The sequence below is a fragment of the Pseudonocardia sp. T1-2H genome (assembly GCF_038039215.1).
Taxonomy (GTDB): Bacteria; Actinomycetota; Actinomycetes; order Mycobacteriales; family Pseudonocardiaceae; genus Pseudonocardia.
The window spans coordinates 4,545,862-4,603,532 of sequence record NZ_JBBPCL010000001.1; the positions used below are offsets into that span (position 1 = coordinate 4,545,862).

General features: G+C 73.4%; 44 protein-coding genes and 5 pseudogenes (2 of these 49 only partly in view). 22 read left to right on the top strand and 27 right to left on the bottom strand.

Annotated features, from left to right (window positions below):
- On the bottom strand, positions 1–554 hold the 5' portion of the coding sequence (locus WBK50_RS22445; protein ID WP_341337493.1) for a branched-chain amino acid aminotransferase. Its footprint begins 541 nt before the window's first position; 554 of the gene's 1,095 nt are visible here — the first part of the coding sequence; its start codon is at positions 552–554; its stop codon lies off the left edge, out of view.
- 55 nt (positions 555–609) lie between these two features.
- Entirely contained in the window at positions 610–1,947 is a 1,338-nt protein-coding gene (locus WBK50_RS22450; RefSeq protein WP_341337494.1) for a hypothetical protein, read from the bottom strand.
- A 141-nt stretch (positions 1,948–2,088) separates the two neighbouring features.
- Here WBK50_RS22450 and WBK50_RS22455 point away from each other — a divergent pair, with 141 nt between their 5' ends.
- Both WBK50_RS22455 and WBK50_RS22460 read left to right on the top strand, forming a co-directional pair.
- On the top strand, positions 2,089–3,588 hold the full coding sequence (locus WBK50_RS22455) for a leucyl aminopeptidase (protein ID WP_341339478.1): 1,500 nt from the start codon (positions 2,089–2,091) through the stop codon (positions 3,586–3,588).
- 95 nt (positions 3,589–3,683) lie between these two features.
- Positions 3,684–4,520, top strand: a complete 837-nt coding sequence (locus WBK50_RS22460) for an SDR family NAD(P)-dependent oxidoreductase (RefSeq protein WP_341337495.1) — start codon at positions 3,684–3,686, stop codon at positions 4,518–4,520.
- A 7-nt stretch (positions 4,521–4,527) separates the two neighbouring features.
- Here WBK50_RS22460 and WBK50_RS22465 read toward each other — a convergent pair whose 3' ends face one another.
- A complete protein-coding gene (locus WBK50_RS22465; RefSeq protein WP_341339479.1) occupies positions 4,528–4,869 on the bottom strand; it encodes an oxidoreductase in 342 nt (113 codons plus the stop codon).
- A gap of 210 nt (positions 4,870–5,079) precedes the next feature.
- Between WBK50_RS22465 and lpdA the strand changes: the two genes are divergently transcribed.
- From lpdA to lipB, 4 genes are all read left to right on the top strand, one after another.
- Positions 5,080–6,462: a dihydrolipoyl dehydrogenase gene (gene lpdA, locus WBK50_RS22470; RefSeq protein WP_341337496.1), complete on the top strand. Its 1,383-nt coding sequence runs from the start codon at positions 5,080–5,082 to the stop codon at positions 6,460–6,462.
- A gap of 49 nt (positions 6,463–6,511) precedes the next feature.
- The gene (sucB, locus tag WBK50_RS22475; RefSeq protein WP_341337497.1) at positions 6,512–8,332 is read left to right on the top strand and encodes a 2-oxoglutarate dehydrogenase, E2 component, dihydrolipoamide succinyltransferase; all 1,821 of its coding nucleotides are present in this window, start codon (positions 6,512–6,514) and stop codon (positions 8,330–8,332) included.
- A gap of 165 nt (positions 8,333–8,497) precedes the next feature.
- Positions 8,498–9,388 carry a TIGR01777 family oxidoreductase gene (locus WBK50_RS22480; protein WP_341337498.1) on the top strand — a complete coding sequence of 297 codons (891 nt, stop codon included), beginning with the start codon at positions 8,498–8,500 and terminating at the stop codon, positions 9,386–9,388.
- 182 nt (positions 9,389–9,570) lie between these two features.
- Positions 9,571–10,308 (top strand): lipoyl(octanoyl) transferase LipB, encoded by a 738-nt coding sequence (lipB, locus tag WBK50_RS22485; protein WP_341337499.1) that lies wholly within the window; start codon positions 9,571–9,573, stop codon positions 10,306–10,308.
- A 280-nt stretch (positions 10,309–10,588) separates the two neighbouring features.
- Here the strand turns inward: lipB and WBK50_RS22490 are convergent, their stop codons facing one another.
- The gene (locus WBK50_RS22490) at positions 10,589–11,521 is read right to left on the bottom strand and encodes an LLM class F420-dependent oxidoreductase (RefSeq protein WP_341337500.1); all 933 of its coding nucleotides are present in this window, start codon (positions 11,519–11,521) and stop codon (positions 10,589–10,591) included.
- 98 nt (positions 11,522–11,619) lie between these two features.
- Here WBK50_RS22490 and WBK50_RS22495 point away from each other — a divergent pair, with 98 nt between their 5' ends.
- The 4 genes from WBK50_RS22495 to WBK50_RS22510 all read left to right on the top strand — a co-directional run bounded on the left by WBK50_RS22495 (position 11,620) and on the right by WBK50_RS22510 (position 15,487).
- Entirely contained in the window at positions 11,620–12,543 is a 924-nt protein-coding gene (locus tag WBK50_RS22495; protein ID WP_341337501.1) for an oxidoreductase, read from the top strand.
- Positions 12,544–12,553: 10 nt separating this feature from the next.
- The gene (lipA, locus tag WBK50_RS22500; RefSeq protein WP_341337502.1) at positions 12,554–13,558 is read left to right on the top strand and encodes a lipoyl synthase; all 1,005 of its coding nucleotides are present in this window, start codon (positions 12,554–12,556) and stop codon (positions 13,556–13,558) included.
- A 17-nt stretch (positions 13,559–13,575) separates the two neighbouring features.
- Positions 13,576–14,304, top strand: a complete 729-nt coding sequence (locus tag WBK50_RS22505) for a DUF4191 domain-containing protein (protein ID WP_341337503.1) — start codon at positions 13,576–13,578, stop codon at positions 14,302–14,304.
- 421 nt (positions 14,305–14,725) lie between these two features.
- Positions 14,726–15,487, top strand: a complete 762-nt coding sequence (locus WBK50_RS22510) for a hypothetical protein (RefSeq protein WP_341337504.1) — start codon at positions 14,726–14,728, stop codon at positions 15,485–15,487.
- A 44-nt stretch (positions 15,488–15,531) separates the two neighbouring features.
- Here the strand turns inward: WBK50_RS22510 and WBK50_RS22515 are convergent, their stop codons facing one another.
- Complete coding sequence (locus WBK50_RS22515) at positions 15,532–15,897, bottom strand: RDD family protein (protein ID WP_341337505.1); 366 nt, start codon at positions 15,895–15,897, stop codon at positions 15,532–15,534.
- Positions 15,898–16,143: 246 nt separating this feature from the next.
- On the opposite strand from WBK50_RS22515, the pseudogene glnA (WBK50_RS22520) reads away from it, so the two are divergent.
- Positions 16,144–17,567: pseudogene (gene glnA, locus WBK50_RS22520) on the top strand (type I glutamate--ammonia ligase).
- A 191-nt stretch (positions 17,568–17,758) separates the two neighbouring features.
- Positions 17,759–18,778: an isopenicillin N synthase family dioxygenase gene (locus WBK50_RS22525; RefSeq protein WP_341337506.1), complete on the top strand. Its 1,020-nt coding sequence runs from the start codon at positions 17,759–17,761 to the stop codon at positions 18,776–18,778.
- On the opposite strand, the gene WBK50_RS22530 is transcribed toward WBK50_RS22525, so the two are convergent.
- The 7 genes from WBK50_RS22530 to WBK50_RS22560 all read right to left on the bottom strand — a co-directional run bounded on the left by WBK50_RS22530 (position 18,714) and on the right by WBK50_RS22560 (position 29,140).
- A complete protein-coding gene (locus WBK50_RS22530; protein ID WP_341339480.1) occupies positions 18,714–19,718 on the bottom strand; it encodes an EamA family transporter in 1,005 nt (334 codons plus the stop codon). The genes WBK50_RS22525 and WBK50_RS22530 overlap by 65 nt on opposite strands.
- On the bottom strand, positions 19,715–20,152 hold the full coding sequence (locus tag WBK50_RS22535) for a GlcG/HbpS family heme-binding protein (protein ID WP_341337507.1): 438 nt from the start codon (positions 20,150–20,152) through the stop codon (positions 19,715–19,717). The genes WBK50_RS22530 and WBK50_RS22535 overlap by 4 nt, the downstream gene beginning before the upstream one ends.
- Complete coding sequence (locus WBK50_RS22540) at positions 20,149–24,138, bottom strand: efflux RND transporter permease subunit (protein ID WP_341337508.1); 3,990 nt, start codon at positions 24,136–24,138, stop codon at positions 20,149–20,151. The genes WBK50_RS22535 and WBK50_RS22540 overlap by 4 nt, the downstream gene beginning before the upstream one ends.
- 148 nt (positions 24,139–24,286) lie before the next feature.
- Positions 24,287–24,715 (bottom strand): nitroreductase/quinone reductase family protein, encoded by a 429-nt coding sequence (locus WBK50_RS22545; protein WP_341337509.1) that lies wholly within the window; start codon positions 24,713–24,715, stop codon positions 24,287–24,289.
- Between the two features lie 31 nt (positions 24,716–24,746).
- Positions 24,747–25,469, bottom strand: coding sequence for a M50 family metallopeptidase (locus WBK50_RS22550; protein ID WP_341337510.1), 723 nt, complete (start codon positions 25,467–25,469; stop codon positions 24,747–24,749).
- Positions 25,470–25,686: 217 nt separating this feature from the next.
- Positions 25,687–28,731: a bifunctional [glutamine synthetase] adenylyltransferase/[glutamine synthetase]-adenylyl-L-tyrosine phosphorylase gene (locus tag WBK50_RS22555; RefSeq protein WP_341337511.1), complete on the bottom strand. Its 3,045-nt coding sequence runs from the start codon at positions 28,729–28,731 to the stop codon at positions 25,687–25,689.
- Between the two features lie 31 nt (positions 28,732–28,762).
- Positions 28,763–29,140 (bottom strand): DUF6027 family protein, encoded by a 378-nt coding sequence (locus WBK50_RS22560; RefSeq protein ID WP_341337512.1) that lies wholly within the window; start codon positions 29,138–29,140, stop codon positions 28,763–28,765.
- Positions 29,141–29,266: 126 nt separating this feature from the next.
- Here WBK50_RS22560 and WBK50_RS22565 point away from each other — a divergent pair, with 126 nt between their 5' ends.
- Positions 29,267–29,869 (top strand): hypothetical protein, encoded by a 603-nt coding sequence (locus WBK50_RS22565; protein WP_341337513.1) that lies wholly within the window; start codon positions 29,267–29,269, stop codon positions 29,867–29,869.
- Between the two features lie 51 nt (positions 29,870–29,920).
- On the opposite strand, the pseudogene glnA (WBK50_RS22570) reads toward WBK50_RS22565, so the two are convergent.
- Both glnA (WBK50_RS22570) and WBK50_RS22575 read right to left on the bottom strand, forming a co-directional pair.
- Positions 29,921–31,265: pseudogene (glnA, locus tag WBK50_RS22570) on the bottom strand (type I glutamate--ammonia ligase).
- 100 nt (positions 31,266–31,365) lie between these two features.
- Entirely contained in the window at positions 31,366–32,970 is a 1,605-nt protein-coding gene (locus WBK50_RS22575; protein WP_341337514.1) for an alpha/beta hydrolase, read from the bottom strand.
- Between the two features lie 226 nt (positions 32,971–33,196).
- Here WBK50_RS22575 and panB point away from each other — a divergent pair, with 226 nt between their 5' ends.
- A complete protein-coding gene (gene panB / locus WBK50_RS22580) occupies positions 33,197–34,057 on the top strand; it encodes a 3-methyl-2-oxobutanoate hydroxymethyltransferase (protein ID WP_341337515.1) in 861 nt (286 codons plus the stop codon).
- A 176-nt stretch (positions 34,058–34,233) separates the two neighbouring features.
- Here the strand turns inward: panB and WBK50_RS22585 are convergent, their stop codons facing one another.
- Positions 34,234–35,349, bottom strand: a complete 1,116-nt coding sequence (locus tag WBK50_RS22585) for a glutamate-cysteine ligase family protein (protein WP_341337516.1) — start codon at positions 35,347–35,349, stop codon at positions 34,234–34,236.
- Between the two features lie 153 nt (positions 35,350–35,502).
- Between WBK50_RS22585 and WBK50_RS22590 the strand changes: the two genes are divergently transcribed.
- Positions 35,503–36,066, top strand: a complete 564-nt coding sequence (locus WBK50_RS22590) for a nitroreductase family protein (protein ID WP_341337517.1) — start codon at positions 35,503–35,505, stop codon at positions 36,064–36,066.
- Here WBK50_RS22590 and WBK50_RS22595 read toward each other — a convergent pair.
- The gene (locus WBK50_RS22595; RefSeq protein ID WP_341337518.1) at positions 36,050–37,465 is read right to left on the bottom strand and encodes an RNB domain-containing ribonuclease; all 1,416 of its coding nucleotides are present in this window, start codon (positions 37,463–37,465) and stop codon (positions 36,050–36,052) included. The two genes, WBK50_RS22590 and WBK50_RS22595, sit on opposite strands and share 17 nt — an antisense overlap.
- A 105-nt stretch (positions 37,466–37,570) precedes the next feature.
- On the opposite strand from WBK50_RS22595, the gene WBK50_RS22600 reads away from it, so the two are divergent.
- The 3 genes from WBK50_RS22600 (at position 37,571) to WBK50_RS22610 (ending at position 39,642) form a co-directional block, all read left to right on the top strand.
- On the top strand, positions 37,571–38,647 hold the full coding sequence (locus WBK50_RS22600; protein WP_341337519.1) for an esterase/lipase family protein: 1,077 nt from the start codon (positions 37,571–37,573) through the stop codon (positions 38,645–38,647).
- 97 nt (positions 38,648–38,744) lie between these two features.
- Positions 38,745–38,900: a hypothetical protein gene (locus WBK50_RS22605; protein ID WP_341337520.1), complete on the top strand. Its 156-nt coding sequence runs from the start codon at positions 38,745–38,747 to the stop codon at positions 38,898–38,900.
- A 13-nt stretch (positions 38,901–38,913) separates the two neighbouring features.
- Complete coding sequence (locus tag WBK50_RS22610; RefSeq protein WP_341337521.1) at positions 38,914–39,642, top strand: hypothetical protein; 729 nt, start codon at positions 38,914–38,916, stop codon at positions 39,640–39,642.
- A 5-nt stretch (positions 39,643–39,647) separates the two neighbouring features.
- Here the strand turns inward: WBK50_RS22610 and WBK50_RS22615 are convergent, their stop codons facing one another.
- From WBK50_RS22615 to WBK50_RS22630, 4 genes are all read right to left on the bottom strand, one after another.
- On the bottom strand, positions 39,648–40,367 hold the full coding sequence (locus tag WBK50_RS22615) for a maleylpyruvate isomerase family mycothiol-dependent enzyme (protein WP_341337522.1): 720 nt from the start codon (positions 40,365–40,367) through the stop codon (positions 39,648–39,650).
- The gene (locus tag WBK50_RS22620; RefSeq protein ID WP_341337523.1) at positions 40,364–41,206 is read right to left on the bottom strand and encodes a fumarylacetoacetate hydrolase family protein; all 843 of its coding nucleotides are present in this window, start codon (positions 41,204–41,206) and stop codon (positions 40,364–40,366) included. The genes WBK50_RS22615 and WBK50_RS22620 overlap by 4 nt, the downstream gene beginning before the upstream one ends.
- 130 nt (positions 41,207–41,336) lie before the next feature.
- Positions 41,337–42,491 (bottom strand): serine hydrolase domain-containing protein, encoded by a 1,155-nt coding sequence (locus tag WBK50_RS22625; RefSeq protein WP_341337524.1) that lies wholly within the window; start codon positions 42,489–42,491, stop codon positions 41,337–41,339.
- 174 nt (positions 42,492–42,665) lie between these two features.
- On the bottom strand, positions 42,666–45,035 hold the full coding sequence (locus WBK50_RS22630; protein ID WP_341337525.1) for a xanthine dehydrogenase family protein molybdopterin-binding subunit: 2,370 nt from the start codon (positions 45,033–45,035) through the stop codon (positions 42,666–42,668).
- 259 nt (positions 45,036–45,294) lie between these two features.
- On the opposite strand from WBK50_RS22630, the gene WBK50_RS22635 reads away from it, so the two are divergent.
- Positions 45,295–46,953, top strand: coding sequence for a fumarate hydratase (locus WBK50_RS22635; RefSeq protein ID WP_341337526.1), 1,659 nt, complete (start codon positions 45,295–45,297; stop codon positions 46,951–46,953).
- Between the two features lie 57 nt (positions 46,954–47,010).
- On the opposite strand, the pseudogene WBK50_RS22640 reads toward WBK50_RS22635, so the two are convergent.
- The 3 genes and pseudogenes from WBK50_RS22640 to WBK50_RS22650 all read right to left on the bottom strand — a co-directional run bounded on the left by WBK50_RS22640 (position 47,011) and on the right by WBK50_RS22650 (position 51,840).
- A pseudogene (locus WBK50_RS22640) lies at positions 47,011–49,735 on the bottom strand (bifunctional acetate--CoA ligase family protein/GNAT family N-acetyltransferase).
- A 1-nt stretch (position 49,736) separates the two neighbouring features.
- Complete coding sequence (locus WBK50_RS22645) at positions 49,737–50,912, bottom strand: acetoin utilization protein AcuC (RefSeq protein ID WP_341337527.1); 1,176 nt, start codon at positions 50,910–50,912, stop codon at positions 49,737–49,739.
- A gap of 82 nt (positions 50,913–50,994) precedes the next feature.
- On the bottom strand, positions 50,995–51,840 hold the full coding sequence (locus WBK50_RS22650) for a sulfurtransferase (protein ID WP_341339481.1): 846 nt from the start codon (positions 51,838–51,840) through the stop codon (positions 50,995–50,997).
- Between the two features lie 110 nt (positions 51,841–51,950).
- Between WBK50_RS22650 and WBK50_RS22655 the strand changes: the two genes are divergently transcribed.
- Both WBK50_RS22655 and galE read left to right on the top strand, forming a co-directional pair.
- The gene (locus WBK50_RS22655; protein WP_341337528.1) at positions 51,951–52,682 is read left to right on the top strand and encodes a metal-dependent transcriptional regulator; all 732 of its coding nucleotides are present in this window, start codon (positions 51,951–51,953) and stop codon (positions 52,680–52,682) included.
- 177 nt (positions 52,683–52,859) lie between these two features.
- Positions 52,860–53,825 carry a UDP-glucose 4-epimerase GalE gene (gene galE, locus WBK50_RS22660; RefSeq protein ID WP_341337529.1) on the top strand — a complete coding sequence of 322 codons (966 nt, stop codon included), beginning with the start codon at positions 52,860–52,862 and terminating at the stop codon, positions 53,823–53,825.
- A 2-nt stretch (positions 53,826–53,827) separates the two neighbouring features.
- Here galE and WBK50_RS35315 read toward each other — a convergent pair.
- Positions 53,828–54,885, bottom strand: a pseudogene (locus WBK50_RS35315) (DUF4192 domain-containing protein).
- Positions 54,886–55,263: 378 nt separating this feature from the next.
- Between WBK50_RS35315 and WBK50_RS22670 the strand changes: the two are divergent.
- Positions 55,264–55,665: pseudogene (locus tag WBK50_RS22670) on the top strand (FAD-dependent oxidoreductase); the annotation flags it as partial.
- A gap of 47 nt (positions 55,666–55,712) precedes the next feature.
- On the opposite strand, the gene WBK50_RS22675 reads toward WBK50_RS22670, so the two are convergent.
- The 3 genes in view from WBK50_RS22675 to WBK50_RS22685 are tightly spaced (each overlapping or abutting the next) and all read right to left on the bottom strand, a layout consistent with a single transcriptional unit that may run on beyond the window.
- Positions 55,713–56,117, bottom strand: coding sequence for a RidA family protein (locus WBK50_RS22675; RefSeq protein ID WP_341337531.1), 405 nt, complete (start codon positions 56,115–56,117; stop codon positions 55,713–55,715).
- The gene (locus WBK50_RS22680) at positions 56,114–56,902 is read right to left on the bottom strand and encodes an IclR family transcriptional regulator (RefSeq protein WP_341337532.1); all 789 of its coding nucleotides are present in this window, start codon (positions 56,900–56,902) and stop codon (positions 56,114–56,116) included. Before WBK50_RS22680 ends, WBK50_RS22675 begins: the two co-directional genes overlap by 4 nt.
- On the bottom strand, positions 56,899–57,671 hold the 3' portion of the coding sequence (locus WBK50_RS22685) for a sugar kinase (RefSeq protein ID WP_341337533.1). Its footprint extends 223 nt past the window's final position; the window shows 773 of its 996 coding nt (coding positions 224–996); the start codon falls outside the window, past its right edge; its stop codon occupies positions 56,899–56,901. Before WBK50_RS22685 ends, WBK50_RS22680 begins: the two co-directional genes overlap by 4 nt.

Genomic DNA, 57,671 nt, shown 5'->3' on the forward strand with positions numbered 1-57,671 from the left:
AGCCACACGTCGACGGGCTTGACCCCGCCCGGGAAGTACGCGCCGGCGGGCGAGGCGATCAGGACGTAGAGGTACTCGTCGGCCGGCTTCACACCCAGCCCGACCTCGGTCGCGATCATGAAGGGCCGCAGGTAGAGCGACTCTTCACCGCCGGCCGGCGGCACCCACGCGCGGTCGACGTCCAGCAGCTCGGTCAGCGACGCCATGAACAGCTCGTCCGGCAGCTCGGCCATGCCCAGGCGCACCGCGGACTGCCGGAAGCGGGCCGCGTTCGCCTCGGGGCGGAACGAGGAGATCGTCCCGTCCGGCTGGGTGTAGGCCTTGAGCCCCTCGAAGATCTCCTGGCCGTAGTGCAGAACCATCGTCGCGGGGTCCAGCGCGATCGGGCCGTAGGGGACGACCTGCGCGTCGTGCCAGCCCTGGGCGGCCGTCCACCTGATCGTCACCATGTGATCGGTGAAGTACCGGCCGAAGCCCGGCTCGGCCAGGATCTCCGCGCGGCGGGAGTCCGAGACCGGGGCGGGATTGGCGGTGCGGGTGAAGGACACGCTCATGACCGAGACGTTACAACCCGGATGGCGGCGGCCGCGCCACCCCTGACGGAGCAACTCAGGCGGCCCGTTCGTCCGGCGCCGCCGCCTGCCCGTCCTGCGGTTCCGCGCGTCGCGAGCGCAGCGAGACCGCGGTCGTCAGCAGCCAGCCGCCGCCGATCGCGCAGGCCGTGATCAGCACCGTCCGCGGGGGCATGCTCAGCGCCAAGAACCCGCAGAGCGCCGCCCCGATCCCGGCGAGCCACATCCGCCAGGTCCGGCCCGCCCGCGGCAGCCGCAGCGCGGCCAGGTGCACCACGACGAAGTCGACGAGCAGGGCGCACGCCGCGAGCGCGATCGCACCCCAGGTGCCCACGAGCACCACGACCAGGATCGCCAGGACCATGCCCGCGATGTCCGCCCGCCAGGCCGCGCCGCTGCCGCAGCGCCGCGCGACGATCCGCGGGAGGTCCCCGCGCACGGCCATCGCGGCGGTCGTCGCGGCCACGGCGGCGAGCACCGCGAGCAGCGTCGACCCGGCGGCGACGGCCGCGCCGATCCGCACGAGGACGCCCAGCGCGGGGGCCCGGCCGGTGTCGACGAGCGCGACGAGCGGGGAGCGCTCGACGGCGAGCCGGTCCGTCCCGAGCCCGACGAGCAGCGCCCCGCACACGGCCAGGTACGCGGCCGTCGCGATGCCGATGACGATCGCGAGGGCGTGGCCGCGGGTCCGCGTCGGGGCGCGCAGCTCCTCCCCCAGCCCGACGACCCGGCTGAAGCCCGCGAACCCGAAGAAGATCAGTCCCGCCCCGGTGAACACGCCCAGCTCACGGGTGATCGGCAGCAGCCCCGGGGCCATCGAGACCGGCTGGTCCGTCGCGGCGGACACCGACGGCGTCCCGGCACCCCCCGGGCCGAGCAGTCCGACGACGACCACGACGAGCAGCACCGCGCCGATGCCACCGACCAGCGGCCACGCCGCCCGCGGGGTGGGCCGCACGCTGAACAGGTTGAGCGCGGTCATCACGACGATCACGACGATGGCGACCACGAGCGGCCGCGTGGGCAGGACGTAGGTCCCGAAGATCCCGGCGGCGGCCGCGGCGGCCGCGATCTTGCCCGTCAGGTGGGCGGCGCCGCTGAGCCGGCCGACGGCGGGATGCAGGCGTTCCCGCGCCGCGTCGTAGCCGACGTCGTGGTCCCGGGTCTCGCCCTCGCGGGACGCCGCCAGGTCCGCCGCGGACGCCGCACAGCATCCGGCGACGGCCGCCGCCAGCACCACCGACAGCATCAGCCACGGACCGGCGACCGCGGCCGCGGGCGCGAACACGGCGAAGATCCCGGCCCCGAGCACGGCGGACAGCCCGAGGACGACCGCGTCCGCGGTGCCCAGCCGTCGGCCCAGGGTCGTCGCCACGGACACCACTGTCGCATCCGACCCTGTCGGAAACGGCCCCGTGACGGTGTCATTAGCATTTCGAAGAGGTCTCGCCGCGACGTTGCGTGCGACACACCGTCCCGCCGAGCAGAGGAGTTCCCCGTGACCACGTCCGTCTCCGTGTCCGCGACCGAGGTCGGTCTGGTGGTCGGTTCCCCCGCCGCGGCCGAGGCCGACGCCGTGGTCGTCGGCCTGCTCCCCGGCGAGGACGACGGGCACCCCGTCCTCGTGGCCGGCGCCGAGGAGATCGACGCGGCCTTCGACGGTGAGCTCGCCGCCCTGCTGGACCTCGCGGGGGCGTCCGGCAAGGCCGAGGAGGTCGTCAAGGTGCCGTCCCGCGGGGCGGTCGCCGCGAAGCTCGTCGTGGCGGTCGGGCTCGGTCCGGCCGAGAACGGGATCCCCGACGGCGAGCAGGTGCGTCGCGCCTCCGGTGCGGTGGCCCGCGCGCTCGCCGGGTCCGGACGGGTGGTCAGCACCCTCGGCACCGTCGACCTCACGGCCGCGGCCGAGGGCACGCTGCTCGGCGCCTACCGCTTCACGGCGTTCAAGGGCGACCCGGAGGCGGGGAAGAAGCCGGTCGCGCAGGTCGAGTTCAGCTCCGCCGGGGACGAGGACGGCCTGGAGGTCCTGCGGCACGCCGTCGCCGTGGCGCATGCCGTCCGGACGACCCGGGACCTGATCAACACCCCGCCCAACGCGCTCTACCCGGAGACGTTCGCCGCGCGGGCGAAGGAGCTGGGCGAGGCCGCGGGTCTGGACGTCGAGGTGCTGGACGACGCCGCGCTCGCCGAGGCCGGGTTCGGCGGCGTGCTCGGGGTCGGCCAGGGCTCCTCGCGCAAGCCCCGGCTGGTCCGGCTGAGCTGGTCCGGCGGGGCGACGCCGGTGAAGAAGGTCGCCCTCGTCGGCAAGGGGATCACGTTCGACACGGGCGGCATCTCGATCAAGCCCGCGGCGGGGATGGACCACATGACGTCGGACATGTCCGGCGCCGCGGCCGTCATCGCGACGACCGTGCTGGCCGCGACGCTGGAGCTGCCGGTGGCCGTCACGGCGACCGTTCCGATGGCCGAGAACATGCCGTCCGACACCGCGTACCGGCCCGGTGACGTGCTGACGATGTACGGCGGCAAGACCGTCGAGGTGCTGAACACCGACGCCGAGGGCCGGCTGATCCTGGCGGACGCGATCGTCCGCGCCGCCGAGGACGAGCCGGACTACCTGGTCGAGACGTCCACGCTGACCGGCGCGCAGATGGTCGCGCTGGGCACCCGGACCGCCGGGATCATGGGCAGTGACGAGCTGCGGGACCGGGTCGCCGCGCACGGCCGCGCGGTCGGCGAGGACGCCTGGGCGATGCCGCTGCCGGAGCACCTGCGGGCCGAGCTGGACTCGCGCGTCGCGGACCTGGCCAACGTCACGGGCAACCGGTTCGGCGGGATGCTCGCGGCGGGGATCTTCCTGCGCGAGTTCGTGGCCGAGGGCCTGCCGTGGGCGCACATCGACATCGCGGGCCCGTCCTTCAACACCGGGGGCCCGTGGGGCTACACGCCCAAGGGCGGCACCGGCACCCCGGTCCGCACGCTGCTGGCGCTCCTCGAGGACATCGCGGCCAACGGCTGACACCGCCCGTGCGCGGACAACGTTGTTCCGGCGACGCCTTCCGCGCACGACCTCGGTGCGCACAACCGGCCCTACCGATCGGTAACCTGAGCCGCATGACCCGACGTCGTGTCCTGCACCAGGTCCCTGCCGGCTCCCGCTCCGCCGTGGTCACCGGCGCGGCGCGCGGGATCGGCGAGTCGATCGCCCGCGAGCTGGTCGGGCGGGGCTACCGCACCCTCGTCACCGACGTCGACGGCGAGGCCGCGGCGGCCACCGCGGAGCGGATCGGGGCGGCGGCGGGGATCGCCTACGACGTCACCGATCCCGACGCCGCCCACGCCGTCGCCTCGCGCGCCCGGGAGCTCGCGCCGCTGGGGGCGTGGGTGAGCAACGCGGGCGTCGGGTTCGACGGGACGCTGGCCGAGCTGGACGAGAAGCACGTCCGGGCGCTCGTCGAGGTCAACCTGATGGGGCCGATCTGGGGCTCCCGCGCGGCGATCGCGGCGTTCCGGGAGCAGGCCGTCGAGGGCATCCCGGGCGGTGAGCTGGCGATCACGGCGTCGCTCTCCGGTCTCGGCCCGGTGCCGGGGCTCTCGCTCTATGCCGCGACGAAGGCGGGCGTCCTGTCCCTCGCGACGTCCCTGGCTCCCGAGCTGCGCGGCGACGGGATCCGGGTCCACGCGATCTGCCCCGACGGCGTCGGCACCGCCCTGCTCGACGGCATGGCGCCGGACGGGCAGGCGAAGGCGCTGGTCCGCAGCGGTGTGCTGCTGACCCCGGAGCAGGTCGCGGACGCACTGGTCGGGATGTTCGGGACGAGCCGGGTCTACCGCACGGTCCCCGCCTGGCGCGGGGTGATGATGCGCCTCTCCGCCCTGGCCCCGGGGCCGCTGATGCGCCTGGAGCCCGCCATCCGGGCGGTGGGCTCGCGCCGGCTCCGGCGGGGCTGACGCGGGCTCAGGCTCCGAGGTCCCGGCGGCGCTCCCGGTCCCGCAGGATCCGCTGTCGCGCGTCGTGGTCCCGCATGCGCTTGGGGTAGCCGACGATCTGCGCGTCGTAGATCGGGATCTTCAGCGACCGGGCCAGCTTGCGGGCACCCTCGGGGCCGGAGACCCGCCGTCGCGTCCACTCGCCGTCGGTGGCCACGAGGACCATGGTCGTCTCCGTCACAGCCGTCCTGGGCTCGACGAACGCCTCGACGCCCTCGTGCGTCGCCGTCCACGCGCGCAGGTGGTCCTCGTCCCCGCTCCGCGTCCGAACCACGCCGCGACCGCCGCGCATCCTGCTGAACAGGCCCATCATGGTTCCATCCCCGTCCGGAGCCGACGCTCCTCGGAGGACCCAACGCGCGGGCCGCCGATTTTTCTCCCGGACCCGGCGACGGGCCTCGCCCCCCACGAGAGATCCCGTGATGACAAGATGGGGCCGCCCTGCCCGCCGTACCCGGTGTTCGGGGCGCCGGTGGCGTGATCACGCCGTACCGGAGCTGATCGTCCGGAGGAGAACGACGTGCCCGAGCAGAACGCCGACCTGGTGATCCTCGGCGGAGGATCGGGCGGCTACGCGTGCGCGCTGCGCGCAGCAGAGCTCGGGATGTCCGTGGTCCTGGTCGAGAAGGACAAGCTCGGCGGCACGTGCCTGCACCGCGGCTGCATCCCCACCAAGGCCCTGCTGCACGCCGCCGAGGTCGCCGACGCGTCCCGGGACGGCGCCAGGGTCGGCGTGCTGTCCCAGCTGATCGGCATCGACATGGCCGGGGTCAACGCCTACAAGGACGGCGTCGTCGGCCGGCTCTACAAGGGCCTGCAGGGGCTCGTGTCCTCGCGCAAGATCAACCTCGTCGAGGGGGCCGGGACGTTCGTCGGCCCGAACGCCGTCGAGGTCGACGGCACCCGGTACGTCGGCAGCAAGGTCGTCCTGGCCACCGGCTCGTACGCGCGGAGCCTGCCCGGCCTGGACATCGGCGGCCGGGTCATCACCTCGGACCAGGCGCTGACCCTCGAGGACGTGCCGCGGAAGGTCGTCATCCTCGGCGGCGGCGTGATCGGCGTCGAGTTCGCCTCCGTCTGGCGGTCCTTCGGGGCCGAGGTCACGGTCGTCGAGGCGCTCCCCCGGCTCGTCCCGAACGAGGACGAGTTCTGCTCCAAGCAGCTCGAACGCGCCTTCCGCAAGCGCAAGATCACCGCCAAGACCGGGGTGAAGTTCACCGGGGCCAAACAGACGGACCACGGCGTCACCGTCTCGCTGGAGTCCGGTGAGGAGCTCGAGGCGGACCTGCTGCTCGTCGCCGTCGGCCGCGGTCCGAACACGACCGGCCACGGGTACGAGGAGGCCGGCGTCGCCATGGAGCGCGGCTTCGTCGTCACCGACGAGCGGCTGCGCACCAACCTGCCGGACGTCTACGCCGTCGGGGACATCGTGCCCGGGCTGCAGCTCGCGCACCGCGGCTTCGGCCAGGGCATCTTCGTCGCCGAGGACATCGCCGGGCTGGAGCCGCGGCCGATCGACGAGGCCGGCATCCCGCGCGTCACCTACTGCGAGCCCGAGGTCGCGTCCGTCGGCCTGACCGAGGCGCAGGCCAAGGAACGCTACGGCGAGATCCAGACGCTGACCTACGACCTCGGCGGCAACGGCAAGTCGCAGATCCTGCAGACCTCCGGCGCCATCAAGCTGGTCAAGGCCGGCAGCAAGGACACCCCGGGACCGGTCGTCGGCCTGCACCTGGTCGGCGCGCGCGTCGGGGAACTGATCGGCGAGGCCCAGCTCGTCTACAACTGGGAAGCCCAGGCCGACGACGTCGCGCCGCTGATCCACGCCCATCCCACCCAGAACGAGGCGCTCGGCGAGGCACACCTCGCGCTGGCGGGCAAACCCCTCCACTCGCACGGCTGACGCCGCGAAGACCGCACACCCGCACGTCGAACTAGGCAGCCGACCCGACATGGCCTTCTCCGTCCAGATGCCCGCTCTCGGTGAGAGCGTCACCGAGGGCACCGTCACCCGCTGGCTCAAGCAGGAGGGCGACGCCGTCGAGGTCGACGAGCCGTTGCTCGAGGTCTCGACGGACAAGGTCGACACCGAGATCCCGTCCCCGGCCGCCGGCGTCCTGCAGAAGATCGTCGCGGCCGAGGACGAGACGGTCGAGGTCGGCGCCGAGCTCGCCGTCATCGGCGACGAGTCCGAGTCGGGCGACTCCTCGGACTCCTCCTCGGAGGCCGCGGAGGAGCCGGCTCCCGAGCCCGAGCCGGAGCCGGTCGCGGAGACCGAGCCGGAGCCCTCCGCGGACGCGGACCGGCCCGTCGAGAAGCCGAAGGCCGGGACGGGGTCCGGTGGCGGCAGCTCCACCCCGGTCACGATGCCGGAGCTGGGCGAGAGCGTCACCGAGGGCACCGTCACCCGCTGGCTCAAGGCCGTCGGGGACACCGTCGCGGTCGACGAGCCGCTGCTCGAGGTGTCCACGGACAAGGTCGACACCGAGATCCCGTCGCCGGTCGCCGGCACCGTCCTCGAGCTGTCGGTGGCCGAGGACGAGACCGTCGAGGTCGGCGGCCAGCTCGCCCTCGTCGGCGACGCAGACGCCGCTCCCGCCGAGTCCGCGCCGGAGCCCGAGCCGGAGCCCGAGCCGGAGCCCGCCCCGAAGGCGGAGGAGAAGGCACCCGAGCCCGAGCCGGAGGCGCCGAAGGAGCCCGTCAAGGAGGAGCAGGCCGCCCCCGAGCCGGCGAAGCCCGCCGTCGAGGACTCCGCCCGGGCGGAGGAGGCCCCCGCCCCCAGCAGCGACGGCAACGGCTCCGGTGGCGCCCCGTACGTCACCCCGCTGGTCCGCAAACTGGCCGCCGAGCACGACGTCGACCTGGACACGCTGACCGGCAGCGGCGTCGGTGGCCGCATCCGCAAGCAGGACGTGCTCGCGGCCGCCGAGTCGGCCAGGGCCCCCGAGCCCGAGGCTCCCGCCGCCGCCCCGGAGCCGGCCGCGGCCGCCGCCCCGAGCGGCGCGCCGAAGCAGCCGACCACCGTCCCGGCGCGCGCGGACAACGCGCCCCGGCCGGGCACGACCGTGAAGATGCCGCGCCTGCGGCAGATCATCGCCCAGCGGATGGTCGAGTCGCTCAAGGTCTCGGCGCAGCTGACCACCGTGCAGGAGGTCGACGTCACCCGGATCGCGAAGCTGCGCGCCCGGGCCAAGGCGGACTTCGAGCGCCGCGAGGGCGTCAAGCTCACCTACCTGCCGTTCTTCGCGAAGGCGACCGTCGAGGCGCTCAAGGCGTTCCCGGCCGTCAACTCCTCGATCACCGAGGACGGCAAGCAGGTCGAGTACCACGGCGCCGTCCACCTGGCGATCGCCGTGGACACCCCGCGCGGCCTGCTCGTCCCGGTCATCAAGAACGCGGACGACCTGAGCCTCGCCGGGCTGGCCAAGAAGATCGCGGACGTCGCGGCCCGCACCCGGGCCAACAAGATCGGCCCGGACGAGCTCTCCGGCGGCACGTTCACGATCACCAACATCGGCAGCGCCGGCGCGCTGTTCGACACGCCGATCATCAACCAGCCGCAGGTCGGCATCCTGGGGACCGGCGCGATCGTCAAGGAGCCGAAGGTCGTCGCGGGCCCGGACGGCGAGGACGTCATCGCCGTGCGTTCGGTCTGCTTCCTCCCGCTGACCTACGACCACCGCATCGTCGACGGCGCGGACGCCGGTCGCTTCGTCAGCGCGATCAAGGCCCGCCTCGAGGAGGGTGCGTTCGAGGCCGAGCTGGGCCTGTAGGCCCGTGCGCGGAACTCGTTGCCAGGGCAACGATGTCCGCGCACGACCGGTTCCGCCGCGGCGGGCAGGGGTTCGCCCCTGCCCGCCGCGGCGCTTCCCGGGAACCGTCGCGCTTTCCGGGGACCCGAGTCGCGGCCGCCGGTCCGTTCGGCAAGGATCGGACGGGTGCGAGTCGTGGTGGCCGGTTCGTCCGGTCTCATCGGAACAGCCCTGGTCGCCCAGCTCCGGGAGGCGGGGCACGAGGTCCTGCGCCTGGTGCGGCGCGCGCCCGCCGCCCCGGACGAGCGCGGCTGGGACCCCCCTTCGGGGACGATCGACGAGGGCACGCTCGCCGGCGTCGACGCGGTCGTGAACCTCGGTGGGGTCGGCATCGCGGATCGGCCGTGGAGCGGCGCGCGGAAGCAGGCGATCCGGGACAGCCGGGTCGTCCCGACCGACGTCCTCGCCTCCGCCGTCGCCCGGGCGGAAGTGCCGGCGCTGGTCAGCGGTTCGGCGGTCGGCTACTACGGGGACACCGGCGACGAGGAGATCGACGAGTCCGCGCCCTCCGGGCGGGGGTTCCTCGCGGACGTCTGCCGGGACTGGGAGGCGGCCACCGCACCGGCCGTCGACGCCGGCGCGCGCGTGGTCACGCTGCGCACCGGGCTGGTCCTGTCCCCCTCCGGCGGCCTGCTGCAGATCATGAAGCCGGTCTGGAAGACCTTCCTCGGCGGCCGGATCGGCGACGGCACGCAGTACATGCCTTGGGTGTCCCTCGACGACGAGGTCGGCGCCATCCGCTTCGCCGTCGAGAACGACGCGGTCCGCGGCCCGGTGAACGTCACCGGCCCCACCCCCGTCACCAACGCCACCTTCACCGCGCAGCTCGCCGAGGCCGTCGGCCGGCCGGCGCCGCTGGTCATCCCGGCCTTCGTGGTCAGCACGGTGCTCGGCGACATGGGCCGGGAGATGCTGCTCTCGGGCCAGCGCGCGGTGCCGACGGCCCTGCTCGACGCCGGTTTCCAGTTCCGCCACCACAGCCTGCCGGACGCGCTCGCCGCGGCGGTGGGGAGCTGAGTCCGGTGTCGTCCGTCGTGGTTCTCGGGCGGATCGCGCGGGGCCCCCGGCTGGGAAGGATCACGTCGCCGGTGACAGGGACGGGGTGGCGAGGGCAGTGGTGTGACGCTCGGAACGACTCGTCAACCCGCGTGACGTCCATGACGAGGCGATGTCCGGGAGCGCGGGCGTAATCTGAGCCGATGCCCAACCCCGGTACGTCGTGTCGCCGCTCGGTGAACCCGGTGCGCGTCGACACCCTCGGCACCGTCGACTACGTCACCGCCTGGGACGTCCAGCGCAGCAACGCCGAAGCCCGCCGCGACGGGTCCGGTCCGGACGTCCTGATGCTGCTCGAGCACCCGTCGGTCTACACCGCGGGCAAGCGCACACGGCCGGAGGACCGGCCGACGGACGGCACCCCCGTCGTCGACGTAGATCGCGGCGGTCGCATCACCTGGCACGGCCCCGGTCAGCTCGTCGGCTACCCGATCGTCGCGCTCACCGAGCCGATGGACGTCGTGGACTACGTCCGTCGCCTCGAGGAAGCCCTGATCAGCGTCTGTCACGCCCTCGGTCTGCGGGCTGCCGGGCGGGTCGACGGCCGCACCGGCGTCTGGCTCCCCGGCGACGCCACCCGCCTCGAACGCAAGATCGCCGCGATCGGCGTCCGGATCCAGGGCGGCGTGACGCTGCACGGCTTCTCGCTGAACTGCGACCCGGACCTGACCGCGTTCGGCCGGATCGTCCCCTGCGGCATCACCGATGCGGGCGTGACGTCGCTGTCCGAGGAGCTGGGCCGGGACGTCACGACCGACGACGTCCTCGCCCCCGTCACCGAGGCCGTCCTCGCCGCGATCGAGGGCACCCTGCCGGTGCGCGAGCACGTCGTTCCGAAGTGGACCGACTCCGTCCCGGGCCTGGACCTGCAGCTCCGCTGAAGTCGGTGCGCGGAAACCCCGCCCGGGCGAGGTTTCCGCGCACGACCCGGCCGCCCGCACGGACACGCGTCCGGAGCTCACCCGGCCACCCGGCTGAGCTCCCGCGTCATCCGCTCGCACCCTCTGGTTCGACACCGCGTGCCGCACGCTCGTCAACCGGATCGGTGACGGCGAGGCGGCGGTCCTGCTGACGTCACGAGCCGGTTCCGGCCCTGGCCGACATTTGTGCAGCTCACCCGCGGTCGTGCGCGTGGAACCTCGTTCTATCGAGGTTCCACGCTCACAGGTTCGGGAGGACCTCCGACGCGACGAGCTCGACCTGGTCGATGTCTGCCAGATCCAGGAGCTGCAGGTAGACGCGGGTGGCACGGGTCCGGTCCCGCCAGGCCCCCAGCCTGTCGACGACCTCCGCGGGCGTCCCGGCCAGGCCGTTCTCCCGCAGCTCGTCGACCTCCCGGCCCAGGACCAGCGCCCGCCGCGCGACCTCCGCGTCGTCGCGACCCACGCAGATCACCTGCGCGATCGAGCGGACGAGCTCCTTCGGGTCCCGGCCGATCTCGACACACGCCGCGTCGACCCGGTCGAACTGTGCCGCGGTCGCCTCCATCGGGGAGAACGCCACGTTGAACTCGTCCGCGAACCGGGCCGCGAGGGCGGGCGTCTTCTTCTTGCCGTGCCCGCCGACGATCACGGGCGGCGTGGGCTGCTGCACCGGCTTGGGCAGCGCCGGGGAGTCCGTGACCGTGTAGTGCTTCCCGACGAACGCATACCGATCGCCCGGCAGCGTGCGCCACAGGCCGGTGATCATCTCGAGCTGCTCGGCGAGGATCTCGAACCGCTCCCCCAGCGACGGGAACGGCAGGCCGTAGGCCTCGTGTTCGGCCGCGAACCAGCCGCCGCCCAGGCCGAGCTCGACGCGCCCGCCCGACATCTGGTCCACCTGCGCGACGGCGACGGCGAGCGGGCCGGGGTTCCGGAACGTCGCCGAGGTGACGAGCGTGCCGAGCCTGATCCGGGACGTCTCCCGGGCCAGGCCGGCGAGCGTGATCCAGGCGTCCGTCGGCCCGGGCTCGCCGCTGGCCTCGCCCATCGCGAGGAAGTGGTCCGAGCGGAAGAACGCGTCGTAACCGCTGTCCTCGGCCGCCCGCGCCACCCGGAGGAGATCGTCGTAGTAGGCGCCCTGCTGAGGTTCGGTGAATATCCGGAGGTCCACGCCGTCACGCTAGCCCGGTGACCGCGAGGTGCGCCGGATGATCGCGGCCCGCGAGGACCGGCGGGGCGCCCGCGGTCTCCGCGTTAGCCTGGGTGGCCATGAGCCGTTGGACGAGCGCAGACCTGCCCGATCTCACCGGACGGACGGTGCTGGTCACGGGCGCGACCTCCGGGCTCGGCGCGGCGTCGGTCCGCGCGCTGGCCCGGACCGGCGCGCGGGTGCTGATGACCGCGCGGGACACCGATCGCGGTCGCGCGGTGGCACCCGACGGCGTCGAGGTCGTCGAGCTGGATCTGGCCGATCTGTCGTCGGTCCGCAAGGCGGCGGCAGAGGTCCGCGAGCGCACCGGCGACAGGCTGGACGTGCTGATGAACAACGCGGGCGTGATGGGGACGCCGCGCCTGAGGACGGTCGACGGGTTCGAGCTGCAGATCGGCACGAACCACCTCGGGCACGCGGCGCTGACCTGGCTGCTCATGCCGGCGCTGCGAGCCGCGGGAACGCCCGACCGGCCGTCGCGCGTCGTGGTGCTGTCCAGCCTCGCGCACCGGGGCGGCGGCCTCGACGTCGACGACCTGAACTGGGAGCGCCGCCTGTACCGACCGGACCGGGCCTACAGCGCGTCGAAGCTCGCGGACCTGCTCTTCGCCGCCGAGCTGGACCGGCGGCTGCGGGCCGCGGGCGATCCGGTGATCTCGGTCGCCGCGCATCCCGGGCTCACGAACACCGAGCTGCTCGGCAACTCGCTGCGCAGGCGTGGACGACTCGCCGGGATGCTCGCCGGGCCGTTCAACGCGCTGGCGACCCAGAGCGTCGAACGCGGGGTACTTCCCCAGCTCAACGCCGGGTTCGCCGACGGCGTGCGGGGAGGGGACTACATCGGCCCCGGCGGCCCGGCCGAGGTCCGGGGCTTGCCCGCGCCCGCCCGGCGGAGTGCCGCCGCGCAGGACCCGGGACTCGCGCGATCCCTCTGGGCGGTAACGGCCGATCTCACGTCGGTCCGGCCCGATCCCGCCGCGTAGCCTGTACGGCGTGACGGTCGCACCCGAAGGTCGCAAGATGCTCCGCCTCGAGGTCCGCAACAGCGAGACCCCGATCGAGCGCAAGCCGGCATGGATCCGGACGAAGGCGAAGACCGGCCCGCAGTACACCGAGCTCAAGGGACTGGTCCGCTCCGGCGGGCTGCACACGGTGTGCGAGGAGGCGGGCTGCCCCAACATCTACGAATGCTGGGAGGACCGCGAGGCCACCTTCCTCATCGGCGGCGAGCAGTGCACGCGGCGGTGCGACTTCTGCCAGATCGACACCGGCAAGCCCGCCGACCTGGACCGTGACGAGCCGCGGCGGGTCGCGGAGTCCGTGCAGACCATGGGCCTGCGGTACTCGACGGTCACCGGCGTGGCCCGGGACGACCTGCCGGACGGCGGTGCCTGGCTCTACGCCGAGACGGTCCGCCAGATCCACGCGCTGAACCCGGGCACCGGCGTCGAGCTGCTGATCCCGGACTTCAACTCGATCGACGTGCAGCTCGACGAGGTGTTCGGCTCCCGCCCCGAGGTGCTCGCGCACAACCTGGAGACGGTCCCGCGGATCTTCAAGCGGATCCGACCGGCGTTCCGTTACGAGCGTTCCCTCGACGTGATCACCAAGGCCCGGGCGGCCGGGCTCGTCACCAAGTCGAACCTGATCCTCGGCATGGGCGAGACCCCCGACGAGGTCACCGCCGCATTGGCGGACCTCCACGACGCCGGCTGCGAGATCATCACCATCACGCAGTACCTGCGACCGTCGAAGCGGCACCACCCCGTCGAGCGCTGGGTGAAGCCGGAGGAGTTCGTCGAGCACTCCGACGCGGCCGAGCAGATGGGCTTCGCGGGCGTCATGGCCGGGCCGCTGGTGCGGTCGTCGTACCGGGCCGGGCGGCTGTACGCGCAGACCGTCGCGCACCGCGGCGAGGAGCTCTCGCCGAACCTGGCGCACCTGGCGTCGGAGGGTGCGGCGGCCCAGGAGGCGCGCTCGTTGCTCGCCCGCGGTTAGGCCGTATCCTGGCCCACATGGCCGGCAAGCCCGACAAGGAAACACAGAAGCGCCTGAAGGCGGAGAAGCGCGCGGCCTCCAAGGAGCGCCGCTCGCAGATCTGGCAGGCCTTCCAGATGCAGCGCAAGGACGACAAGGCGCTGCTCCCGCTGATGATCGGCGTGCTGGTGCTCGCCGTCGTCGTGGCGTTCGGCATCGGCCTGATCTTCGACCTCGAATGGATCTTCCTTCCGTTCGGCGTCGTCATCGGCGCGCTGGCGGCGTTCAGCATCTTCGGGCGGCGGGTGCAGTCGTCGGTCTACAAGAAGGCGGACGGGCAGCCGGGCGCCGCGGGCTGGGCGCTGGACAACCTGCGCGGGCAGTGGCGGGTCACCCAGGGCGTCGCGGGCACCACGCACCTCGACGCCGTACACCGGGTGATCGGCCGGCCGGGCATCATCCTGGTCGCCGAAGGCGCCCCGCACCGGGTGAAGAGCCTGATCGCGCAGGAGAAGAAGCGCACCGCGCGGGTCGCCGGCAAGACCCCGATCTACGACATCAGCGTCGGCAACGAAGAGGGCCAGATCCCCCTCAAGACGCTGCAGCGCCACCTGATGAAGCTCCCGCGCAACATCAGCGCGAACGAGATGGACAGCCTCGAGGCGAGGCTCAACTCCCTGGGCTCGCGAGCGGCGGCGATGCCGAAGGGTCCGCTGCCCCCGGGGGCGAAGATGCGAAGCGTCCAGAGGACGGTCCGCCGCCGCTGACCGATCCGCCGGTTGAGTGGCTCAAGCGCCATCCTGCGCTGCCTGAGCCTCTCGAGCGGCGTCGTCTCCACCGGCCCGGTGCAGCCGAGTTGTCCACATGAGGCCCTCTCCGGGCTTTCGAAACGGAGTTGTCCACAGGCCTCGGGACGAGGAGTCACGGCTTCCGACCGGAATGTCCGACGCTGGGCTCATGCGTCTCTCCCGAGCCGACCGTGACCGTCTGCGCGCGCTCTTCCCCGACGGTGTTGCGACCCGGAAGGACCTCCTCGACGTAGGTCTGTCCGCGTCCGCAATCACTCGCGCCTGCCAGGCCGGCGGACCGTGGCGATCCCCGGTCCGCGGCATCGTCGTCCTCTCCGACGGCCAGATCTCCCCTCGGCAACGAGCCCGCGCCGCGCTCCTCCGCTGCGGTGAACCATGCGTGATCACCGGGGTCTCGGCAGCCCGGTTGTACGGGATCCGCGGGCTGCCGCCGGACGACCGGCTGCACCTCCTGGTTCCGAACGAACGCCAGGTCAGCGGCACCACCCTCTTCATCGTCATCCGCACCCGCCGGATGCCCGTCCCGGTCGTGCGGGACGGCCTGCCGCTCGTTCCGGTCGCACGCGCACTCGTCGACGCCGCAGTGCCGTTGCGGGAGGCCGACGCGGTACGGGCGATGTTCGCCGACGCGATCCAGCGCGGCCACTGCACGCCGGCCGACCTCGCGATCGAACTCGCCCAGGTCCAGCGGCCCTACACCGCGCTCGCCCGCAGCGTGCTCGAGGAGGTCACCGACGGCGTCCGGTCGGCGGCCGAGGCGTGGGCCCGCCGGCTCGTCCTCCGCAGCGGGCTGCCCGCGCCGCAGTGGAACGTCGCGGTCCGACGCGCCGACGGCCGGCTCATCGGGGTGGCCGACGCCTGGTGGGACGACGTCGGCCTCGTCTGGGAGATCGACTCCCGGGAATGGCACCTCGACCCCGGGTCGCACGACCGGGACACCCGCCGGCAGTCCGGGTTCGCGGCGGAAGGCATTCCGGTGGTCCACACCAGGCCGTCGCGACTGCGGACGGAACGGGCCGAGGTACTCGACGAGCTGATGCGCGCCCACGCGAACGCGTCCCGCAGCCCACGGCCCCGGGTACGGACGGAACTGTGGCGCCCCGATGTCCGCCGCTTGAGCGGCTCGAGCAGCGTTGCCTGACGCTCGAGCCACTCAAGCACCGGGACGCGGTCGACCCGAGCGGCTCAGCGGGAGCGGATCACGATCGTCCTGGTGGCGCGGTCGTGCCAGCCCCGCCCGTCGTCGTCCCGGATGATCGCGGGCACCACGATCCCCAGCAGCAGCGTCCGCAGCAGCGCCCGCGGCAGCCCCACCAGCGGGGCCATGTCCACCCGGGCGACCCGCATCCCCAGCGCGACCATCCCGGGCGTCATGCCGAAGATCGCCGTGGGCAGGGCCGTGAGGGCGAACCAGATCAGCCAGACGGTCCAGCCGAGGGTCGAGGAGCCGAGCGCGTCGAGGCCCGAGAAGAAGAGGGCGAGGGCATAGGCGATGATCCAGTCGATCGCGACCCCACCGAGCCGGCGGCCGAAACCGACGGTCGCGCCCACGCCTTCCCGGGCAGGCCGAACTTGGCCCCGGGGTGTCCGTCCGCAGCAGGTGTGTCCGGATCGACGGGTGATCCGGGGAGCCAGGACTCGTGCCAGCGGGCCATGGGCTCTAGCCTATGCGGCCTGAGTGACAAGCACCTCTGTACCGGCCCGTTAACGCCTGTGAAACACACAAGTGACCGACGGGCAACAGCACGGTCATAGCGTCGCCACGATCGTGAAGGCCGAACGAAGGAGCCAGTGAGCGTGTTCAGCAACTCCGAAGAGGTACTCAAGTACATCTCGGACGAGAAGGTCGAGTACGTCGACATCAGGTTCTGCGACCTGCCCGGCGTCATGCAGCACCTCACCGTCCCCGCCACGGCGTTCGATCAGGACTTCATCGACGGTGGCATCGCGTTCGACGGGTCGTCCGTCCGCGGCTTCCAGGCCATCAACGAGTCGGACATGGCGCTGTTCCCGGACCCCGCCACGGCCCGCCTGGACCCGTTCCGCAAGCACAAGACGCTCAACATGAACTTCTTCGTGCACGACCCGATCACCGGCGAGCCCTACAGCCGTGACCCGCGGAACGTCGCCCGCAAGGCCGAGGAGTACCTCGCCGCCTCCGGCATCGCGGACACCTGCTACTTCGGTGCCGAGGCCGAGTTCTACATCTTCGACTCGGTTCGGTTCGGGTCGGACCCGCACCAGCAGTACAGCCACATCGACTCCGTCGAGGGCTGGTGGAACACCGGCCGCGAGGAGGTCGGCGGCAACCTGGGCTACAAGGTCCCCTTCAAGGGTGGCTACTTCCCGGTCCCGCCGGTCGACCACTACGCGGACCTGCGTGACGACATGGCCACGAACCTGATCAACAGCGGGTTCGAGCTGGAGCGCGGCCACCACGAGGTGGGCACCGCCGGCCAGGCCGAGATCAACTACAAGTTCAACACGCTGCTGCACTCCGCAGACGACGTGATGCTCTTCAAGTACATCATCAAGAACACCGCCTGGCACGCCGGCAAGACCGTCACCTTCATGCCGAAGCCCCTCTTCGGTGACAACGGCTCGGGCATGCACGCCCACCAGTCGCTGTGGAAGGACGGCGTGCCGCTGTTCCACGACGAGGCCGGCTACGGCGGCCTCTCGGACCTGGCGCGCTACTACATCGGCGGCATCCTGCACCACGCGCCGTCGCTGCTGGCGTTCACCAACCCGACGGTGAACTCCTACCACCGCCTGGTCCCCGGCTTCGAGGCCCCGGTCAACCTGGTCTACTCGGCCCGGAACCGCTCCGCCTGCATCCGGATCCCGCTGACGGGCAACAACCCGAAGGCCAAGCGCCTCGAGTTCCGCTGCCCGGACTCGTCCGGCAACCCGTACCTGGCGTTCGCCGCGATGATGATGGCCGGCCTGGACGGGATCAAGAACAAGACGGAGCCCGCGGCCCCGATCGACAAGGACCTCTACGAGCTCCGCCGGAGGAGCTCAAGGACATCGCGCAGGTCCCGGCCAGCCTCGACGCGGTCATCGACCGGCTCGAGGAGGACCACGACTACCTGCTCGACGGCGGCGTGTTCACCCCGGACCTCATCGAGACCTGGATCGCCCACAAGCGGGAGAACGAGATCGACCCGCTGCGTCTTCGCCCGCACCCCTACGAGTTCGCCCTGTACTACGACGTCTGATCGTGGGCGTCGGCGTACTTCGACGTCCGATCGGCGTAGAGCGATCCGACCTGCTGTGAGCGGTCGGACCGCGCGATCGGACGGTCTCGCCCGGTGACGGCCCGGCATCCCTCTCGGGGGATGCCGGGCCGTTGCCCTTTCGCGGCTCCCCGAGGCAGCCCTTTCCCGGCTTCGACCGGCAGGATGGACCCATGGCCGACATCGCGATCCCGGTCCTGCGCCTCACCGAAGCCCGCACCCCGGACGGCGGGTTCGCCCCGGCGTTCCTGGACGAGCTGCGGCGAGCGCTGCACGAGGTCGGGTTCCTGCAGCTCACGGACTTCGGCGCCGACGCCGGCCAGGTCGACGAGCTCGCGGACGTCACCCGCCGCTTCTTCGCCCTTCCGCTCGCCGATCGCCTGGCGCTGGACAACCGGGCATCGCCGCACTTCCGCGGGTACACCCGGCTGGGCCACGAGATCACCGCCGGCCGCCCGGACGCCCGCGAGCAGCTGGACTTCGCCCCGGAGCAGGCACCGCTCCCCCGCGACGAGTGGGACGCGACGTACCGCCTGCTGGAGGGCCCCAACCAGTGGCCCGACGCGTCGTTGCCGGAGCTACGGGAGAAGGTCCTGGCCTGGGCGGAGCTGCTGTCGGGCGTCGGCACCGAGCTGACCCGGGCGCTCGCCGCGGCCCTCGGCCTGCCCGAGACCCACTTCGACGCCGTGTTCGCCGCCGCCCCGCACTGGTTCGGCAAGCTGATCCGCTACGTCGGCGTCGAGGACGAGGACCTGCAGGCCCAGGGCGTCGGGCCGCACGCGGACTGGGGTTTCCTCACGCTGCTCCTGCAGGACTCGACCGGCGGGCTGCAGGCGCGGCCGTCGCGCTCCGGCGAGTGGGTCGACGTGCCGCCGCTCGACGGGGCGCTCGTCGTCAACGTCGGGGAGATGCTGGAGGTCGCCACCCACGGCTACCTGGTGGCGACGGTCCACCGGGTGCTGCCGTGCAGGCCGGGGACGACGCGGCAGTCGATCGGCTTCTTCTGGTCGCCGCGCCTGGACGCGACCCTGGACCCGGTCCCGCTGACCCGAGAGCTCGCGGCGCACGCCCCCGGCGTCACCGAGACCGAGCACAACGCGATGCTCCCCCGCTTCGGGGACAACGCGCTCAAGGGCTGGCTTCGCTCACATCCCGAGGTGGCGGCGCGTCATCACGCGGACCTGCTGGGCTGATCGGTCGAGTCGAGCGGGGTGCCGCGGGACGGCCACGGGTCAGGGCGACGCCCGTCAGGATCAGCACGCCGCCGAACAGCTGGACCGCGCCGGGCACCTCGCCGAGCAACAACCAGGACCCGAGCGCGGACGCCACCACCTCCAGCAGCGCCACGAGCGAGCCGCGGGCCGCGCCGATCCGGGAGATCGCGGCGATCCCGGTGAGGTAGGCGACGACCGTCGAGACCAGGACGAGCAGGGTGGCGGCGAGCGGCCAGCCGAGGTCCGCACCGGCCAGGACGACCGGGGCCGCAGCCGGGTCGACGACCAGCGGCAACAGCCCCACGGTGCCGAGCACCGCGACGACGACGGTCCCGACCGTCATCCCGACACCGGCCAGTACCAGCGGCGGCGTCGACGAGCCCGCACGGTCCGCGAGCAGGAAGTACGACGCCTGGCAGACGGCCGCGACGAGCCCCCAGGCGACGCCGACCGGGTCCAGCCCGCCGCCCGTCCAGATCTCGACGACGAACGACAGCCCGACGAGCGCGATCACCCCGCCGGCCAACGTCCGCGTCCCGGGCGGCTGCCGCCGGACCACCCACACCCAGGCGACGACCAGGACCGGGCCGAGGTACTCCAGCAGCAGCGCGATGCTGACCGGCATGTAGCGGACGGCGTTGAAGAACGCGACCTGCACCCCGGCCATGGCCAGCACGCCGTAGAGCAGCAATGCGGGCGCGTCCGCCCGCAGCGCCGCGAGGACGCCGGGCCGCAGCACCGCCAGCACGATCAGCAGCACGAACGCCGAGCCGCCGACCCGGACCAGGACCGCCCCGGCCGAGGACCAGCCTGCGTCGATCAGGGCCTTGGCGAGCGGGCCGGACGTGCCGAACGAGACCGCCGAGACGACGGCCAGGACGAGCCCCGCCGACGACGAGGCGCGGACCGCTGTGCTCAGTCCTCGGCTCCGGTGACGGGGACCAGACCGGCCGCCTCGATCCCCGCGACGGCCGCGGCCTCGTCGTTCAGCGACAGGTCCCCGGTGACGCCGACGGCGCCGAGCAGCGTGCCCTCGGCGTCGCGGACGAAGACGCCGCCCGGCACGGAGAGGATCTTGCCGCCGGCGAGGGTGGCGACGGAGGTGAAGAACTCCGGGGAGTCCGCGGCGCGCGCGGCGATCGCCCGGTTGGTCATGCCGAGGGCCAGGACGCCGTTCGCCTTGGCGACGGCGAGATCGGGTCGCATGTAGCCGGACCCGTCCTGCCGCGCGAGGGCGACGATCGCGCCGCCCGGGTCGAGGACGGCGACGGTCAGCGGCTTGAACCCCTGTTCCGCGCCGTGCGACAACGCTGCCGCGACGACGGTCTGGGCCTGCTCCAACGAGATGCTCACGGCCGCGAGCCTCTCACGCCGGGCCCTCCGACGCGATCAGTGGGAGGCGGCCACCGAGGGGCGCGGGACACCGTGACCGCCTCAGCGGCGGCCGGGCTGCGGGACCCCGACGGACAGCTCCACCGACACCGGACGGTGCCCGCCGACCCGCACCGACCGGACGCCGGGCTGCTCGGCGTGCGCGGTGACCGTGTAGTCCCCCGGCGCGATCCCGGTGAAGCGGAACGTGCCGTCCTGGCCGGTCCGGGCGGTGCCGACGACGGTGCCGTGCCCGTCCAGCAGCGTGGTGACGATGTCCGGCGCCGGGTGCGGACCGGCGTGCACGACGCCGTCGACGGTCCCGCCCTGCTGGGCCGTCCCGGCGGGGCGGATGTCGTGACGCTGCGGCAGACCGCCGATCCGCACGCGCTCCGCGACCGGGTTGCCCGCCTCGCCGTAACCGACGACGAGGTGCTCGCCCGGCCCCGGGACGGTGATCCGGTAGCCGCCGTCCGGGCCGGACACGGTGGAGGCGACCTGGTTGCCGGCCCCGTCGAACACGACGACCGAGGCACCCGGCACGGGCTGTCCGGTGCCGCCGAGGACGCTCCCGACGAGGCCGGGCCGGGTCGGGGAAGCTCGGCCGGCGCCTGGCCCGGTGCGAGCCGGCTCGGTGCGACCTGGCCCGGTGCGACCTGGCCCGGTGCGGGCTCGCTCGATGCGGGCTGAGCGGCCCGGCCCCAGCCCGCTGCGGCCTGAGGCCGAGGTCCCGTGGCCCGCTCGCGTGCCGCGGCGTGGCGGGGCGTGCGGTCGTTCCCGTTCCCTGCGGCCCCCACGCCCACGGCGGCCGCCGCCGGAGCGGTCCACCCTGCCGTGGTGGCGTCGGTCGGCGTTCCGGCCGCGGACGGCGTCAGGTTGTCGGGCTCGTCCTCGGCAGCGAGCGGCGCCTCCGGATCCCGCCTCCCCAGGCGCGCCCGCAGCCGCTCCACCAGCGTGTAGAGCACCGGGACGAGCACGAGCGTCAGCAGGGTCGAGCTGATCAGACCGCCGATCACGACGATCGCGAGCGGCTGGGAGATGAACACCCCGCCGCCGGTGAGCCCGAGGGACATCGGCAGCAGCGCGAAGATCGTCGCGACCGCCGTCATCAGGATGGGCCGCAGGCGTTGAGCGGACCCCTCCAGGACCGCCTCCCGCAGTCCGCGCCCATCCCGGCGGAACTGGTTGACCAGGTCGATCAGCACGATCGCGTTCGTCACCACGATGCCGACCAGCATCAGCATGCCGATCAGCGCCGGCACCCCCAGCGGCGTGCCCGTGGCCAGGAGCAGCACGATCGCGCCGGTCGCCGCGAACGGGATCGAGACGAGCAGGATCAGCGGCTGCACGAGGCTGCGGAAGGTCAGCACCATCACCAGGTAGACGACCGCGATCGCGACGAGCAGCGCGATCCCGAGCTGGGCGAACGCGTCGTCCTGCTGGGTGCTGACGCCCCCGATCTCCGCCGTCGCCCCGGCCGGGAGGGTGAGCCCGTCCAGCGTGGTGCGCAGGGTGGCGGTGGCGGCGCCGACGTCGTCCCCGGTGGGTCGCGCGGTGATCTGCGCGCTCCGGGCGCCGTCCGTGTGCCCGATGCTCGGGGCGGTGCTGCTCTCGGTGACCGTGGCGACGTCGGCGAGGGTGCCGCGGCCGAGCGGCAGCGCGCTCAGGGCCGCGACGTCCGCGGGTGCGTCCCCGGTGCGGACGACGACGTTCCGGGTGACCCCGTCGACGCTCAGCGTGCCGACCGGGCTGCCGCGCAGCGCGGCCGCCACGAGCTGCCCGACCTGGGCCTCGGTGAGCCCGGCGGCGGCCGCCTTCGCGCGGTCCACGCTCACCTCGACGGTGGGCTGGGCAGCGGCGAGGTCGTTGCGGACGTCCGTGACCCCCGCGATCCCGGCGACCGCTTGCTGCACCTGGTCCGCGGCCTGCGCGAGGACCCGGGGGTCGTCCGCGCGGACCGCGACCGAGAGGTTGTTGCTGCCGAAGCCGCCCTGGCCGCCGGACACGGTGAGCTGCCCGACCTGGTCCTCCCCACCGAGCGCGGCGAACCGGGTGCGCAGGTCGTCCTGGACGGCGGTGGCGTCCGCGCCGTCCCGCAGGGTGATCGAGAACCGGGTGGCGCTGAGCGAGCGGCCGGGCGGGCCGAACGTGCCGCCGCCGGCCCCGACGGTCACCTGGTAGCTCGCCACGTCCTCGTCCCCGGTCAGGACCGTCTCGACACGCTTCGCCGCGGCGTCCGCCTTCGGCAGCGCCGTGCCGGGCGGCATCTCCTGGCTGACCGAGACGGTGTCCCCGCCCGCGTCGCCGATGAAGTTCGTGGTGAGCTGCGGGGCGAGGGCGAGCGTGCCGCCGAGGATCAGCACGGAGACGACCACCGAGATCACCGGATGCCCGATCGAGCCGCGGAGGACCGGCAGGTAGCCGCGCTGCAGCCACGTGCGCTTCTCGTGTTCCTCGGCCGCGGGGACGGGGGCGCCCTTCTTCTGCTTCCGCCGCAGCACGGCGGACGCGAGCACCGGCACCACGGTCAGCGAGACGACCAGCGACGCGAGCAGCGCCGCCGCGACCGTCACCGCGAAGGGCCGGAAGAGCTCCCCGACCTGGCCGCCGACCAGGCCGATCGGGGCGAAGACCGCCACCGTGGTGACCGTGGACGCGGTGATCGCGCCGGCGACCTCCCGGACGGCACGGATCACCGTGCGCGCGACGGCGGCCTTCGGCAGGCCGGGTCTCAGGTGCCGCGAGATGTTCTCGATGACGACGATCGAGTCGTCCACCACGCGGCCGATGGCCACGGTGAGCGCGCCGAGGGTGAGGATGTTGAGCGTCTCGCCCGTCAGGTCCAGCACGATCATCGCGATCAGCACGGACAGCGGGATGGACACCGCCGTCACCAGCGTCGCGCGCACGGACAGCAGGAACAGCAGGATCACAATGATGGCGAACGCGAGCCCGAGCAGGCCCTCGGTGGTGAGGTCCTCGACGGACTGCTCGATGAACGGCGCCTGGTCGAACACCACCGTGACCTGCGCGTTCTGCGCCGCTCCGCCGAGGGTGTCTGCGATGCGGGGCAGCAGGGCCTGCACGTCGTGGGAGACGGCGACGGTGTTGGCGTCCTCGGCCTTGACGACGCCGACGCCGACGCTGGGCACGCCGTTGGTGCGGGTGTAGCCGGTGGCGGGCGCGGGCGCTTCGGTGACCGTGGCGACGTCACCGAGCCGGACCGGGCCGCCGGGCGAGCTCAGGTAGAGGTCCGCGAGCGCCTCGACCGAGGTGATCGGGGTGCCGACCTCGACGGTCAGCGGGTTCGTGTCCGGGGAGAGCTGGCCTGCGGGCACACGCACGCCGTTGGCCTGCAGCAACGTGGAGATCCCCTGCATGGAGACGCCCCGGGCGGCCGCCTCGGCGGGGTCGAGCGTGAGGGTGACCTGGGACGTCGTGATCCCGGTGAGCGTCACGTCCGAGACCCCGTCGACGCCGGCCAGCAGTGGCTGCACGTCCGTCCGGAGGATGTCCGCCACGCGCTCCTGCGGGAGGTTCGACGACACCGCGAGCTGGACGACCGGGATGTTCCCGATCCCGCCGGTGACGACCCGCGGGGTGACCCCGGTGGGCAGCGCCAGCCCCTGCACGGCGCGCTGGAGCTGGGAGGTCAGGTCGTCGGTGTTCGTGCCGTACTCGAGGTTCAGCGTGACCACCGACGAGCCGTTCGTGCTGGTCGACGTGGTGCCGGTGACCCCGGTGATCCGCCCGACCGCCTGCTCGATCGGCGTGGTGACCTGCTCCTCGACCGCCTCCGGCGAGGCGCCCTGGTACGTGGTGGCGACGGTGGCCACCGGCACGTCCAGCGACGGGAAGAGCTCCTGGCGCAACGAGGTGGTGCTGAGCACGCCGAACACGACGAGCAGGACGGTGGCCAGCCCGACGACGGCGCGGTTGCGCAGGCTGAGCCGGGCGAGCCAGGTCATGTGGCGGGCCTTCCGGAACGGGAACGGGAGCCCGATTCAACAGTGCTCGTCCGAGTCTTCCGCGATCACCGCTGAGAATCTCCTGAGCCCTCCCGCCCGGAAGGCGGCGAGAAGGGCACGGTGTGACACACACCATGCCCGAGGCCCGTCAGGCGGCGCGGGTCAGTGCGATGAGCGGGATCGTGCGGATGCCCTCGGTCTTCCTCGCGTAGTCGCCGAAGCCCGGGTTGAGGCCGACGATCTTGTCCCACTGCGCGTCCCGCTCGTCGCCGGTGATCTCCTCGGCGTGCGCGGTGAAGGTGTCCACCCCGGAGTCCGTGGCGAGCTCGACGGTGACGTCCGGCGTGGTCTTGAGGTTGTGGTACCAGGCCGGGTGCGACGGCGCGCCCGCCGCGGAGGCGACGATGACGTAGTGGTCCGGCTCGGGGAAGTAGATGAGCGGGGTCACGCGCTCGGCGCCGGACTTGGCGCCGACGTGGTGCAGCAGGATCATCGGCGCGCCCTCGAAGGGCGGGCCGACCTTGCCGTCGTTCTCGCGGAACTCGCGGATGACGCGGGCGTTGAAGTCCTCGGGCATGGATGTCCTCCGTGGTGGTCGAGGGCCCCGTTCAGAACAGCAGGACCCAGGCGGCGGTGACCGTCGCCGCCGTCCCGACGAACCAGAACAGCGCCGCCCACATTCCCCCCGGGATCCCCGTCAGACCCGCCAGCTGGTCCGCGTCCGAACTGCCCCTGCGGCCGTGCCGACGGGTGCGGCGTCGGGAGCGCTGCAGCTCCCGGACCGCCCGGACACCCCCGAACAGCAGGAACCAGCAGAGCGCGGCGGCGAACCCGGCGCGGACGTCCGGCGGCGCCCAGACCGCGGCGAGTCCCAGGACTCCCCCGGTGACCAGCACGGCGAGCGCGCCGAACGCGTTGCGGATCTGGATCAGGGTCGCGACGAGCAGCGCGAGTGCGACCCACAGCAGAGCCCGGGTGTTGCCGGTGGCGACGAGCGCGGCGCCGCCGAGCCCGAGCAGCGGCGGCGCGACGTAGCCCGCGAGGAACATCAGGACGACACCCGGGCCGCGTCCCGCGCCCGTCGAATGGGTGACCCCGGAGGTGTCCGCGTGCAGCCGGATCCCGGTGAGCCCGCGCCCGACCAGGACCGCGACCAGCGCGTGCCCGCCCTCGTGTGCGATCGTCACGACGGTGCGGGTCATCCGCCAGCTCAGCGGCACCAGCACGACTGCCAGCGCGATCGCCGCGGCCGCCAGCTCCGCCGGGCGCGCGGACAGCTGGTCGAACGCGCCCGTGAACGCGTCCGACAGGTTTTCGATCAGCGGTGGCACGTCGTCCAGTGTGCCCAATCCCGGTTCCCACGGTCTGCGGGGCTCGACCTCACAGGAGTCCTTCCGGCTACCGCCGGTACGACGCGGCCGCCGTGGCCCGGCTCGATCTCCTCAATGGCAACTGCTGCGTCTGCAACTGCTGAGCGCGCGTTTCCCCAGTTCACCCGGGGTCGTGCGCGCGGAGCCTCGTTCTAGCGAGGCTCCGCGCGCACAGGGGTCACCAGCCGTAGAAGACCCGTTCGACGACGCTGCGGGCGCGCCGGGTGGCCCGGCGGTAGTCGTCGAGGAAGACGCCCGGGTCCCCGTCCGCGGGGTAGCCCAGGGACGCGGCGATCGCGGCGAGCTCCCGGCCCGACCGGGGCAGCTGGTCCCCCGGCTTCCCGCGGACGAGCATGATCGCGTTCCGCGCCCGGGTCGCCATCTCCCAGCCCGCCCGGAGCTCCGCGGCGTCGTCCTTGCTGATCAGGCCGGCCTCGGCGGCCTCCCGCAGCCCCTCGAGCGTGGAGGTCGTGCGCAGCTCCGGGACATCTCCCGCGTGCTGCAGCTGAAGGAGCTGCACGGTCCACTCGACGTCCGCGAGGCCGCCGTACCCGAGCTTGGTGTGGGTGCCGCGGTCCGCGCCGCGGGGCAGCCGCTCGGCGTCGACCCGGGACTTGATCCGGCGGATCTCCAGCACGGACTTCTCGGCGAGCCCGTCGGCGGGGTACCGGATCGGGTCGACGAGCTCGATGAACCGCCGGCCCAGGTCCGCGTCCCCGGCGACCGGGTCGGCGCGCAGCAGCGCCTGCGCCTCCCAGAGCTCGCTCCAGCGCGCGTAGTACTCGCGGTACGACGCCAGGGTCCGCACCAGCGGCCCCGACCGGCCCTCGGGCCGGAGGTTCGCGTCGACGACCAGCGCGGGGTCCGGGCTCGGCGAGCCGAGGCCGCGGCGCACGGTCTCCACGACGGTCGTCGCGAACTTCACCGCGTCCCGGTCCGCCTCCTGCGGGTCGGCCTCCGGATCGGCGGGGTCCGCCTCGCACACGAACAGGACGTCCGCGTCGGAGCCGTACGCCAGCTCCGCCCCGCCGAGCCGGCCCATCCCGATCACCGCGATCCGCGCCGGGACGTGACCGCCCGCCGCGACGGACTTGATCGCACTGTCCAGCGTCGCCTGCAGCACGGCGACCCAGACCGAGCTGAGCGCCGCGCACACCTGCTCGACCGACAGCAGCCCGAGCAGGTCCGCACACGCCACGCGCAGCATCTCGTGCCGGCGCAGCGAGCGCGCGCTGGCGACCGCCGCGGTGAAGTCGGGCTGGCGGGCGACGGTCGCGCGCAGGGAGGCGGCGACCTCCGCCGGGTCCCGCTGCAACTCGTCCGCCTGCCCGGCGTTCGGGCTGGCGAGCATCCGCAGCACCTCGGGCGCCCGGGTCAGCAGGTCCGGGACCAGCGCCGACGTCCCGAGGAGCTGCATCAGCCGCTGCGCCACCGCGCCCTCGTCGCGCAGCAGCCGCAGGTACCAGGGCGTGCTGGCGAGCGCCTCGGAGACGCGGCGGTAGGCCAGCAGCCCGCGGTCGGGGTCCGGGCTGACGGCCAGCTCGTCGAGGAGCACCGGGAGCAGTGTCTGCTGGATCGACGCGGCCCGCGAGACCCCGCTCGTCAGCGCCCTCAGGTGCCCGAGCGCGCCCTCCGGGGAGGCCCAGCCGAGTGCCCCCAGCCGCGCGACCGCGGCCTTCTCGGACAGCCGGACGGCGGACGCGGGCAGCCGGGAGACGGCCGCGAGCAGCGGCCGGTAGAACAGCTTCTCGTGCAGCCTGCGGACCCGGCGCGCGTTGCGCGTCCACTCCGCCACCAGCACGCCGACCACGTCGTGCCGCCCGTCCGGGCGCAGCCGCGCGGCGCGGGCGAGCCAGCGGAGCCCGTCCGTGTCGTCGGGGGCGGGCAGGAGGTGGGTGCGGCGCATGCGCTGCAGCTGCAGCCGGTGCTCGAGCAGCCGCAGGAAGCGGTAGGAGGCGGCGAGGTTGGCGCCGTCGTCCCGCCCGACGTAGCCGCCGTTCGCGAGCGCCGCGAGGGCGTCCAGCGTCGACGGCGACCGCAACGTCTCGTCCGTTCGGCCGTGCACCAGCTGCAGCAGCTGGACGGCGAACTCGACGTCCCGCAACCCGCCCCGGCCGAGCTTCAGCTCGCGTTCCGCGAGGTCCGGCCGCACGTGCTCCTCGACCCGGCGGCGCATCGCCTGCACGTCCACCACGAAGTCCGCGCGGTCTGCTGAGCTCCACACCATCGGCGCCACGGCCTCGACGTACTGCCGGCCGAGGTCCGGGTCCCCGGCGATCGGCCGCGCCTTGAGCAGGGCCTGGAACTCCCAGGTCTTGGCCCACCGCTTGTAGTAGCTCACGTGCCCGTCCAACGTGCGGACCAGCGCGCCCTGCCGGCCCTCGGGGCGCAGGTTGGCGTCGACCTCGAAGCAGGCCTCCCCCGCGATCCGCATGACCCGGCTCGCGATCTTCGTCGCGCTCTGCAGGTCGCCGTCGCCGACGAAGATCACGTCGACGTCGCTGACGTAGTTCAGCTCCTGGCCGCCGCACTTGCCCATGCCGATGACCGCCAACCGGACGTCGTCGTCGGGCTGGGTCTCCTCCACTGCGACGGCGAGCGCGGCGCGCATCGCGGCCGAGGCCAGGTCCGCGAGCTGCGAGGCGACCTCGTCGACCTCCATGACCGGCAGGGACGGCTCGCCGACCGCGGCCAGGTCCGCGCCGGCGAGGCCGAGCAGCTCGTCGCGGTAGGCCGTCCGCAGGGCGGCGACGGCGGCGGCCCCGGTGAGCTGGGCCCGCGCCCCGCCCGGGGAACCGGCGGGCGGGAGCGCCGGATCGGCGCCGACGGCACGCAGCAGGTTCGCGGTGCGCCGTTCGAGGTCCGGGGGCGGGTCCTGGCGGGTGGGGCCGTCGGCGAGCAGGGACCAGCGGTCCGGGTTGGCGATCAGGTGGTCCCCGAGCGCGGTCGACGCTCCGAGCAGCCCGAACAGCCGCCCGCGCAGGCCGACGTCCGCGCGGAGCTCCCGGTCGATCGCCTTCCAGTCCGGGGCCGCCTTCGCGAGCCGCTCGACCTGGCGCAGGGCCAGGTCCGGGTCGGGGCTGCGGGCCAGGGCCCACATGACGTCCGCCGCGCCGGTGACCGGCCGGTCCGTCGCCCACCAGCCGAGATCCTGCACCGTGGCTTCGGCCCACGGTTCGGTGAGTCCGAGCCGGGCCAGGGACGTTCCGGTGCGTTCCGCCACGATGTCGAAGATACTGCCGGATGACGGGGCGTTACGGAGCGTTCGGGTAGGTGTCGGGTTCGAGGAGCGGGAACCGCAGCCAGCTCAGCTGCGCGGACAGCGCCCGGTAGGCCGCGAGGCGGGCGTCGTCGGTGCCCGCCTCCTCGGCCTCGGCGATCGGCGCCCAGAGCCGGTGCACCATCGCGGGCCCGAGCTCGAGCAGGCCGCCGGAACCGGTCGTCGCGAAGCGCGCCAGGACGTAGCGGACGAGCGCACCGATCGGGATGCCGGTGTGCGCGCTGAGCCCGCGCAGCGTCTCGAGGGGGTCCAGGCGGGTGTAGTCCGCGACCTCGGCCTTGAAGTTGGCGTCCGGGTCGTCGTCGGGCCAGGGGCCGGTCCAGCGTTCGAGGGTGACCGTGAGTTCCTCCACGTGCCCGAGACTAGAGAGCGGACCGCTCGGCGAACCGGGCCTCGGCGGGCAGCCGCCGAGCCACCGGTTCGCGTCGATCAGTGCAGTTTCACCGCCGGTGTCCGGTAGGTCCGTATCCTGGGCGACGTGGACGGTGACCTGCCCGGGAGGGACATCCTCTTCCAGCTCCTGCTGAGCCCGACCGCGCTCGCGGTCCTCGGGGGTGTGCTGCTGGTGTTCGCGCTGGTCCTGGCGTTCGTGCTGCGCCGGGTCTGGCGGCGCGCGCGGTCCTTCGCGGACGCACAGTCCCACCGCCTCGACCGGGCCCGCACCGAGTTCGCGGCCCTGCGCCTGCCCGAGGGCCCGCAGCGCCGGGCCGTCGACCTGCGGCGTCGGCTCGGCGCCGCCGTCGCCGCGACGGAACGCCAGTTCGCCCGGGCCGAGGAACACACGCTCGTCTCCGCGACCGTCCAGGACCAGTACCTGGAGCTCCGGCGGCTCGCCGCGGGCCTGGACACGTACCTGCGGAGTCTGCAGGACGACCCGGACCCCGCCCGCGTCGAGGCCGCCCTGCCGGAGGCCGCGGCGTGGACCGGTCAGCTCTGCGACGTCGCGGCGGAGCTGCGTGCGGCCGTCCGGGAGACGACGGCGGGGACGACGGACGCGGACGTGCGCACCCTCGGGACGTCGACGATCGACGGGGTCGCCGCCCTGCGGGCAGGGATGGACTTCCTCCGCGACCCGCGCTGACCCACTCGTGCGTGGAGGTCGGCGCCAGGGCGCCGACCTCCACGCACAGGGTCACAGCACCGGGAGGTACGTCGAGAAGCTCGTAGGGCGTGACGTTGCGGCGGTAGGCGTCCCACTCCGCGCGCTTGTTGCGCAGGAAGAAGTCGAAGACGTGCTCGCCGAGGATCTCGGCGACGAGCTCCGAGTGCTCCATCGCCGACAGCGCCTCGGTGAGGTTCTGCGGCAGCGCCTCGTAGCCCAGCGCGCGCCGCTCGGTCTCGGTGAGCGACCAGACGTCGTCCTCGGTGGCGACGGGCAGCTCGTAGCCCTTCTGCACGCCGGTGAGGCCGGCGCCCAGGATCACCGCGAACGCGAGGTAGGGGTTGCAGGCGCTGTCCAGCGTCCGCACCTCCACCCGCCGCGTCGACGACTTCCCGGGCGAGTACATCGGCACCCGCACCAGCGCGGACCGGTTCGCGTGCCCCCAGGAGACGGCCGTCGGGGCCTCGCCCCCGGTGATCAGCCGCTTGTAGGAGTTCACCCACTGGTTCGTGACCGCGCTCATCTCGCGCGCGTGCCGCAGCACGCCGGCGACGAAGGCCTTGCCGGTCTCGGACAGCTCGTAGGGGTCGGTCGGGTCGTGGAAGGCGTTGCGGTCGCCCTCGAAGAGGGAGAAGTGCGTGTGCATGGCCGAGCCCGCGTGCTCGGTGAACGGCTTCGGCATGAAGGAGGCCTTCACGCCCTGGGTGAGCGCGACCTCCTTCACGACGTAGCGGAAGGTCATGATGTTGTCCGCCATGGTGAGCGCGTCCGCGTAGCGCAGGTCGATCTCCTGCTGGCCGGGGCCGCCCTCGTGGTGGCTGAACTCCACCGAGATGCCCATCGACTCCAGCGTCTCGATCGCGTTGCGCCGGAAGTGCGGGGCGACGTCGTGGCTCGCCTGGTCGAAGTAGCCGCCGGAGTCCGCGGGGACGGGCGGGGTGCCGTCCGCGGGCAGGTCCCGCAGCAGGTAGAACTCGATCTCCGGGTGGACGTAGCAGGTGAAGCCCGCCTCGCCGGCCTTGCTCAGCGCGCGGCGCAGGACGTGCCGCGGGTCCGCCCAGGACGGCGATCCGTCCGGCATGGCGATGTCGCAGAACATGCGCGCCGAGTAGTGCTCACCGCTGGCGGTCTCCCAGGGGAGCACCTGGAACGTCGACGGATCGGGGCGCGCGACCATGTCCGACTCGTAGACGCGCGCGAAGCCCTCGATGGCGGAGCCGTCGAAGCCGATGCCCTCGGCGAACGCCCCCTCGAGCTCCGCGGGGGCAACCGCCACCGACTTGAGGTAGCCGAGCACGTCGGTGAACCACAGCCGAACGAATCGGATGTCGCGTTCCTCGAGCGTGCGCAGCACGAATTCCTGCTGGCGGTCCATGGACAGGGAGCCTAGGAACGCCGTGTTACATCAATGTTTCGTCGCTGCTCGACGTGCACGAACCACTCACCCGGCCGGTGATCCGCGCATCCCGCGTCCATCAGGCCGCGACCGTGCACGTCGCCGGCTGCTGCTTCGTGGCCGGATCCACCAGGTAGGCGGTCAGCTTGTCGTCGATGCACTTCGTGCCCTGCAGACCCGCGGTGTGCTGGGTGCCGTTCACCGTGATCAGGGTGCTGCCGAGGTCCTTCGCGACGTCGACGCCCGCCTGGTACGGCGTCGCCGGGTCACCGGTGACGGACACGACCATCGTCTGCGGGATGCCCGGCGCGTGCGGCGTGTGCGGCGTCGACGTCGGAGGGACCGGCCAGAACGCGCACGTCTCCCGGGCCTCGACGGGGCCCTTGCCGGTGGCGCGGTACGGGGCGGCCGCGTAGACGCCGTCGGTGAGCTGCTTGACCCGGGCCGGGTCGCTCACCCCGCCGCTGTCCACGCAGCTGATCGCGGTGAAGGCCTCGATCGAGTTCGAGTACTTGCCGTCCGCGCCGCGCGAGTAGTAGATGTCCGCGAGCGTCATCAGCAGGGCGCCGTCGTTCGTGGCCATGCCGGAGATCCCCTGGGCGAGCGCGGGCCACAGCTGGCGCACGTACAACGCCTGTGTCACGCCGAGGACGGCGTCGTTGAAGCCGAGCGGCCGCGCCGGGTCGCCGGACGGGATCGGCGTGGTGATGAGCCGCTGGGCCAGCGCGTTGAACGTCTGCGTGGTGCGGGCCGGGTCCGTGCCGAGCGGGCAGTTGGCCTGGGTCGTGCACCACTTCGCGAACGCGTCGAACGCCTGCTGGAAACCTGCCGCCTGCTTGATCGAGGACTCGACGTAGTCCTGCCGCGGGTCCACGACGCCGTCGAGCACCAGCGCGCGCACGTTCTGCGGGAAGGCCTCCGCGTAGGCCGAGGCGATCTGGGTGCCGTAGGAGTAGCCGTAGAAGCTGAGCTTCTCGTCACCCAGGGCGGTCCGCAGGACGTCGAGGTCCTTGACGACGTCCCGGGTGCCCACGTTGGCGAGCACCTGGTTCCCCATCCGCGCGGAGCAGCGGTCCGCCTGGGACTTCGCGTCCGCCTCGGCGGCCGCGACCCCGGCGGGCGACGGATCCGCGAAGACCTTGATCCGCTCCTCGTCCTGCTCCTTGTCGGTGAGGCAGTCGAGCTGCGGAGTGCTGGCGCTCACGCCGCGCGGGTCGAACCCGACCAGGTCGAAGCGCTGCGCGAGCGTCCCCGTGCCGACCTGCTTGCTGACCGCCGGCAGGTACTCGGTGCCCGAGCCGCCCGGCCCGCCCGGGTTGAACAGCAGCGAACCGATCTTGGGCCCGGTGGTGGCCTTCTGCCGGATGACCGCGAGCTTCGCGGTGTCCCCGTCCGGCTTCGCGTAGTCGAGCGGGACCTCGAGGTACGCGCAGTCGTACTTCGGATCCGCGAACGGCTGTGCGCTGTCCTGGGTCTTCGAGAAGGGGCTGCACGAACCCCAGGACAGCTGCTGGCCGTAGTAGCGGGCCAGGTCCGGGGTCGGCGCATCGGAGGCGGCGACCTCGTTGACCGGGGTGCTCCGGGTGGTGGTGGCGGAGGAGCCGCACGCGGCGGCGAGCACCGCCGCGACCGCTCCGAGCGAGACCGCGAAGATCCAGGGCGACGAGCGACGGCGAGACAACACCCCGTCAGCATGCCAGCGTGCGCGCGGAGCGCACTCCGGGCGCGCCGGATCGTGACCCGGCGGCTTCCGGCCGAAGGGTCACCCGCCGCTGTGAAGTACGTCGCCGACGCTGGGATCGCGCCGCCGCGGGTGTCAGGCTTCCAGCGCCAGCTCCGCGAGGAGCCCGCACTACCCGCAACGACCCGGGGACCCGCCGAGCGGGCCTCGAGGCAGGGAAGGACGGACGATGACGTCTGCGAACGACAAGGCTGCCCCCGTGGAGGAAGCCCCCTACCGGACGGCCGCGCGGCCCAAGCGCGTCCGGATCCACCATCTGCTGGAGATGAAGCAGCGCGGCGAGCGCTGGCCGATGCTCACCGCCTACGACCGCTACTCCGCGGAGATCTTCGACGAGGCCGGGATCCCGGTCCTGCTCGTCGGGGACTCGGCCGGGAACAACGTGTTCGGCTACGACAACACCCTCCCGGTGACCGTCGACGAGCTGATGTCGCTGGTCCGGGCCGTGGCCTGGAACGCGAAGAGCGCCCTCGTCGTTGCGGACCTGCCGTTCGGCAGCTACCAGATCTCCCCCGGCCAGGCCCTGGAGACCGGGTTCCGGTTCCTGAAGGAGGGCGGCGCGCACGCCGTCAAGCTCGAGGGCGGGGCGCGGTTCGTCCCGCAGGTCGAGGCCCTGACCGGCTCCGGGATCCCGGTCATGGCGCACCTCGGCTTCACCCCGCAGAGCGAGCATGCGCTCGGCGGGTTCCGGATCCAGGGCCGGGGCGAGGCCGGGGACCGGCTCGTCGAGGACGCCCTGGCGCTGCAGGAGGCGGGCGCGTTCGCGGTCGTCCTGGAGATGGTGCCGGCGGACGTCGCGAAGCGGGTCACCGCCGAGCTGCACATCCCGACGGTCGGCATCGGCGCCGGCCCGGACTGCGACGCGCAGGTGCTGGTCTGGTCGGACATGGCCGGGATGAACCGGGGCCGCAAGCCGCGGTTCGTGAAGCCCTACGCGGACGTCGGCGGGATCCTCCTCGACGCCGCCCGCCGCTTCGGCGCCGAGGTGCGGGGCGGCGAGTACCCGGACTCGGACCACTCGTACTCCTGAGCCGCGCCAGACCCCGACTCGCGCGGCTCCACGGCCCGACTCGCGCGGCTCCACGGCGCGACTCGCGGGGCTCCCGTCCCGAACTCCGCGAGTCGCGATCTGGGACCGCGCGAGTCGCGATCTGGGACCGCGCGAGTCGGGGGCTCGGGCCGTGCGGGTCGGGGGCTCGACGGGGCTCAGGTGAGGTGGGCCCGCAGGCGCACTCCCGGGTCCCCGGACTCGTAGCGCGCGAGCATCTCCGTCGCCGGGCACTCCCGGGCCGCCCACCGCTCCCGCAGCCCGACGAGCCGGTCCAGGTCCTCCGGCCGCTCCGCGAGCGCCCGCTCCGCGGCGTCGATCAGCTCGCCGGTGCGCACGTGCACCTCCGGGTCCCGGAGCCCGGCGATCGCGACCTGCCGGTGCACTGCCGCGTCCGGGGTGATCCGGCGGCCGAGCAGCGTGTCGTCGAGGAGCAGGCCGGTGAGCAGGCTGAGCAGCTCGCCGTAGAGCGCGGGGTCGGCGCACGCGTCGAAGGCCTTGAACTCGATGCGGCCGATCTCCGCGGGCAGCCGCGCGACCTGCGTCAACGACGGGTCCGACGCGATCTGTCCCTCGGCACCGGCGAGGAACGCCATCGCGGCGGGCCGGGCGCCGGTACGGATCGCCGTCCGCGCGGAGAGCCCTCCCCACGGTCGCCCGTCCCGGAAAGGCGAGGAGAACGACAGCGGCACGAGGAACGGGCTGTAGAACGTGAGCTTCGCGGCGGCGTCGACCAGCCCGGCCGCGTCCATGTCCGGGAAGGAGAGGTTCAGGTCCGGCCCGTGGGTCACCATGTGCAGGTGCGCCGTGCGCTCCTCCGGCGAGCCGGTCCGGTGCACACGTTCCCACTCGTTGAGCTCCGGGACGATCGGGTAGGCCGAGCGGACGGGGTTGAAGCCGATCGCGAACGGCACCAGCCCGCGGGCCAGCGCCTCGTCCTCCAGGGCGGCGACGTCCCGCTCGAGCGCGGCCACCGCGTCGTCGATCGAGGTGTGGATACGGGTCCGCACCTCGATGCCCTTGGGGTCGCACCGGAGCAGCCGGCCCCCCTCGTCGAAGCGCTCGAACCCCTCGACGTACCAGCGCTTGAGCTTGATCCCCTGGTCCCCGACGCGCAGGCCCGGATAGTCCGCCGGGTCCTCGGGCAACGCGTCGACGATGTCCTGCAGCTCGGTGAACGTGGTGTTCGTGAAGTCCGCGAACACCCCGTCGTCGCGCAGGAAGGCGAGCTCGTGCTCGATGCCGAACCGCACGCCGTCGGGATCTCCCGCCACGGCTCCTCCGCTCGGTGTAGTGCTGGATCACTCGGAACTGGGCTCGCCGCCGACGCCACCGGAGCGGGACGGCGGCGTCGCCGGAGAAAGGCTAGCCTCACCGGAACCACGACGGGCCGTGTCCGAGGAAACAGGGTGAAAGGGGTTGACGCCGTGACGGATCGCGATCTCCTACGTGCGCTGCGTGAGCGCCGCTCGCGTCCCCGGCTGGTCGCGCCCGCCCCGGGACCCGGCGAGCTCGCCGAGCTCCTCGCCGTCGCCGCCGGCGCGCCCGACCACGGACGGCTGCGGCCCTGGCGGTTCGTCGTCGTCGACGAGTCCGCGCGCGGCCCGCTCGGCGAGGCGTTCGCCGCGGCCCACGCCGAGCGGGCGCCGGAGGCCACCCCGGAGCAGTTGGAGCACAGCCGGACCAAGCCGCTGCGGGCGCCGCTGGTCGTGGTGGTCGTGGCGTCGCCGGTGGCGCACGCGAAGGTCCCGCAGTGGGAGCAGCATGCGTCCGCCGCGGCCGTCGCCCACGGGCTCGTCCTGGCCGCGGCCGTGGCCGGGTTCGGCGCGATCTGGCGGACGGGCTGGTACGGCGATGCCCCGAAGGTCCGCGCGCACCTGGGCCTGACCGCGGAGGAGACCGTGACGGCCTGGGTCTACCTCGGCACGCCGGCCGGTCCGGCCCCCGCCCCTCGCCCGGAGGTCCCGCTCCCCGTCACGTACCTGCGCTGAACCGGACGCGGCCGGTCGCCGGGTCGGCCTCGACGAGCCGGACCCCGACCGTCCCGCCCGCCTTCAGCGTGCCCTCGCAGCGGGCCATGACCGGCGGCTCCGGCAGGTAGACCTCGCCCGGCTCGGCCCGCAGCACGATCACCTCGACCTCCTCGCCCACCCGGTCCGCGAGCAGGCCGGCCTCGGTGCGATCCATGCAGGCGCGCTCGACCTGGCCCGCCCGCGCCTCCGAGGCGGAGAGGAGACCCGGCAACGTCGGGAGGGCATCGAGCAGCCAGGGCGCCGGGTCCTCGCCCGCCGCGATCGCCAGGCAGAGCTCGCTGCCGAACCGGTCACCGAGCCGCCGCAGCGGGGCCGTGACGTGCGCGTACGGCGCCCCGATGCCCCCGTGGCCGGGGTCCTCCGGCGGAGCCTGACCGGGACCGAACCAGCTGTACCCCGCACCCCGCAGCAGCGAGGTGGCCGCGCGGCGGAGGGCGAGCGCGGGGGCCGAGCCGTCCCCGGACGCCGGCGAACGCAGACCGGCCAGGACCTCCGCGGGAGTCGCGCCCTCCGGCCACGCGACCCCGAGCCCCAGCGCGGTCCGGCGCAGCGCGGCGACGTCGGCGGGATCCGGCACCGGCAACGTCCGCAGCAGGCCCACCCCCGCGTCGAGCATCATCCTGGCCGCGCACATGCCGGTGAGCAGCGAGATCTCCGCGTTCCAGTCCTCGACGGCGCTCCGCCGCCGCACCTCGACGGTCCACCCGTCGCCGCTGCGGACGACCTCCTGCTCCGGCAGCTCCAGCTCGACCGCGCCGCGGCCGACGGCCAGCGCGCGCCGCAGCGGACCCAGCTCCGGCAGGGCGGCCAGGGCGACGGGCAGCGGGCACCCGGCGTCGACGTCGGCCTGCACGCCCGCGTAGTCCAGCCGCGCGCGGGACCGGACCATCGCGCGGCGGACCTGCACGTCCCGGGCCTCGCCGGCCTCGTCGAGGGTGATCCGCCAGAGCACGGCCGGGCGGTCGCCGTCCGGCAGCAGGCTCGCCGCCCCCTCGGACAGCACCGGCGGGTGCAGCGGGACCGAGCCGTCCGGGAGGTAGAGGGTCTGCCCGCGGCGGCGCACCTCGGCGTCGAGCGCGCCCCCGGGTTCGACGACCGCGCCCAGGTCCGCGATCGCGTAGTGCACGACGAAGCCCTGCCCCGTGCGCGCGATCCCGACCGCCTGGTCCAGGTCCTTCGAGCCCGGCGGGTCGATCGTTACCAGCTCGAGGTCCGTGGCGTCGACCCGGTCCGGACCGGCCGTGACCGGCTCGACGGCCGACGCCTCGGCCAGGACGTCGGGCGGGAAGGACGCGGGGAGGTCGAACTCGGCCCGGACGGCGGCGAAGTCGGGGCGGGCTGTTCGCGGGGTCACCACGGGCGAAGGATAGGAGCGCGGCCGGGCAAGGGCACGGGCCGGAGATCACGCGCTACCGTGGGCCCGCCCCGGCCGCCCCAACTCCGACCCCCACGGAGCCCCCCGATGTCCGCCCAGCCCGTCGTCCGGCTCGTCTCGGTGGTCGTCGTCGCGCTCGCGCTCCTGCTCGGCGTCTACGTCGCGACGACGGGCGCCACCGTCGCCGCCGCCCCGGCGCGCCCGCCCACGACCACTGCGGCCACCGCGGAGCCGCAGCCCGCCCGGTGGGCGCCGGTCGACCGGGCGGGTCCCGCGTTCTCCGTCCCGCAGGACCTGCTCGACGCGAGCCTGACCTGCACCCCGGCGGTCGACGGCGCCTCCGTCGACCCGGTCCTGCTGCTGTCCGGCACCGGTGCGGACCCGGACGAGGCCTTCGACTGGGGCGTCGAGCCGGTGCTCGCCACCCGGGACATTCCGACCTGCGTGTCCGTCGCCCCCGACCACAACAACGCCGACATCGCGGTGCGCGGCGAGTACGTCGCGCACGCCGTGCGGTCGATCGCCGAGCGTTCCGGGCGGAAGGTCGCCGTCGTCGGGCACAGCCAGGGCGGCGTCGTGATCCGCTGGGCGCTGCGGTTCTGGCCGGACCTGCGCCCGCTGGTGTCCGACGTCGTCGCGCTCGGCCCGCCAACCGAGGGCGCGGCGCCCCTGGCGACCGCCTGCACCGACACCTGCAGCGCCGCCCGGTGGCAGCAGCGCGCGGGCTCGGAGTTCCTCGCGGCGCTCAACTCCGGACTGCGGACGTTCCCCGGGATCGACTACACCGTCGTCACCTCGGCCACGGACGCCGTCGTCACCCCCACCCCGGCGGCCTCGGCGCTGCCGGTCGGCGAGCCCGGCGGCGGCACGGTCGTCAACGTCGCGGTCCAGGACCTCTGCCCCGGCCGCCCGGTGGACCACGTCGCCCTCGGCACGTCGGACGCCGTGGCGCTCGCCCTCGTCGTGGACGCGCTGCAGAATCCGGGACCGGCGGACGTCGCGCGCGCCGGAACGCAGGGCTGCGGGCGGATCGACGCCCGCGGGATCACCCGGGCCGAACTGACGGACGGGACGCGGCGCCTGGACGTCGCCGGCAACCGGCCGACGACCCCGCTCCCGGCCGAACCCGCCCTCCCCTGCTACACCCACGCGACGGGCTGCTGATCAGCCTCGGAAACAGAGTCGTCACTCTGCCCTCTGGACAACGGCCGCTCCGCGGGTCAGCCTTGACACACCGGTTCGCCGAACCATGGGAGGCGTCATGAGGTTGGGCAGGAAGCTGGCGGAGGGTTTCGCCGTCGACCGGGAGGCCGAGCAGGCCGACCAGCCGCGCGTCCCCGAGGAGAAGGTCACCGTCCCGGTCGAGGTGGCGGCACTCGAGGAGGCCCCCGAGCCCGTTCGCCCCGCCCGGGTCTGACCCGGACCGCACGATGGGCGGACTCTTCGCCCGCACGCCGCACGAGCATTCCGAGAAGCCACTCCCGGGATTCAAGCTCGCGTATCCCATGCTGTCCGCCGACGGCACGGTGGCGGGCTACAGCGGGGTGACGCTCGGCCGGGCCCACGTCTACCGCACGGTCGACGACGCGGTGTGCGCGCACGGGTCCCGGCACGCGTGCCCGTCCCGGTGGTGCGACTGCGGGTTCTACTGCTTCCACGAGCTGTCCTCGGCCCGGGACCTGGCCTGCGAGCCGGACCACCGGGGCGCGGTGCTGCTCGAGGTCGCGGTGTCCGGACGTTACCGGCGCTACGAACGGGGGCTGCGCTACGCCCGGCAGCGGGTGCGCACGGTCCGGATCGGCCGCTGCGAGTGCGGCCGGGCCGCGGAGCTGCTCGCGGACTCCGGGGTGGGCAGTGTCGGCTGGCGCCGGCTCGTCCCGGTGTGCCCGGGCTGCGCGGCGCTGCGCCCGGTGATCACCCCCGAGGACTTCTCCCGGCTGGCGGGGGGCATCGACGTGCGGGTCGACGGCCCCATCCCCGGGATGCCCGTCTCCGGCGTCGCGGTCCGCCCCGAACCGGCGGCCGAACCGCCCCCGGCGGGCCGGGACGACGAGCCGGGGACGGTCGCGCTGCTCGCCGCCGAGGTCGCGCTGCTGCAGGCCAGGCTGGACGAGGTCCAGTCCCGGCTGGACCGGCTCACCCGCGGCCCGCAGAGCTGAGCCCGCTACAGCCAGGCGGGCATGACCGGTGGCTTGCTGCCGTCGTCCGTCTTCAGCGCGCGCGAACGACCGCGGCCGGAGACCCACGTCGCGAGGTCGGCCGTCGGGCCGGACACGGACACCAGGCCGGGCGCCTCACCGGTGGACCACACCTGGTCGCGATCCGTCGCGACCAGCCGCACCGCCGGCGTCTCGGGGCGCTCGGACAGCGACCGGGTGACGTCGCTGAGCAGCTCGCGCAGCATCGGCGCCGGGAAGTCCTCGAACGACGCGCCGACGTCCAGGTCCACCGAGTGGATCCACATCTCCCGCGCCCGCAGCCACCCGATGTCCTGGACCGGCATCGGGTTGCCCCGCCCGTCGCGGACGATGGCCTTCCACGCGTCCTTGGGCATGGCCTTCACCGCGACGGCGAGCCTGTCCGAGGTCGCCACGACGTCCTCGCGGATGACCGCGGCGTCACGCAGCGCACCGCTCTCGATGTCCGCGTCCCGCTGCTCGCGGGAGGCGTACATCGGTGTCTCCTTGCCGGTCTTCGCCCAGTTGAGGAGGTTGATCAGCGCATCGGCGTTGCGAGCGACGTGGGTCAGCACGTGCGCGCGGCTCCACCCGGGCAGCGCCGACGGCTTGCGGAACGCCTCGTCGCCCATGCGCGTCATGAGTCCACGCAGGTGCGCCGCGCCGTCGCCGGCCCAGTCCAGGGTCTCCTTCAGCGTGCGGCTCACGTCGCCGAGCCCGCCCGCGCCTTCAGCCTGCAGGTGTTGCGGCACTCGCCGATCCCCGCGATCGACGTGACCAGTTCGGTTCCGTCGGTCAGGTAGCGCGGGGGCTTGCGCGCGTGCCCCACGCCGCCGGGCGTGCCGGTGGCGATGACGTCGCCAGGGTTGAGCGTGAGGATCGCGGAGAGGTACTTGACGAGCTCGACCGCGCCGAAGACCAGCTGGTCCGTGGTGGAGTCCTGCATGACCTCCCCGTCGAGGCTGCTGGAGATGGCCCAGCCACCCTCGGGCAGTTCGTCCGGCGTCACCAGGACCGGGCCGAGCGGCGTCGAGTGCTCGAACGTCTTGCCCTGCAGGAACTGCTTGGTGCGGTTCTGGAAGTCCCGCATGCTCACGTCGTTGAGGATCGTGTAGCCGGCGATGGCGGCCGCCGCCGTCGCGTCGTCCGCGTCCCGGACCGGACGCCCGATGACGAGGGTGAGCTCGGCCTCGTAGTCCACCGCGGTGGAGACGGTGGGCAGCTCGATGTCGTCGTACGCGCCGACCAGCGCGGGGGCGAACTTCGCGAAGACCGTCGGGTACTCGGGGAGCTGGTTGCCCATCTCGAGCACGTGGTCCCGGTAGTTCAGTCCCACGCAGATGATCTTCTCGGGCGAGGGCACCAGCGGGGCGTAGTCCAGGCCCTCGACCGGGTGCGTCGGGCCCGCCGCCGCGGCGGCGTGGGCGGCCCAGTCCTCGCGGGACAGCAGGGCACGCAGGTCCGCCTCGCCGGTCTCGACCGCCGTGTCCGCGTCCACGCGGACCGCCCGGGTGCCCACGGCCGTCCGGATCGTCGCCAGCCTCATCGCGTCCGCTCCACGCTCGTCCTCACCGTCACGGGTAGGAGTCTGCGATATGCCCCGTCCGCCCCGATACCCACCCCTGGCGAGTGGCGACGGGCGCTCCGGCGTCCGCCGCCACTCGCCGGGGGGTGCCTCAGAGGCGGTAGACCTCCCGCTCGAAGTCCTGGTACATCTGCATGGCCTCGGCCGGGATGAACGGCAGGAACTGGCTGTAGATCGCGCCGGTCACCCCGGAGGCCGGGTCGACCCAGTAGTGGCTGTTGAACACCCCGGCCCAGGCCCCGCTGTAGGCGGCACGCAGGCCCGGCTCCTGGACGGTGTTGAGCAGCAGGCCGTGGCCCCACTTCATCCCGGGCGGCCCGTTCCACGGCCCGGAGACCGCCGGGTCGCCGGTCGGGATGTAGGTCGGGAAGTCCAGCGAGCCGATCTGGTTGGTGAACGCCTGCTCGACCGTCGACGCCTGCAGGATCTGCTCGCCGTCCAGCGTCCCGTTGTTGAGCAGCATCAGCTGGAAACGCAGGTAGTCCCGCGGGGTGGAGTAGAGGCCGTGGCCCCCGGCCCACCACTGCGGTGCCGTCGACCAGTCGATGTCCGTGGCGACCCAGCTGCCGTCCTCGCCCTTGACGTGGACCGCGGCGAGGTTGGCGCGGTCCGCCTCGCTCGGCGTGAACGACGTCCGGTTCATCCCGAGCGGGCCCAGGACGTGCTCGGCGAGGTAGTCCTTCAGGTTCTGCCCGCTGACCTCGCGGACGACCTCACCCAGCCAGTCCGTGTTGATCCCGTACTCGAACTTCGTCCCCGGGTCCGCGACCAGCGGGGCGGTGAAGATCGCCTTGTCCCCGGTGAGCACGTTCGGGGTCCCGGTGACCCGCTCCCACTCCACGATCTCCGGGTTCCAGAACCAGTAGCTCAGACCGGTCGTGTGGGTGATCAGCTGCTTGACAGTGGCGCGGGAGCCGGCGGGGCGGTACTTGGGGGTGTCGCCGTCGAAGCCCTCGAGGACCTGCAGGTCCGCGAACTGCGGGAGGATCGTGTCGATCGGCGCCTCGAGCTCGAGGTTCCCCTGCTCGACCTGCTGCAGAGCGGCCGTCGTGGCGACCATCTTGGTCATGGACGCGATCCGGAAGTGCGTGTCGACGCCCGCCGGCTCGTCCGAGCCGACCGAGCGCGGCCCGGCGCCGCCCTCGTAGAGGATGTTCCCGTCCCGGTCCGCCGCGATCGCGACGGCCTGGGGAACCGATCCGGCCGCGACCGCGTCCCGGAGTACCTGGTCGATGGCTGAGCTCATGGGGGCTGCTCCTTCTGGCGTCTCTGCCAGCTCGATGTGATGCGCCGCACAGCCTTCCGACAGCGGGCGGCCACGGCAACCGGCCCCCTCCGAACGGGCAGGTGCGGCTTCGCCGCCCGTGCGCGGACAACGTTGTTCCGACGACGTCTTCCGCGCACGAGCGCCGGGACCGGATCAGATCGCCCCGGACTCCTCGGTGCTGTCGCCACCCCGCCGCGGCAGGTCGTCGAAGATCGCCGGCGGCTCGCGCCACGGGTCCTCACCCCCTGCCCGGACCGCCCGCCAGATCCGCTCCGGCGTGCACGGCAGGTCGATGTGTCGCACCCCGAACGGCCGCAGTGCGTCGACGATCGCGTTCTGCACCGCGGGCGTCGACCCGACGGTCGCGGACTCACCGATCCCCTTCGCGCCCAGCGGGTTCATGTGGGTCGGGGTCTCGGTGGTCGCGACCTCGAACGGGAACAGGTCCGCGGCGGTCGGGACGTGGTAGTCCGCGAGTGTCGAGGTCAGGGGCTGCCCGTCCGCGTCGTAGACGACCTCCTCGTAGAGCGCCTGCGCGATGCCCTGGGCCAGCCCGCCGTGCTGCTGGCCCTCGACGAGCAGTGGGTTGAGGATCCGCCCGCAGTCGTCGACGGCGACGTGCCGGCGCGGGCTGACCCGTCCGGTATCGGTGTCGACCTCCACGACGGACACGTGCGCGCCGAACGGGAACGTCGCGCCGGCCTGGGTGGCGTCGAGCCCCGCGAAGAGCGTCTCCCCGGCCGCCTCGGCCCCGCTCGCGACCTGCTGCCAGGTGACCGTGGGCGTCGGCACCCCGGTGACGCCGAACTCGCCGCCGTCGGTCAGCTCGACGTCGTCGATGTTCGCCTCGAGCATCGCCGCCGCCCGGTTGCGGGCCTGGGCCAGGACGTCGGTCGCGGCCTTGTCGACGGCCGAGCCGCCCATCTGCAGGGACCGCGAACCGCCCGTGCCGCCGCCGCGCGGGACCGTCGCGGTGTCGGACTGCTCGTAGGTGATCCTGTCCATGGGGATGCCGAGGCGGTCCGACACCAGCATCGCGAACGACGTCGCGTGGCCCTGGCCGTGCGCGGACGTCCCGGCCGAGACGGTCGCGGTGCCGTCGGCGTGCACGTGCACCGAGCCGTACTCGCTGCCCCCGCCACCGGCGGTGATCTCCACGTAGACGGCGATCCCGATGCCGAGCTGCACCGGGTCCTGCGCCTCGCGCCGGGACTGCTGCTCCTCCCGGAGCTTCTCGTAGTCCGCGAGGCGCAGCGCCTCGCGCAGCGGCAGGTCGTAGTCCCCGACGTCGTAGGTCGCGCCGACCGGCGTGGTCAGCGGGAACGAGGACGGGTCCAGGAAGTTCCGCCGGCGCAGCTCCACCGGGTCCATGTCCAGCTCGACGGCGGCGATGTCCACCAACCGCTCGAGGTGCGCCGCCGCCTCCGGGCGTCCGGCACCGCGGAACGCGCCGACGGGCGTGGTGTTGGTCAGGGCCGACGCGGCGTCGTAGCCGACCTTCGGGATGGCGTAGACGCCCGGCGCCATCACGTAGGTCATGCGCAGCGGCAGCGCGCCGCCGAACCCGGCGTAGGCGCCGGCGTCCCCGACGACGCGGCAGCGCAGCCCCGTCATCGTCCCGTCCCGGGTCAGCCCGAGCTCGTAGTACCCGACCTGCGATCGGCCGTGCGGCATCGAGACGAGGTTCTCGGAACGGGTCTCCACCCAGGCCAGCGGGCGCCCCAGCCGGCGCGCGGCCCCGACGACGGCGGTGTGCTCGGCGAGCACCCCGGCCTTGCCGCCGAAGGCGCCGCCGACGTGCGGGGCGATCACCCGGACCGTCTCGGCGTCGAGGCCGAGGATGCCGGCGAGCTGTGCCCGGAAGCCGTGCGGCATCTGCGTCGAGACGTGGACGAGCAGGTCGTGACCCGCGTCGCCCCGCGGGTCGACGACGATCGCGTTGCCCTCCATCGGGACCACCGCGAGGCGCTGGTTCACCATCCGCGCCCGGACGACGACCTCCGCCCCGTCGAGGGCGGCGGCGCTGTCCCCGTCGCGGAGCCCGGCGGCGAGGTTGGACCCCTGCTCCGGGAACTGCAGCTCGGCGTCGGGCGCGAGGGCCTCCTCCAGGTCGACGACGGCGGGCAGCGGGTCGTAGTCCACCTCCACCAGCTCCGCGGCGTCGACGGCCACGGCCTTGCTCTCCGCGACGACCATCGCCACCGCCTCGCCGACGAACCGGACGCGGTCCGTCGCGAGCGGGGGCCGGGGCAGGTCCGGGTTGAGGACCATCAGGCCGTGGTGGGCCGGCAGACCCAGGTCCGCGGCGGTGTAGACCGCGACGACCCCGTCGACCGCGGCGGCGGCCGCCGTCTCGATCCCCGTCACCAGGCCGTGGGCGAGCGGGGAACGCACGAAGGCCACGTGCAGCAGGCCCTCGATGCTGCCGTTCGCCGAGAGGTTTCCCACGTAGGTGGTGTTGCCGGTGATCAGGTCGGGGTCCTCGACGCGGCGCACCGCGGTTCCGAGAATGGATCCAGGCATGTGACTCACACTACGTCTGTACGCTCGTTCGGTCCCGCTGCTCGACACCAAGATTTCACTCAGGAACGAGTTGACCGGGCCCGGCACGTACGACAAGGTCGCTTCACCTCTTCCTCGCACCGGCGGGTCCCGCCCGCGCGGTGCGTCCCCGGGAGGTCGGACCGGACGGGGGTCGGTCCGGCCTCCCGACCACACTGCGCCTCCCGTGACCGCCGCACATCACGTCGGGGGTGCCTCGGGCCCGGGGTAGTTTTCTCCCATGCCCGAGTTCCACCACACCGACGTGCTGCCGCTCGGCCCCGACGCCACCGAGTACCGCGAGCTCGACCTGCCCGCGGGAAAGGTCGTGGAAGCGGCCGGCCGGACGTTCCTCGAGATCGACCCCGCCACCATCACCGGCCTGGTCCGCGAGGCCGTCAAGGACATCCAGCACCACCTCCGCCCGTCCCACCTCGCCCAGCTCCGCGCGATCATCGACGATCCCGAGGCCTCGGGGAACGACCGTTTCGTCGCCACGGACCTGCTGCGCAACGCCTGCGTCTCGGCCGGCGGCGTGCTGCCGATGTGCCAGGACACCGGCACGGCGATCGTCGTCGGCAAGCGCACCGAGACCGTCCTGACCGGCGGGAACGACGAGGAGGCCGTGTCCCGCGGCATCTTCGAGGCCTACGACCAGCTGAACCTGCGGTACTCCCAGATGGCGCCGCTCTCGTTCTGGGAGGAGAAGAACACCGGCACCAACCTGCCGGCGCAGGTGGAGCTGTACTCCGTGCCCGGGCAGAAGCCCAGGTACGAGTTCCTGGTGATGGCCAAGGGCGGTGGCTCGGCCAACAAGACCTTCCTCTACCAGGAGACGAAGGCGCTGCTGAACCCGAAGAAGCTCGCCGCGTTCCTGGACGAGAAGCTCCGCTCGCTCGGCACCGCCGCCTGCCCGCCGTACCACCTCGCCGTCGTCGTCGGGGGGATGTCCGCGGAGTACACGCTCAAGGTCGCGAAGCTCGCGTCCGCGCGGTACCTCGACACCCTGCCGACCGAGGGCAGCGACCTCGGACACGCGATCCGGGACACCGATCTGGAGCAGCAGGTCCTGGAGCTGACCCGCAACTTCGGCATCGGCGCCCAGTTCGGCGGCAAGTACTTCTGCCACGACGTCCGGGTGATCCGGCTGCCGCGGCACGGCGCGTCGCTGCCGGTGGGGATCGCGGTGTCCTGCTCCGCGGACCGCCAGGCCAAGGCCAAGATCACTACCGAGGGCGTCTTCCTGGAGCAGCTCGAGCGGGACCCGGCGCGGTTCCTGCCGGACGTCACCGAGGAGCACCTGGACTCCGCCGACGCCGACGTCGTGCGGATCGACCTGAACCGGCCGATGTCGGAGATCCGCGCCCAGCTCTCGCAGCTGCCGGTCAAGACCCGGGTGTCGCTGTCCGGGCCGCTCGTCGTCGCCCGGGACATCGCGCACGCGAAGATCGCCGAGCGGCTCGACGCCGGCGAGCCGATGCCGCAGTACCTCCGCGACCACCCGGTCTACTACGCCGGACCCGCGAAGACCCCCGACGGCTACGCCTCCGGCTCCTTCGGCCCGACGACGGCGGGCCGGATGGACTCCTACGTCGCCCAGTTCCAGGCGGCGGGCGGCTCGCTGGTGATGCTGGCGAAGGGGAACCGTTCCAAGCAGGTCACCGAGTCCTGCGCGGCGCACGGCGGCTTCTACCTGGGCTCGATCGGCGGCCCCGCCGCCCGGCTCGCGCAGGACTGCATCCGCAAGGTCGACGTGCTCGAGTACGCGGAGCTCGGCATGGAGGCGGTCTGGAAGATCGAGGTCGAGGACTTCCCGGCGTTCGTCGTCGTCGACGACAAGGGCAACGACTTCTTCGCGAACACCAGCCAGCCCACCCTCCAGGTCGGCTTCCGCCGCTGAGGACGGCATTAGTGGCCCGTTCGCTCCGCCGCGGGGAACGAACGGGCCACGGCTAGTTCAGCTCAGGCGCCGCGGGCCCGCGTCGTCCCGGGTCGGGGGCGGGCCCAGGACGACCCGGGCGCCGGTCACGAAGGCGCCCTCCGGGCTGGCGAGGACGGGGTCCAGGGCGAGGGAGCGCACCTCCGGGAAGCTCCTCCGCGATTCGGCCGACCCGCAGCGCCAGGTCCTCCAGCGCGTCGAGGCGGACGGGCTCGCTGCCCCGGTAGCCGGTGAGCAGCGGGGCCGCTCGCGGCGCCCGGACCAGGCTCGCGGCGTCCTCGGTCGACAGCGGGACGACCCGGAACGCCCGGTCCTCCAGCAGCTGCGTCGCCATCCCGGAGAGCCCGAACGACACGAGCGAGCCGAACGACGGGTCTTCCACCACCTCGAGCACGCACGACGTCCCCTTGGGCGCCATCCGCTGCACGTAGACCTCGTCCCGGCCGGTGAGCCGGGACAGGTCGTCGAACGCCCGGCGCACCGCGGCCACCGAGCCCAGGTCCAGCCGGACCCCGACGAGGTCCGTCCGGTGCCGCCACCGGTCCCCCACCGCCTTGAGCGCGATCGGGTAGCCGAGCTCGTCCGCCGCGGCGGCCGCGGCGTCCGCGCCCCGCACCTTGCGGAAGGCGGTGACCTGGATGCCGAAGCACGCCAGCAGCTCCACCGCCTCCTCGTCGGTGAGCGCGCGGGTCTCGTCCGACCCCAGCCGGGTGACGAGCTCCCGGGCCCGGTCCGTGTCGATGCCCTCCGGCGTCACGAACTCCCCGACCGGCATCGAGCGCCACTCGGCGTAACGCGCCACCCGGGCCAGGGCCACGACGGCGCGCTCCGGGCTGGCGTAGCTCGGCACGGACCCGGGCCCGGGCGAACCGTCCGGGAGCGGCGCGGCCAGCTCGTCCGGGACGCCCTCGACCGCGAGGAACACCGCGACGACCGGCTTCCCCGTGTCCGCGACGGCCTCGCGCAGCGCGCGGGCGTAGGCGGCCCCGGGCGTCGCGATCGGCGGGACGAACACGACGACGAGCGAGTCCGCCTCGTCCGCGCCCTCGGCCCCCATCGCCTTGTTCACCGCGGCGGCCAGCTCCTGCGGGGTGGCCGCGGCGCCGACGTCGACGGGATCGCCCGCGACCGTCATGTCCTCGTCCAGCAGCCCGTCGGTGACCAGCACGTTCAGCGCCGTCGAGTTCCCGACGACCGCAACCCGCCGGCCCTTCGGCAGCGGCTGGTAGGACAGCAGCAGCGCGGTGTCGAAGAGCTCGGACAGGGTGTCGACCCGGATCACGCCGGACTGTTCGAACAGGGCGCGCACGCTGGCGTCGTCGATCGGGACGGAACGAGCCCGCAGCCGGGTCGGCGACGAGTACCGCCCGCTCTTCACCGCGACCACGGGTTTGGTCCGGGCGAGCCGCCGGGCGAGCCGGCCGAACTTGCGCGGGTTGCCGAAGGTCTCCAGATAGAGCAGCACGACGTCCGTCGCCGAGTCCGTCTGCCAGTACTGCAGCAGGTCGTTGCCGGAGACGTCCGCCCGGTTGCCTGCGGAGACGAACGTCGAGAGGCCCAGCCCGCGGTCCTTCGCGCTCGCGAGGATCGCCGTGCCGAGCGCACCGGACTGGCAGAAGAACCCGACCCGGCCGCGCCCGGGCAGATCCGGGGCGAGGGTGGCGTTGAGCCGCACGTCGTCGGCGAGGTTCGCGACGCCGAGGGCGTTCGGGCCGATCACCCGCATGCCGTGCGCCCGGGCCTCCTCGACGAGCCTGCGCTCCGCGTCCGTGCCGCTGTCCCCGGCGTCCCCGAACCCGGAGCTGATCACGAGGAGCGCCTTGACGCCCTTCGCCAGGCAGGAGTCCATGACCTCGTCGATCCCCGAGGCCGGGACCGCGACCACCGCGAGGTCGACGTGGTCCGGGATGTCGGTGACCGAGCCGTAGGCCCGGACCCCCCGGACGGAGCGCGCCTCCGGGTTCACCGGGTAGACGGGCCCGGTGAAGTTGGCGCGCAGCAGGTGCGACAGGACGGCGTGGCCGATCTTCGACTCGTCCGTGGACGCCCCGATCACCGCGACGGAGGTCGGGTGCAGCACGTTCGCGACGCTGCGCGCCTCGGCGGCCTGCTCCCGGGAGTCCCGCACGGCCAGCGACTTCGCGGTGGCCTCGATGTCGAACTCGAGGTGCAGCACGCCCTCGGCGAAGGCCCGGCTGACCTGGTAGCCCGCGTCCCGGAAGACCCGGACCATCTGGTGGTTCTCCACCAGCACCTCGGCCTCGAAGCGGGACAGCCCGTTCTCCCGGGCGGCCGCGGCCAGGTGTTCGAGCAGGATCGAGCCGAGCCCGCGGCCCTGGTGGTCGTCCCGCACGACGAAGGCCACCTCGGCGGACACCACGGGATCGGACTCGCCGAGGCCCTCGTAGCGGCCGACCGCGATGATCTCGTCCCCGAGCAGGGCGATCAGCGCGACCCGCCTGCGGTGGTCGACGTTGGTGAAGCGCTCCAGGTCACGCGGGGGGATCCGCGGGTACGGGCCGAAGTAGCGCAGGTAGCGGGTGCGGTCCGAGAGCTGCTTGTGGAACGCGGTGATGTCCTCCGCGTCCGTGGGCAGGATCGGCCGCAGGTGCACGATGCCGCCGTCCGAGGCGACGACGTCCGCCTCCCAGTGCCGGGGGTAACCGGCCGGGGCGCCTTCGGGCTGGTCCCCGCCGGCCGGGGTGCCGGCCTGGTCGGGGTCCGTCTCGTTCGTGTCCGGCATGTCAGTCCCGGGGATCGTCGGGGTCGAGGCCGTGCAGGGGGAACAGCGCACGGCGGGAGTCGACGACGGCGCCGTCGACCCGGTCTGCGGTGACCCCGTCACCCCAGGGCACGAAGGCGGGGTCGGCGCCGTCGGTCATGGCGACGGGCAGGGGCTGGCGGGTCAGGGTCGCGGCGTGCGCGGTCCAGCCCGCAGGGATCGGCCGGCGCGGGTCCAGGTCCCGGTCCAGGGCCGTGGCCAGCAGGTGCGTCCAGGAGCGCGGGACCACCCGGAACAGCGAGTACCCGCCGCCGCCGAGGACCAGCCACTTGCCGCCGGCCGTGGTCTCGGCCAGCTCGCGCAGCGTGTGGTAGATCGCCCGCTGCCCGTCCACGGACAGCTCCAGGTTCGCCAGCGGGTCCTCGGCATGGGTGTCCGCGCCGCACTCGGTGACCAGGATCTGCGGGCGGAACTCCTTGAGCAGCGACGGGACGACGGCGTTGAACGCCCGCCGCCAGCCGGCGTCGCCGGTGCCCGGGGGCAGCGGCACGTTCGCCGCGTACCCCTCGCCCTTGTCCTTGCCGAGCTTCCCCGGCCAGCCCGTGCCCGGCCAGAGGGTCAGCGGGTGCTGGTGCATGGAGACGGTGAGCACGCGCGGGTCGTCGTAGAAGGAGGCCTGCACGCCGTCGCCGTGGTGCACGTCGACGTCCACGTAGGCGATCCGGTCGTAGCCGTGCTCGAGCAGCCACGCGATCGCGACCGAGCAGTCGTTGTAAACGCAGAACCCTCCCGCACGGTTGCGCATGGCGTGGTGCAGCCCGCCCGCCAGGTTGACGGCCCGGTCCGCCCGGCCCTCCGCGATCTCCCGCGCCGCGGCGATCGAGCCGCCGCAGATCAGTGCGCTGGCTTCGTGCATCCCGAAGAAGATGGGGTTGTCGTCGGTGCCGAGCCCGTGGCCGACGTCGAAGGGCATCTCCGGAGCCGAGCGCACGGCCGTCAGGTAGGACGGCTCGTGCACCCGCAGGAGGTCCTCCTCCGTCGCGGGCTCGGGGACCAGGAGCTCGACGTCGTCGAGCACGCCGAGCTCGGCGGCCAGACGCATCGTCAGGTCCAGCCGCACGGGATTGAGCGGGTGATCCTCGGAGAGCTGGTAGCTCAGGAACTCCGGTGTCCAGACGACCGAGGTGCGGGGACTCATGACGCGGACGCTAGGCGATCGGGGCGCGCGCGGCCACGTCTCCCGGGGAGCTGCGGTCGCCCGCGGCGGGGTCGCACCCCGTTCATCCCGCCTCCGGTCCTGTCGCCGCGGGCCGGTCCGGGTCCGTCGACCAGTCCGACCACGACCCCGCGTAGAGCGCCGCGGGCTTCTCGGGCGCCGTCAGGCCGGCGTACTCCAATGCCAGGACCAGCGACGACGCCGTCACCCCGGAGCCGCAGTAGGCCCCGACGGCCTCGGGCCCGGAGCCGGGCTCGACGCCCAGCTCGCGAAAGCGTTCGGCCAGGTCCCCGGGCTCCTGCCAGCGCCCGTCGTGGCCGACGTTCCCGGCCGAGGGGGCGCTGCGGGCGCCCGGGATGTGCCCGGCCCGCGGGTCGACCGGCTCCACCTCGCCCCGGTAGCGCTCGCCCGCGCGGGCGTCGAGCAGCACCCCGGAGCGGGCCAGCGCCGCCGCCGCGTCCGCGTCGAGCACGGGCATGCCGCCCGGGCGGACGACGACGTCTCCGGGCTCCGGCGCCGGCTCCTCCGTCGAGACCGGGAGCCCCTCCTCGCGCCAGGCCGCCCACCCTCCGTCGAGCACCGCGACGCGGTCCGCGGGCAGCCCGGCCCAGCGCAGCAGCCACCAGGCGCGGGCCGCGACGGACCCGTCCGCGTGGTCGTAGGCCACCACCCGCGAGCCCTCCGAGACCCCCGCGCGCCGCAACACCTCCTGCAGCCGCGACGGCTCCGGGAGGGGGTGCCGGCCGCCGGTGCCGGGCGGCGCGGCGAGCTCGGTGTCGAGGTCGACGAACACCGCGCCGGGCACGTGCCCGACGGCGTGCTCCGCGCGTCCGGGAGGGCCGCCGAGCCGCCAGCGGACGTCGAGCACGACGGTCCGGTCGGCGGAGCCGCGTTCCAGGTCGGCGGCCAGGTCAAGGGGGAAACGACGACGGACACCCCACCATCCTGCCCGGACGAGGGGCGACGGCCGACAGGGCACCGCACGGCTAGACTGGGTTGACAACGAAGAGGGGTCCGGCTGTGAACGAGTTGATCGACACCACCGAGATGTACCTCCGAACGATCTACGAGCTCGAGGAGGAAGGCGTCGTCCCGCTGCGTGCGCGGATCGCCGAACGTCTCGGGCAGAGCGGTCCCACCGTGAGCCAGACCGTGGCGCGGATGGAGCGGGACGGGCTCGTGGTCGTCGCCGGGGATCGTCATCTCGAGCTGACCGAGAACGGCCGCGCGCGTGCCGTGGCCGTCATGCGCAAGCACCGGCTGGCCGAGCGACTGCTCACCGACGTGATCGGGCTCGAGTGGGAGCTCGTCCACGCCGAGGCCTGCCGCTGGGAGCACGTGATGAGCGAGGCGGTCGAGCGCAAGCTCGTCCGCCTCCTGGACAACCCGCAGGTCTCGCCCTACGGCAACCCGATCCCCGGCCTGGACGAGCTGACGGTCGAGCCCGAGCTGGCCGAGGCCACCGCGCGGCACACCGCGTCCGCGCCGCCCACGCTCGAGGTCGGCCTGCAGCGCCTGGACGAGTTCGCCCGCCGCGGCGGCGGCAAGGTCGAGGTCCGGCGGATCGCCGAGCACGTGCAGGTGGACGCGGACCTGATGGGCGAGCTGAAGCTGGCGGGCATCGTGCCCGGCAAGGGCGTGGACGTCGCGTCCATCCCCCGCTTCGGCGACGCGGTGTCCGTCACCTCCGACGGCGAGACCGCACCGGTGGGGCCGCTGATCGCCCACGCGGTGTTGGTCCGCGCCGTCTGACCGCACCACCGAGACGAGCGTCGCGCCGCCCCTCCCGAGCTGCCCGTCACCCGATCGAGTGCCCCGGCCCTGCGGCCGGGGCACTCGTCGTTGCACACCCCGTTCCGGGCCGGATGCCCGTGACACCGCGGGGCGTGAGACCGTTCGCACAGCGAGTCGACCCTCCAGGAGGACCTTGTGAAGCTGCTCGTCACCGGTGGTGCGGGCTACGTCGGTAGCGTGTGCGCGGCGCACCTGGCGGAGGCCGGGCACGAGGTCGTCGTGCTCGACGACCTGTCCACGGGGCACCGCGACGCGGTCCCGGACGGGGCCCGGTTCGTCGAGGGCAACCTGGCCGAGATCGCGGGGACGGTGCTGGGCGAGGGCGGTTTCGACGGGGTCCTGCACTTCGCCGCGCGGTCGCTCGTGGGCGAGTCCGTGGTGCATCCCGAGCTGTACTGGGACAACAATGTCGTCGCCGCGCTCCGGCTGCTGGAGGCCATGCGCGAGCACGACGTGCCGCGGATCGTGTTCTCCTCCACCGCCGCCACCTACGGCGAGGCCGAGCAGGTTCCGATCCTCGAGTCCTCCCCCACCCGGCCGACGAACCCGTACGGCGCGAGCAAGCTCGCGATCGACATGATGCTGACCTCCTACGCCACCGCGTACGGCCTGGCGGCGACGAGCCTGCGGTACTTCAACGTCGCGGGTGCCCACGGCCGCTACGGCGAGCGGCACACGGTCGAGACCCACCTGATCCCGATCGTGCTGCAGGTCGCCAGCGGACACCGCGAGTCCGTCGCGATCTACGGCGACGACTGGCCCACCCCGGACGGCACCTGCGTACGGGACTACATCCACGTCGAGGACCTGGCCGAGGCCCACGCGCTGGCCCTGGCGAACGCGGCCCCCGGCCGGCACTCGATCTACAACCTCGGCAGCGGTCAGGGCTTCTCCGTCAAGGAGGTCGTCGAGGCCTGCCGTGAGGTCACCGGCCACCCGATCCCGTCCGCGGTCGCACCGCGGCGCGCCGGGGACCCGGCCGTGCTGATCGCCTCGAGCGCGGCGGCGGCAGCGGCGCTCGGCTGGCAGCCGACGCGGACGGACATCCGGACGATCGTCGGGGACGCCTGGCGCTTCACCCAGGACCGCCTGCCCGTCTGAGGTCATCGGAGGTCCTCCCGCCAGAGGTCCCGGGGCAGCGTCTTCTCCTCGAGCCAGCGGCGGATCTCCACCGGCCCCGTCCCGGAGTCCAGGGCCCGGCGCAACAGGAGCGCGAGCCGGTGCCCGGGCCAGGCCCGGCACGCGCGTTCGAGGGCGATGTTCGCCAGCGCCCCGTCCCCGCGAAGCAGGGCGCTGACGGCCAGCAGGGCGGCGGGTTCGGCGGCCTCCGGGGCCGGGGTCTCCCGCGCGAGCGCCGCCCACAGCTGCTCCGCGGCCGGTGCCTGCGGCCCGGCACAGGCGGCGAGGGCGATGTCCCGCACGGAGGGTTCCTCGAGCGCCGCGGACAGGGCCAGGACCAGCGCGTCGTCGACCATGAGCCGGCAGGCCGCGGCGTCGTCGAGGGCGGCCTGCAGGGCGGTCCGGTGCTCCGCGAGGGTGGTCGTGCGGGCCTCGTCGGTCCAGCGGTCCCGCTCCTTCGCCCGGCGCGCCAGGACGTCCCGGGACGCGGGCACGACCTGCTGTTCGAGCTCCTCGCGAGAGCCGCGCACGACGCTCCCCGGGCCACCGCCGCCGCGGCGAGCGGGGTCGACGAGGGATCCGGGACGGCTCCCCTGCAGCCGCACGGGTCGACCGAGGGGTAGCAGGCCCACGGGTCCCCGGCGGCGGTGCCGCCCGCCCAGACCACGGTGTGCGCCCGCAGCCCGACGACGGCGAGCGCGGCCACCATCGCCGTGGCGGCCTCGCCCCGGGGCGGGTGCGCGGGATCGCCCCCGCCCTGCACGACGACCACCGCCACGCTCGCCGGATCCCCGTTCAGGATCGCATCCGCCGCCGTCTCGCAGACCACCGCGAGATCGTCACCGACGCCGGGCGGGGGCAGGTCCACGCGCAGCGTCAACCCGATCCGCCGCCCGGACGGGCCGCCGGTGCTCACGAGCACCACCGAGTCCCGGGGATGGAACCCGAGCAGGACCGGGATCGCGGCGACGAGCTCGCCGGGGTCCCGCACCCGGAGCGGCGGCGGGTCGGAGGAGTGGAGGGGTACAGGCGCTGCGGTCATGGAGGCAGCGTCCGGCCGCGCACCGGCGGTCCGGAAATCGCGACGATTCCGGTTGTGGACAGTGGTTCGCCCGCCGGCCCTGACCCGCTCGGAGGCCTCGAAATCCCAGCCTGGGGATGAATCGCCCCGCCGGACGCCAGGAGCGTCGGTTCTGTCGTCGCACAGAGGTAACGTCCCCCGGTTGCCCCACCGGTCGGCGCCGGGGAACGCTGACGGAGCGTGTGGTCACCCCGGCCGCGCGAACGGAACTCTCCGACAGCACGCGAGGGGACGGCGGTGACCTTCCGCTTCGCGAGGAGGTGTCCAGGGTGGAGAACACCGCGAAGGGCACCGTCACCAGCCTGGTTCAGCGGGAAGAAGATCCCGGCGGACATGGTCATGTACTCGGCGGGGCGGCAGGGCGTCACGGACGAGCTACACCTGGACAAGGCGAACCTCACCGCGGACGACCGTGGCCGGATCCCGGTCGACGAGCACTACCGCACCGAGGTGCCGCACATCTACGCGGTCGGGGACGTCATCGGCTTCCCCGCCCTGGCCGCGACGAGCATGGACCAGGGCCGGCTCGCCGCCTACCACGCGTTCGACGAACCGGCCCGGGAGCTGCACGGCCTGCAGCCGATCGGTATCGACACCGTCCCCGAGATCTCCTTCCGCGGGAAGACCGAGGCGGAGCTGACGGGCTCCTCCACCCCCTACGAGGTGGGGATGTCCCGCTACCGCGAACTCGCCCGCGGCGCGATCGTGGGGGACTCCTACGGCATGCTCAAGCTGCTGGTCTCCACAGAGGACCGCACCCTGCTCGGTGTGCGCGTCTTCGGTACCAACTACTCGGCGACGGCGAGCGCGTCGATCTCGACGAGCATGACCTCGTGCGGGAGGTCGACGAAGACGGTGGTGCGGGCGGGCAGCGCACCGCTCGGGACGTGCTCGGCGACGAACTCCCCGTAGACCTCGTTCATCAGCGGGAAGTCCTCCCGCTTCGTGAGGTAGACACGGAACATCAGCACGTCCTCGACCGACGAGCCGCCGGCCTCGAGGATCGCCCGGACGTTCTCCAGCGTGCGCCGGGTCTGGACGCGGACGTCGCCCTCGCCGATGTAGGTGTTCGACTCCGGGTCCATCGGTCCCTGCCCGGAGACCTGCAGCAGCCCGCCCTTGCGCACGGCCTGGCTGAAGGTGTGCGCGGGGGCCGGGGCGGCGTCGGTCTTGACGACGGTCTTGCTGCTCATGCGGGGCGGCCTTTCGAGGTGGTGACGGATTTCGACGTGGTCGGGGGTTGCCAACCGTGGTCCCGGGAGATCCGGTCGGTGACGGCCAGCAGTGACGGGACCAGCTCGACGAGCTGGTCGTCGCTCATGACGATGTCCGGGACCGAGACCGACACGGCGGCGACGGCCCGGCCGGAGGCACTGCGGACGGGCGCGGAGATGCAGTTGATGGAGCGCTCGTTCTCCTCCCTGTCGTGCGCCCAGCCCTGCTCGCGTACGCGGGCGAGCTCGGCCAGGTAGTCCTCGCGCGTCACGAGGGTGTTCGGGGTGGCCCGGGTGAACTCGACGCCGCCGAGCACCTGCTCGAGCTCGGCCGGCGACAGGTCCGCGACCAGCACCTTTCCCGCGGCCGTCGAGTGCACAGGCGCACGCAGGCCGATCCGCGACGCCATCCGCACGTGGTCGTGGGACTCGAGCTTGTCGATGTAGACGATCTCGCTGCCCACCAGCTCCGAGAGGTGCGTCGTGCGGCCGTGCTCGGCGTTGAACACCGCCAGGTGCGGGGCCGCGATGCCGCGGACCTCGCGCTGGTCCAGTCCGCGCGAGGCGAGCTCGAAGACCGTGGCGCCGAGGTGGTAGCGGTGGTTGCCGTCCCGGTAGACGAAGTGGTCCTCGGCGAGGGTGCGCAGCAGCCGCAGGACCGTGGTCTTGTGCACGCCCAGCGCGCCCGCCAGGTCGTCCAGGGACGCCGGCCCGGCACCGAGCCGGACCAGGATCTGCAACGCCTTCCCCAGGCTCGCACTCATCGGGTCACTTCCTTCAGCCCGGCCGCGGACACGCGGACGTCCGCCCACTCCCGCTCCGTCGAGTCGAGGAGTCGGTCCGTCGTCGCCGCGGGCAGTGGCGTCGCGGAGTCCCCGGGGACGGTCAGGACCGCCGCCGCAGCGAGGTGCCCGCGCCGCAGGCAGCGCTCGATCGGCTCGCTCCGGACGAGCCCGGTGAGCAGGCCCGCGGCGAACGCGTCCCCCGCCCCCACCGGCTCCACGACCTCCACCGCGAGGGCCGGCTGCGCGACGACGCTCCCGTCCCGCGTCATCGCGAGCGCCCGGTCCGCGCCGTCCTTGACGACCAGCAGTTCCGGCGCGGGGAGCAGCCGTCGCAGCGCCGCCGGCTCGTCTGTGCCGAACACCCGCCGCGCCTCGTCGCCGCCCACCAGGACGACGTCCGCGAGCCCGGCCAGCCCCGCCACGGCACGAGGGTCCCCGGACGGCCACATCTGCTCGCGCCAGTTCACATCGAACACCGCGCGCCCGCTCCGCGGCGCGGCGAGCAGGGCGTCCATCAGCTCCGCGCAGGACTCCGACAGCGCGGCGGTGATGCCGCTGACGTGCACGAACGCGGCGGCGGCGAAACGCTCGCGGACGGCGGGCCGCGCCAGGAAGCCCGGCCCCATGCCCGCAGCGGCCGAGCCCGCGCGGCAGTAGTGCATGCGCGACGACGGCTCGCCGTCCGGCCCGATCGCGACGGTCTTCGCGTAGCACCCGGTCGGCAGGGCCGGGTCGATCTCGACGGCGC

Excerpts from the sequence above, each read along its gene's own strand:
- WBK50_RS22620 (WP_341337523.1), bottom strand. The coding sequence starts at position 41,206 with ATGAGGCTGGCGACGATCCGGACGGCCGTGGGCACCCGGGCGGTCCGC.
- WBK50_RS22645 (WP_341337527.1), bottom strand. The coding sequence starts at position 50,912 with ATGAGTCCCCGCACCTCGGTCGTCTGGACACCGGAGTTCCTGAGCTAC.
- WBK50_RS22460 (WP_341337495.1), top strand. The coding sequence starts at position 3,684 with ATGACCCGACGTCGTGTCCTGCACCAGGTCCCTGCCGGCTCCCGCTCC.
- WBK50_RS22680 (WP_341337532.1), bottom strand. The coding sequence starts at position 56,902 with ATGAGTGCGAGCCTGGGGAAGGCGTTGCAGATCCTGGTCCGGCTCGGT.
- WBK50_RS22625 (WP_341337524.1), bottom strand. The coding sequence starts at position 42,491 with ATGAGCTCAGCCATCGACCAGGTACTCCGGGACGCGGTCGCGGCCGGA.
- WBK50_RS22675 (WP_341337531.1), bottom strand. The coding sequence starts at position 56,117 with ATGAGCAGCAAGACCGTCGTCAAGACCGACGCCGCCCCGGCCCCCGCG.
- WBK50_RS22630 (WP_341337525.1), bottom strand. The coding sequence starts at position 45,035 with ATGCCTGGATCCATTCTCGGAACCGCGGTGCGCCGCGTCGAGGACCCC.
- WBK50_RS22635 (WP_341337526.1), top strand. The coding sequence starts at position 45,295 with ATGCCCGAGTTCCACCACACCGACGTGCTGCCGCTCGGCCCCGACGCC.
- lipB (WP_341337499.1), top strand. The coding sequence starts at position 9,571 with ATGCCCAACCCCGGTACGTCGTGTCGCCGCTCGGTGAACCCGGTGCGC.
- WBK50_RS22600 (WP_341337519.1), top strand. The coding sequence starts at position 37,571 with ATGTCCGCCCAGCCCGTCGTCCGGCTCGTCTCGGTGGTCGTCGTCGCG.
- WBK50_RS22545 (WP_341337509.1), bottom strand. The coding sequence starts at position 24,715 with ATGCCCGAGGACTTCAACGCCCGCGTCATCCGCGAGTTCCGCGAGAAC.
- WBK50_RS22525 (WP_341337506.1), top strand. The coding sequence starts at position 17,759 with ATGGCCGACATCGCGATCCCGGTCCTGCGCCTCACCGAAGCCCGCACC.
- WBK50_RS22495 (WP_341337501.1), top strand. The coding sequence starts at position 11,620 with ATGAGCCGTTGGACGAGCGCAGACCTGCCCGATCTCACCGGACGGACG.
- panB (WP_341337515.1), top strand. The coding sequence starts at position 33,197 with ATGACGTCTGCGAACGACAAGGCTGCCCCCGTGGAGGAAGCCCCCTAC.
- WBK50_RS22540 (WP_341337508.1), bottom strand. The coding sequence starts at position 24,138 with ATGACCTGGCTCGCCCGGCTCAGCCTGCGCAACCGCGCCGTCGTCGGG.
- WBK50_RS22610 (WP_341337521.1), top strand. The coding sequence starts at position 38,914 with ATGGGCGGACTCTTCGCCCGCACGCCGCACGAGCATTCCGAGAAGCCA.
- sucB (WP_341337497.1), top strand. The coding sequence starts at position 6,512 with ATGGCCTTCTCCGTCCAGATGCCCGCTCTCGGTGAGAGCGTCACCGAG.
- WBK50_RS22505 (WP_341337503.1), top strand. The coding sequence starts at position 13,576 with ATGGCCGGCAAGCCCGACAAGGAAACACAGAAGCGCCTGAAGGCGGAG.
- WBK50_RS22605 (WP_341337520.1), top strand. The coding sequence starts at position 38,745 with ATGAGGTTGGGCAGGAAGCTGGCGGAGGGTTTCGCCGTCGACCGGGAG.
- WBK50_RS22465 (WP_341339479.1), bottom strand. The coding sequence starts at position 4,869 with ATGGGCCTGTTCAGCAGGATGCGCGGCGGTCGCGGCGTGGTTCGGACG.